The sequence below is a fragment of the Nocardia sp. 149-1B genome, from assembly GCF_057747975.1.
This window is the reverse complement of the sequence record NZ_CM173233.1, coordinates 4,233,167-4,289,753: the sequence shown is the minus strand read 5'-3', so window position 1 is coordinate 4,289,753 and position 56,587 is coordinate 4,233,167. Positions and strand designations below refer to the sequence as shown.

Genomic DNA, 56,587 nt, shown 5'->3' with positions numbered 1-56,587 from the left:
CCGTGATCAGCGAGAAGGCCGGCGGGGCCTCGGACACCCAGCTCACGGTCCTGGGTCTGCTGCTGCTGCTCGGCGCATGTGCGAAGTCGGCGCAGTTCCCGCTCCAGGCCTGGCTGCTCGACGCGATGGAGGGTCCGACCCCGGTGTCGGCGCTCATCCACGCGGCGACCATGGTGACGGCCGGCGTCTACCTGATCGTCCGCTCCAACTTCATCTTCGAGCTCGCGCCCCACGCGCAGACCGCTGTCGTGGTCATCGCGCTGATCTCGATCCTCTGGGGTGCGGCCATCGGATGTGCGAAGGACGACATCAAGAAGGCCCTGGCCGGATCGACGATGAGCCAGATCGGCTACATGATGCTCGGCGCGGGACTCGGCGTCGCGGGCTACGCGTTCGCGATCTTCCACCTGCTGACGCACGGCTTCTTCAAGGCCAACATGTTCCTCGGCGCCGGCTCGGTGATGCACGGCATGGACGACGACGTCGACATGCGGCACTACGGAGCGGTCCGCAAGGCGATGCCGGTGACGTTCCTGACGTTCGCGATGGGTTACCTCGCGATCATCGGGTTCCCGGGCTTCTCGGGCTTCTGGTCCAAGGACAAGATCATCGAGACCGCTCTGGCCGACAACTGGATCGTCGGCATCTGCGCGCTGCTCGGCGCCGGCATCACCGGCTTCTACATGACGCGGATGATGCTGATGACCTACTTCGGCACCCAGCGGTGGGAGAAGGACGTGCACCCGCACGAGTCGCCCTCGGTGATGACGTTCCCGCTGATCGTCCTCGCGGCGCTCTCCGTGCTCGGCGGCGTGATGCTCGCCGGCAGCTGGATCCAGGACTTCCTGGCACCCGTCGTCGGCACCGCCCCCCATGAGGACCCGCCACTGCCCGCGCTCGCGATCACCACGATCGCGGTGATCGTCGTCGCCTGCGGCGTCGTGCTCGCCTGGGTCCTGTTCGGCAAGCGGGACATCCCGCGCACCGCACCGCAGGACGTGTCCTTCGTGACCCGCGCGGCGCGTGCCGAGCTCTACGGCAACGAGATCAACAACGGTCTGGTGGTCAACCCGGGCCGGCACCTGGTCGGGGGCCTCCTGGCCGTCGACAAGCACGCGGTCGACGGCACGTTCACCGGCGGCCCGATGGCGATCGGCAGCCTCGGTGGCCTGGTCCGACGCGCGCAGAACGGCTTCGTCCGCACCTACGCCCTCTCCCTCCTCGGCGGCGCGCTCCTCGTCGTCCTTGCCCTCCTGGCGGTGAATCTCGCATGACCCACCCCACGAATTCGCTCGACTCCACTCGCTGCGCTCCCTGCGCTCACGAATCCGAGGGGACCCCGGAATGAGCGACCTCCCCTGGCTGACCCTCCTCTGGGCGTTGCCGCTGGTCGGTGCCCTGGCGACGGCCTTCGTGCCGAAGGCCCCGGGTTCGGTCCTGCCCAAGCAGGTGGGTCTGGTCTTCTCGCTGCTGACGCTCGGCGTCGGCATCGCGATCGCCGCCCAGTACGACACCGGCGCCGGCATGCAACTGGAGGAGAAGCACACCTGGATCGAGGCGTTCGGCGTGCACTACGCGCTCGGCGTCGACGGCCTCGGGCTGCTCCTGATCCTGATGACCGTGGCGCTGGTCCCGCTGGTCCTGGTGGCCTCGTGGCACGAGGCCGACGACCGCTCGCCGGCCGCGTTCTTCGCCTGGGCACTGGCGCTGGAGGGTTTCGCGCTCGCGGTGTTCGCGGCGACCGACGTGTTCCTCTTCTACATGGTCTTCGAGGCGACGCTGATCCCGGCGTACTTCCTCATCGGCCGTTTCGGTCGCCCCGGTCGTGGCTACGCCGCGCTGAAGTTCCTGATGTACCAGCTCGCCGGCGGACTCATCCTGCTGGCCGCGGTGATCGGGCTGTACGTCGTGTCGGCCGACGCCGGTACGCCGTCGTACCTCCTCAGCGACCTGCAGCACCTCGACATCGGCACCAACACCGAGCGCTGGCTGTTCGTCGGCTTCATGCTCGCGTTCGCGATCAAGGCGCCGCTGTTCCCGCTGCACACCTGGCTCGCCGACACCACCGAGAAGGCCACCCCCGGCACGAGCGTGCTGCTGGTGTGCGTGCTCGACAAGATCGGCACGTTCGGGATGCTGCGCTTCTGCCTCGGGCTGTTCCCGGAGGCCTCGCAGTGGGCGACCCCCGTGGTCGTGGCCGTCGCGCTGGTCTCGATCGTCTACGGCGCGTTCGTCGCGATCGGCCAGGACGACATCCTGCGCCTGATCGGTCTGACCTCGCTGAGCCACTTCGGGTTCATCACCCTCGGCATCTTCGCGTTCAGCAGCCAGGGCGGCTCGGGCTCGATCCTCTACATGGTCAACCACGGCGTCGGCACCGCCGCGCTGTTCTTCATCGCCGGCTACCTGATCAAGCGCAAGGGGACCTCGCTGATCAGCCAGATCACCGGCGTCGAGTCCAAGGCTCCGGTGCTCGCGGGGCTGTTCCTGATCGCGGGCCTGGCCACGCTCGGCCTGCCCGGCCTGAGCCAGTTCGTCTCGGAGATCCTGGTGCTGATCTCGGCCTTCGACTACCACTGGTGGGTCGGAGCGATCGCGGTCACCGGGATCGTGCTGGCCGCGATCTACGTGCTCTGGCTCTACCAGCGGACGATGACCGGTCCGCCGGCGCCGGGAGACACCGGCCACGAGACCATGGTCGACCTCAACCGGCGTGAGCTGGTCGCCGTCGTCCCGCTGATGCTCGCGCTCGTGTTCTTCGGGTTCTACCCGATGCCGCTGCTCGACGTCAGCAACCCCACGGTCGACTCCCTGTTGCAGCACGTCGGTGTGTCCGACGAGGCTCCGTCGGTTGCCGGTCACGGCGAGGAAGGTGCTCACTGATGGACTTCATCAAGCCCACGATCGAGTACGCCGACCTGTGGCCGCTCCTCGTGGTCTTCGGCGTCGCCTGCGCAGGCGTCGTGGTCGAGGCGTTCGTGCCGCGCGGGCTGCGCTTCGTCGTCCAGACCGTGCTCGCCGTCGCCGGCATCGTGGTCGCGTTCGCCGGGACCGTGCTGGTCGCCCATGACCTTCACGTCCTCGGCGACGGCGTCGCCCGCGGCGCGATCGACGCCGAGGGCACGATCGCGATCGACGGCCCGACGCTCTTCTTCTGGGGGATCCTGCTGATCTTCGGGCTCGGCGGCGCGCTGCTGTTCGCCGAGCGTCGGCTGGAGGGCGGGGTGTCGGCGTTCGCCGGCCAGGCCGCCGCCCTGCCCGGCACCGAGGCCGAGCGCCAGGCATCCACGCGGGGCCTGGAGCACACCGAGGTCTACCCGCTGATGATGTTCGCGCTGGGCGGCATGATGCTGTTCCCCGCGGCCAACGACCTGCTCACACTGTTCGTCGCCCTCGAGGTGCTCTCGCTGCCGCTCTACCTGCTCTGTGGCCTGGCGCGTCGTCGCCGCCTGCTGAGCCAGGAGGCCGCACTGAAGTACTTCCTCCTCGGCGCGTTCTCGTCGGCGTTCTTCCTCTACGGCGTCGCGCTCGTCTACGGCTTCTCCGGTGCGATGGGCTTCTCGGAGATCAACGAGGCCGTCCGTGACGACATCGGCAACCAGACCCTGCTGCTGATCGGCATGGGCATGCTCTCGGTGGGTCTGCTGTTCAAGGTCGGTGCCGCTCCGTTCCACTCGTGGACCCCCGACGTCTACCAGGGAGCCCCGACCCCGGTCACCGCGTTCATGGCGGCCGGCACCAAGATCGCGGCGTTCGGCGCGATGCTGCGCCTCTTCTACGTCGCGTTCGGCTCCGACCGGTGGACCTGGCAGCCGATGCTGTGGATCATCGCGATCCTGACGATGCTGGTCGGTGCGGTCCTCGCGATCGTGCAGACCGACATGAAGCGCATGCTCGCCTACTCCTCGGTGGCGCACACCGGGTTCCTGCTCACCGGTGTGCTCGGCGTCCAGCAGGCCTCCGACCTGGCCGACGGCGAGGTCACCTCGCTTCAGGCGGTGCTGTTCTACCTGGTCACGTACGGGTTCTCGATCATCGGCGCATTCGCGCTCGTGACGCTGGTGCGCGACTCGGGTGGCGAGGCCACCCAGTTCGCCCGCTGGCGTGGGCTCGGGCGCCGCTCGCCGCTGGTCGCCGGGGTGTTCGCGTTCTTCCTGCTCTCGATGGCCGGCATCCCGCTGACCGCCGGGTTCGTGGGCAAGTGGGCGGTCTTCACCGTGGCCCTCGCGGCCGGCGCCTGGCCGGTGGTCATCGCAGCCGTCGTGTGCAGCATCATCGCGGTGTTCTTCTACGTCCGGGTGATCCTGCTGATGTTCTTCGATGACGAGGACGTCACCGTGCAGGGCGAGGTCGCCAGCGTCACCAAGCCGTCCGTGCTGACCTCGGCGACGATCCTGGTCGGGGTGGCCGCGACGCTGGTGCTCGGCGTCGTACCCGGCCCAGTGCTCGATCTCGCGGCCAATGCGGGACAATTCGTCAGGTGACCCCTGCTTCCTCCGGATTGGCGCTCCCCGTCACCGACGCGGCGCTCGCCGCCCGGCTCCGCGAACGCATGCTGGCGGTCGAAGACGCCCTGGCGGGCCACGTGGTCAGCCGGGCCGGCTTCGTCAGCGAGACCGCCAGCCACCTGATGAGTGCAGGTGGCAAACGGTTCCGGCCGCTGCTGGTGCTGCTCGCCGCCGAGACCGGTGACCGCCCGGACTCCGACGAGGTGATCACGGCGGCGTGCGTCGTGGAGCTGACCCACCTGGCCTCGCTCTACCACGACGACGTGATGGACGAGGCCGAGCTGCGCCGCGGTGCGGTCTCGGCCAACGCGCGCTGGGACAACCACGTCGCGATCCTCACCGGCGACTTCCTGTTCTCGAAGTCCTCCGAGCTGACCGCCGACCTCGGCCCCGAGGCCGTCCGCATCCAGGCGCAGACGTTCACCCGCCTGGTCGAGGGCCAGATCCTCGAGACCGTGAAGCCCGGGCCCGGTGAGGACCCGCTGGCTCACTACCTCGACGTGGTCGCCGGCAAGACCGGCTCCCTGATCGCGACCTCGGCGCGCTACGGCGCCCGCTTCGGCGGTGCCTCGCCCGAGGTCGAGCAGGCGCTCACGGCGTACGGCGAGATCGTCGGCTCGGCGTTCCAGCTCTCCGACGACATCCTCGACATCGCCTCCGAGTCCGGTGAGTCCGGCAAGACCCCCGGCACCGACCTGCGCGAGGGCGTGCCCACGCTGCCGGTGCTGATGGCGCGCGCGTCCACCGACCCCGCCGACGCACGCCTGCTCGACCTGCTCGCCGGCGACCTCAACGACGATGACCGCCACGCCGAGGCGCTGCGCCTGCTGCGGGCCCATCCGGCGCTGGGCGAGGCCCGTGACTACGTCGTCGCGCGGGCGCACGAGGCCAAGGCAAAGCTCGCCGTGGTGCCCCCCGGCCCGGTCCGGGACGCCCTCGAGGCCTTCGCCGACCTGGTGGCCGTTCGGTCCTCTTAGCTACTGGGTCTCGACCCGCCGGTCGCGGCTTTCGTTCCTCAGCCGCGCGGCTTGCTCGACCTTCGCCAGCCCACGCGCCGCCCTCGTCCCTCGGGCGTCGCTGCTAGCTCGCCCTCGACCCGCCGGTCGCGGCTTTCGTTCCTCAGCCGCGCAGCTTGCTCGACCTTCGCCAGCCCACGCGCCGCCCTCGTCCCTCGGGCGTCGCTGCTAGCTCGCCGTGGTGGCTTCGACGGTGAGGCGGAGCTGGAGCCTGCGGTGGTTGACGGCCTCGACGGTGAAGATCGCCAGCGCGATCCAGACGAGCACGAAGCCGACCCAGCGGCCGGCGGGCATGTCCTCGTGGAACCACAGCACGCCGAGGGCGAACTGCAGGATCGGGGCGAGGTACTGCAGCAGCCCCAGCGTCACCATCGAGACCCGGGTCGCGGCCGCGCCGAAGCAGATCAGCGGCACCGCGGTGACGACGCCGGTGGTCGTGAACAGCAGCGCGTGCCCCGCGCCGTGGCTGGCGAAGCTGGAGCCCCCGGTGAGCCCGAGCCAAGCCAGGTAGCCGGCGGCGAACGGCGCGATCACCGCGGTCTCGTACGCGATGCTCTCGGTGGCCCCGACGTTCGCGGTCTTCTTGCACAGCCCGTAGCTGCCGAACGAGAACGCCAGGACCAACGCCACCCAGGGCAGGTGCCCGTAGTCGACCGCCAGCACGACCACCGCGCCGCAGGCGAGCCCGAGCGCCATCCACTGCAGGGGCCGCAGGCGCTCGTGGAGGATCAGCACGCCCATCAGGACGGTCACCAGGGGGTTGATGAAGTAGCCGAGCGACGTCTCCACCACCCGGTCGTTGTTGACCCCCCAGATGTAGGTCACCCAGTTGACGCTGATCACGGCCGCCCCGATCGTCAGCAGCAGCCGCACCCGGCGGTCGCGCACGATCGCGGCCAGGTGCGGCGTACGACGCAGCAGCACCAGCAGCAGCCCCATGGTCAGGCACGACCACAGCACCCGGTGCGCCAGGATCTCGGCCGCACCGGCAGGCTCGAGCAGTGGCCAGTAGAGCGGGAACGCCCCCCACATCGCGTAGGCCGCGAACCCGAACAGCAGCCCACGACGCGGATCCGGCACCCGCACAGCATAAGAGCGCCTCAGTCGTGTTTGGCCGCAGGGAGCGCCGGGCAGGGTCACCGCACGGGGCCGGCACGAGGCCCACCACGTCTCGGAGGGAGACCCCACGGATGCGTTCCAGCCTGACCGCCCTGGCCGCCTCGATCGCGCTGAGCCTCGCAGGCCTCGCGGCACCGCTGCTCGCCGCACCGGCAGATGCCCAACCCGCGCCGACTGAGGTGGCGGCCGCACGCACACCGGACCCGGTGGCCGGTGCCCGCGGCACCGCCAACCCGGCCCGCAACCTGCACGACCAGATCAGCAAGACCCGCGGCAAGCTCATCTTCCACGGCCGGGTCGACCCCGGCCACGGGCCGGTAATCGTGCAGAAGAAGGTCTGCGCCAAGGCCTCCTGCAAGTGGAAGAAGTTCAAGGCGGTCCCCACGCGGGGTCCGAAGAACAAGTGGAGCGTGCGGATCTTCGCGCCGCGGCACGGCAACTGGTACTGGCGGGGTTACGTCAAGGCGTACGGCGGGTACGCGACCTCCTGGACGCACGTGTACAAGACCTACACGACGCGCTTCTGAGTCCTACCGGGCAACACCCGAAGGGTCCTGCTCCCGGGTCGGACCCTTCGTGCTGTCCGGGAGAGGTGTCCCCTGAGCTGATTCGGTCTCGACACGCCGGTCGCGGCTTCGTCCCTCAGCCGCGCGGCTCGCTCGACCACCATCAGCGGATCCGCTGACGCGTCTCCGCTAGACGACCGTCCAGGTGTCGCCACCACCGATGAGGGCGGCCAGGCGCTCGGACCGGTCGCCGGGGGCGGCAGCGCGAGCGTCGGCGACCTGGCCGCGGGCCTGGTCGTCGTACGTCGGGCGCTCCACCTGCCGGAAGATGCCGATCGGTGACTGGTTGAGGTAGCCGGAGTCGGTGAGGCGCGAGATCGCGAACGCCGTGCTCGGGTCGGACCGGTGCGCGTCGTGCACGAGGATGGCGTCGGCCGCCACCTGGCCGGGGCCGTCACCGATCTCCACGACCTTGACCCCGCCGGAGTCGGCGTCGCGGACCAGCCCCTTGGTGCCGGCGCCCGAGTCGTCCGGGGCGCCGAAGCGGATCGGCTCACCGTGGACGAGCGGGATGATCGCGTCGGCCTTGGTGTCGTTGTTCTTGATCGCGTCGAACGCCCCGTCGTTGAAGATCGGGCAGTTCTGGTAGATCTCCACGAACGACGTGCCGCGGTGCGCGGCCGCCGCGGACAGCACCGAGGTGAGGTGCTTGCGGTCGGAGTCGATCGTGCGGGCCACGAACGAACCCTCCGCGCCCAGTGCGAGCGAGACCGGGTTGAACGGGTGGTCGAGCGAGCCCATCGGTGTGGACTTGGTGATCTTGCCCGTCTCGGAGGTGGGGGAGTACTGGCCCTTGGTCAGCCCGTAGATGCGGTTGTTGAACAGCAGGATCGTCATGTTCACGTTGCGGCGCAGGGCGTGGATCAGGTGGTTGCCACCGATCGAGAGCGCGTCGCCGTCGCCGGTGACCACCCAGACCGACAGGTCCTCGCGGGCGGTGGCGATGCCGGTCGCGATCGACGGCGCCCGGCCGTGGATCGAGTGCATGCCGTAGGTGTCGAGGTAGTAGGGGAACCGCGAGGAGCAGCCGATGCCGGAGACGAACACGATGTTCTCGCGACGCAGACCCAGGTCGGGGAGGAAGCCCTGGACCGCCTTGAGCACGGCGTAGTCACCGCAACCGGGGCACCAGCGGACCTCCTGGTCGGAGGTGAAGTCCTTGCCCGTCTGGGGGTGCTCGGCGCCGGGGACGAGCTCGACACCCGAGCGCAGGCCCGGGAAGTTCAGGTCGGTGGTCATGACAGCGCCTTCTCCGTGGTCGCGGTGGGTTCGACGCTCAGGTCGACGGGGATGCCCTCGGCCGAGGCGATCAGCTCGCCGATCGCCTCGGCGACCTCGGCTGCCTTCAGCGGCAGACCGCGGACGTGGTTGTAGCCGATCGCGTCGACGAGGTACTTCGCGCGCAGCAGCATGGAGAGCTGGCCGAGGTTCATCTCGGGGACCAGCACCTTGTCGTAGCGGGCCAGGATCTCGCCGAGGTCCTTCGGGAACGGGTTGAGGTGCCGCAGGTGCACCTGGGCGACGTGGTAGCCGGCCTTGCGGACGCGGCGTACGCCGGCACCGATCGGGCCGTACGTCGAGCCCCAGCCGATCACCAGCACCCGCGCCTGGCCGGACGGGTCGTCGACGACCAGGGGTGGCAGGGACTCCGCGATGCGGTCGACCTTCGCCTGCCGGGTGCGCACCATGAAGTCGTGGTTGGCCGGGTCGTAGGAGATGTTGCCGTGCCCGTCGGCCTTCTCGAGGCCACCGATGCGGTGCTCCAGGCCAGGGGTTCCCGGGACGGCCCACGGACGGGCGAGCGTCGTCTCGTCGCGCAGGTAGGGCCAGAACTCGGCGTCGTCACCGCTGTCGCCGTTCTCGGGGCGGTGGTTGAGCTCGGTCGCGAACGCGGGGTCGATCGTCGGCAGGTCAGCGAGCTCGGGGATGCGCCACGGCTCGGAGCCGTTGGCGAGGTAGCCGTCGGAGAGGAGCATCACCGGGGTGCGGTAGGTGATGGCGATCCGGGCCGCCTCCAGGGCGGCGTCGAAGCAGTCGCCCGGTGACTGCGGGGCCACGATCGGCACCGGCGCCTCACCGTTGCGGCCGAACATCGCCTGCAGCAGATCGGCCTGCTCGGTCTTGGTCGGCAGGCCGGTGGAGGGCCCGCCGCGCTGCACGTCGACCACGAGGAGTGGGAGCTCGGTCATCACGGCCAGGCCGATCGCCTCGGACTTCAGCGCGATGCCCGGGCCCGAGGTGGTGGTGACGCCGAGGGCGCCCGCGAACGAGGCACCGATGGCGGCGCCGACACCGGCGATCTCGTCCTCGGCCTGGAACGTGGTCACGCCGAACGACTTGTGCTTGGAGAGCTCGTGGAGGATGTCGGAGGCCGGCGTGATCGGGTAGGACCCGAGGAAGACCGGAAGACCGGACTGCACCCCGCCCGCAATCAGGCCGTAGGCGAGCGCCAGGTTGCCGGTGATGTTGCGGTAGGTGCCTGGCGCCATCGGCGCCGGCTTGATCTCGTACTGGACGACGAACGTCTCGGTGGTCTCGCCGTAGTTCCACCCGGCCTTGAACGCCGTGATGTTGGCGTCGCGGATGTCGGCGACCTTGGCGAAGCGCTTCTCGAGGAACGCGATCGTCGACTCGGTCGGCCGGCCGTAGAGCCAGGAGAGCAGGCCGAGGGCGAACATGTTCTTGGCGCGGGCAGCGTCCTTGCGGGAGAGCCCGAACTCCTTGACCGCCTCGACGGTCATGCCGGTCAGGTCCACGGTCTGCACGTTGAACGCGCCGAGCGGGTCGTTCGCGTCGCCCAGGGTGGCGAGCGGGTTGGCGTCGTAGCCTGCCTTGGCCAGGTTGCGCGCGGTGAAGTCGTGGGTGTCGACGATGATCGTGGCGCCCGGGGGCAGGTCGCCGAGGTTGGCCCGGAGCGCGGCCGGGTTCATCGCGACCAGGACGTCGGGGGCGTCGCCCGCGGTGAGGATGTCGTGGTCGGCGAAGTGGACTTGGAACGACGACACCCCGGGCAGGGTGCCCTGGGGTGCGCGGATCTCCGCGGGGAAGTTCGGCAGGGTCACGAGGTCGTTGCCGAAGACCGCGGACTCCTGGGTGAACCGGTCGCCGGTGAGCTGCATGCCGTCACCGGAGTCGCCCGCGAACCGGATGATCACCCGGTCGAGCTGCTTGACTTGCTTGCCCTGCTGCATAGACACGGCTCGCGCCCACTTCCCGTCGTTGCGTCACGCCTGCGTGCCCGAGAGGCCGGCTCTCCGGCCCCCGTCGATCGTACTCGCGACACGCTCAAAACTGGAACACGTTCCAGTTTGGCACTGGGCACGTCGGCACGGCTTCCCACGATAGTCCGGCCCTCCGCGGGCCCGAATTCGTCTCTGCTCCTGGACGCGAACCGGGCCTGTGAGTCGCGACACGACCGTTCATCTGGACCACAATTCGCATCAACTCGGGTAAGTCGACTACTCTGCTTGTTATTACTTACAAACGTTCCTCTCGGGCGTGACGAGAAAGAGAAGGCGATGAACAAGACGATCAAGGTTGCGGCGGCCCTCGCGGCTGCCGGGGTGCTGGCCTTGACGGGTTGCGGCAGCGACTCCGACTCCGGCTCCGGAAGTGGCAGTGGCGGCGGTGAGATCAACGTCGTCGGGTACTCCGTGCTCGAGCAGGCGAACTCCGAGGTCATCTCCGCGTTCAACGACACCGACGCCGGCAAGGGTGTGGAGATCAAGGGCTCGTACGGCGCCTCCGGCGACCAGAGCCGCGCCGTCGTCGCCGGTCAGGACGCCGACGAGGTCCACCTCTCGCTGGAGCCCGATGTCAAGCGCCTGGTCGACGAGGGCATCGTCGCGGACGACTGGAAGGACAACGACACCCAGGGCATCTGCACGCAGTCGGTCGTCGTGATGGTCGTCCCGAAGGGCAACCCCAAGGGCATCGACAGCTGGGACGACCTCGTCCAGCCCGGGATCGGCATCGTCACCCCCAACCCTGCTTCGTCGGGCTCGGCCAAGTGGAACCTGCTCGCGGCGTACGGCTCCGTGCTCGCCGACGGCGGTGACGAGACCGCTGCTGAGGACTACATGACGAAGTTCTTCGCGAACGTCGCCGCGCTGCCCGACAGCGGTCGCGACGCGACCACGGCCTTCACCAGTGGCACCGGTGACGTGCTGCTGTCCTACGAGAACGAGGCGATCCTGGCCCGCCAGAGCGGGCAGGACTTCGACTACGTCGTCCCCGACTCGACGCTCCTGATCCAGAACCCGTGCGCCCTCACCAAGGACGCCTCCGACGCGGCCTCGGCGTTCATGGACTTCCAGAAGTCCGCGGAGGGCCAGAAGCTCTACGCCGAGACGGGCTACCGCCCGCTGGTCGACATCTCCGGCCTCGAGGTCAAGGGCGCGAACGACCCCGCCGACCCGTTCCCCGCGCCGAAGAAGCTGCTCACCATCGACGATGACTTCGGCGGCTGGGACCAGGCCAACGACAAGTTCTTCGGTGACGGCACCGACGGTGCGTCGATGGGCATCCTCACCAAGATCCAGGACGAAGCGGGTCAGTAGTGGCCACCACGACCGCCTCGGTCGAGAGCCGGCCGGCGCTCAAGCGCCGGCCGGTTTCGGCCGCCCGCACATCGGGTGCTGCGCTGACCCCGGGCTCGGGTCTCGGGCTCGGCGTGTCCATGATCTGGTTCAGCCTGCTGGTCCTGATCCCCCTCTCCGCCGTCGTGGTGAAGGCCGCCGGCGGCGGCTGGTCCACGTTCGAGCACGTGCTCACCAACGAGCAGACGCGCTCGGCGCTCCAGCTCACCGTGCTGTCCTCGCTCGGCATCACCGCGCTGAACATGGTCATGGGCACCGCGATCGCCTGGGTGATGGTCCGCGACCGCTTCCCCGGCAAGGCGATCCTCGACCTCGTGATCGACGTGCCCTTCGCGATGCCGACGATCGTGGCCGGCCTCGTGCTGCTCTCGCTCTACGGTCCGCAGAGCCCGATCGGCGTCGAGGTCAACGGCACCCGCTGGTCGGTCCTGCTCGCGATCGCGTTCGTCACGCTCCCGTTCGTCGTTCGCACCGTCCAACCGGTGCTCGAGGAGCTGGACACCGACGTCGAGGACGCTGCCGCCGCACTCGGCGCGAGCCGGTTCACCACGTTCCGGCGGGTCATCCTGCCCGCCCTGGTGCCGGCGATCTTCGCCGGCGCGGCGCTGTCGTTCGCACGCGGCATCAGTGAGTACGGCGCTCTCGTGCTGATCAGCGGCAACCTGGCGAACCGCACGGAGGTCGTGTCCGTCCGGCTGTTCTCGTTCCTCGAGGGCGGGAACACCGAGGCGGCCGCCGCCGTGGCGACCATCATGCTCGCGGTCGCGCTGTTCGCGATCGTCGTCCTCGACATCATCCAGCGACGGGTGGCGCGTCGTGGCTAGCACGAGCACGGCCGTGGGCAACGGCGCCCCGGTCGTGAAGTGGGCCCTGCGCGTGGTGGTCGTGGGCTATCTGTTCATGCTCGTGGCCTGGCCGACGGCGTACGTCGTCCGCCACACCTTCGCGAACGGGTTCCAGGGCATCTCCGACGCGCTGGCCGACCCCGACGTCGTGCACGCGCTGACGCTCACCGCCCAGGTCGCGGTGTGGGCGGTCGTGATCAACACCGTGTTCGGTGTGGGGATCTCGCTGCTCCTGGTCCGCTACCGGTTCCCGGGCCGGCGCGCGCTCTCGGTGCTCATCGACCTGCCGCTCTCGGTCTCGCCGGTGGTGGTCGGCCTCGCGCTCGTCCTGGTCTACAACGGCCGGTTCGGCTGGTTCGGACCGTGGCTGGAGGACCAGGGACTCCAGGTCGTGTTCGCCAAGCCGGGCATGATCCTGGCGACCTGCTTCGTGATCCTGCCGCTGGTGGTCCGCGAGGTCGTGCCGGTGCTCGAGGAGATGGGCGACGACCAGGAGCAGGCGGCGCGCAGCCTCGGGGCGAACGCGCGTCAGACGTTCCTGCGGATCACCCTGCCGAGCATCAGGTGGGCGGTCGTGTACGGCGTCGTGCTGAGCCTCGCGCGTGCGCTCGGCGAGTTCGGCGCGATCAAGGTGGTCGCCGGCAACGTCGGCGGGGAGACCCAGGTCGCCACCGTCCTCGTCCAGCAGAAGTACCAGAACTTCCAGCAGGAGACGGCCTACTCCGTGGCCTTCATGCTCGTCTTCGCGGCCGTGCTGTGCCTCGTCGTCGTCGCCCTGCTGCGTCCGAAGGAGAACCACAGATGAGCATCGAAGTACGTGGGGTGAGCAAGCGCTTCGGCGACTTCGTCGCCCTCGACGACGTGAACGTGTCCCTGCCCACCGGTCAGCTGACCGCGCTCCTCGGCCCGTCGGGTGGGGGGAAGTCGACCCTGCTGCGGATCATCGCGGGCCTCGACGCCGCGGACGAGGGCTCGATCAGCATCGAGGGGGTCGACGCCACCAAGCTGCCTCCGCAGAAGCGCAACGTGGGCTTCGTCTTCCAGCACTACGCCGTGTTCAAGCACATGACGGTCGCGAAGAACGTCGCGTTCGGCCTCGAGATCCGGCACCGGCCCAAGCCCGAGATCGCCGCCAAGGTCGACGAGCTCCTCGGCCTGGTGCACCTCTCGCAGTTCGCGCACCGGTTGCCCTCCCAGCTCTCCGGGGGCCAGCGGCAGCGGATGGCGTTGGCCCGGGCCCTGGCGGTCGAGCCGTCGGTCCTGCTGCTCGACGAGCCGTTCGGCGCTCTCGACGCGAAGGTCCGCAAGGAGCTGCGCGAGTGGCTGCGGCGGCTGCACGACGAGGTCCACGTGACGACGGTCTTCGTCACCCACGACCAGGAGGAGGCCATGGAGGTCGCCGACGAGATCGTGGTGATCAACGAGGGCCGGGTGGAGCAGGTCGGCACACCCGACCAGCTCTACGACGAGCCGGCGAACGACTTCGTGATGGGCTTCCTCGGTGACATCACCAAGCTCAACGGCGTGATGCTGCGCCCCCACGACGTCCACCTCTCGCTCACGCCGCAGCTCTCCGGCGCCGCGGAGGGGACGATCTCCCGGCTGCTGCGCGTCGGGTTCGAGGTGCGGGCGACGGTGCTCACCGACGACGGCGACGACGTGACGGTGGTGCTCACCCGCACCCACGCGCGCCAGCTCGGCCTCGAGGCCGGCGCCCGGGTCTGGGTCACGCCCGCCTCGGGGGCCACCGTGGTCCCGTCGATGGCAGCCCAGGCCGCCCAGGCGGTCTGACGGGAGGCGCTGGGGCTCGGCGAGGGGGATCAGCGCACCGAGCGGAAGAACGCCGCGGCGTCCTTCTGCTCGGTGCGCCACTGCCGCGGGGTCGCCGACCAGGTGACTCGCAGCCGGTCGGTGCCTGGACCCTCGACGCCCAGGGCGACCGCGCGCCAGGTCCCGGCCGGCTGGTAGTCCTGCGTGGGCTGGGTGCGGGTGATCGTCCAGGTCAGCCGGTCGGCCGGGTGCCCCGCGAGCATCGCCGCACCTGGCTCCCACTGGACGGCACTCACCGAGGTCCGAGTCCGCAGCCGGGCGGCCAGCTCGGTGAGGGACCGTGCCGGACCGGCGGCGATCTCGGCGTACCGCAGCAGGGAGGCGCGGCCCGGCCGGAGGTAGAGGTGGCAGTCGCCACCCCCGAAGTCGATCGACTCGGTCTGCCGGGGCGGGCGGAACACCAGGGTCCGCCCGCGCGAGCGGCAGGTGCTGGTGTCGCTGCGCACGAGAGCCATGCTGGCGGTCACCGTGCGGTACGCCGAGGGGTGGCTGCTGTGGTCGTGCCGGGTGGTCCAGGTCAGGCGCACGCCGCGCCCCTGGACGGTCCGCTCGTCGAGGTCCTGGCCGTCGCAGAAGCAGTAGTAGGCCAGCAGCTCGCCGCGGTGGGTGCCGAAGACCGGGACGTCGGCGGCGTACCGGACGTCGCTGACGGAGTCGTCCCCGCCGGTGTCGACGAAGGGGTCGACGTCGCGCTCCTTCTCGGTGCGCAGCGACGGTCCGCCTCCGAACGAGACGTAGAACTCGCGTCCGGAGCCGGCGGCGAAGCCGCAGCTGGTGTCGTCCCGGCTCACCGCCTGGTAGCCGACCGGCACCGCCAGGCTGACGGCCAGGCCGCTGTTCTCCTTGCCCCGGAGGTCGGAGCACCGGGCCCGGGTGTAGCCGGACGGTACGTCGGCTTGGGCGGCCGCGAACGGTTGCGGCGGGCTCGGTGCGGGCGCCGTGGAGCTCGCGCTCGCGGTCGTCGGGTCGGTCACGTCGGCCCGGGGCGCCGTGCGCTCGTCGGAGCATCCGGTCGCCACCAGCGCCAGGAGAGCCAGGGAGGCGGCGAGGCGTGCGGCGATCCGCGTCATTCGTCGAGGATCGCAGGCCCCGGAGCCGGGTGGCCAGCCGGCGTCGCCGTGCGCGTTCGCGCAATCAAGTGAGCGATAATGATTGACCTGCGCGGTTCATGGTGGAATCGTCCGGCTCATGACATCGCGTGGCGCGAAGAGGGTGGCGGGTGCGTTGGCCGTGGTGGCGTCGTTGACGGCGGCCGGCCTCGCAGGAGTTGCGGCGGTGGACGCGAGCGCGGCGGGCGCACCGGGACCGGACGGGCACCGGGTGTTCGTCAGCCCGACCGGGCACGCGGGAGCGGCCGGCACCCGTGCGGACCCGCTGGCGTCGGTGGACGAGGCCGTCGCGAGCCTCGCCGGGCCCGGGACCGTGCTCCTGCGCGGTGGCACCTATGCCCAGCGCATCACGCTCGACGGCGTCCACGGCATCACGGTGCGGCCCCTCGGCCACGAGCACGTCGTCCTCGACGGCGCGCCGCTCACGCCGCCGTCGGGTCGCTCGGCGATGGTCACGGTCGTCGACAGCTCACGGATCGTGGTGCGCGGTCTCGACATCCGTGGCTACCGGACGACCTCGACGGAGGCCATGCCGATCGGCATCTACGTGCACGGTGCCTCCGACCACGTCTCGCTGGTCGGCAACCACGTCCACCACCTGGGCAACGACAACGGCACCCTCGGCAGCTTCGACATCGACGCCCACGGCATCGCGGTGTACGGCGACCGGGCGCGGCACCCGATCACCGACCTGTCGATCGCGGGCAACGAGGTCGACCACCTGGTCCTGGGCGCCAGCGAGTCGGTCGTGGTGAACGGCAACGTCGACCACTGGCGGATCGTGCGCAACAACATCCACGACGACAACAACATCGGGATCGACGCGATCGGCTTCGAGCCCACGCTGAGCGGGCCGGCGCGCTACACCCGCGCCAACAGGGCGCGGCACGGTCTCATCGCCGACAACGTCGTCCGCGACATCGTCTCGCGCGGCAACCCCGCCTACTACGAGGACGGTGCCTGGTGCGACTGCGCCGACGGCATCTACATCGACGGCGGCACCGGCATCCGGGTCCTGCGCAACCAGGTCATCGGCAACGACATCGGGATCGAGGTCGCGGCCGAGAACGGCCGGGGCAGCGCCGATCACGTGGTGGTCGCCGACAACGCCATCGCCCGCAGCGGGTATGTCGGGATCGCGACCGGTGGCTACTGCGACGGTGGCGAGGACTGCGGCGGCGTCCTGACCGGCCGCGCGTTCGACAACCGGTTCCTGCACAACACGCTCTACGCCAACAACCGGTTCGCGGACGGCTCGCCCGAGATCCTGGTGCAGTACCGCACCACGCGCACGGTGTTCCAGGGCAACGTCGTACGCGCCGCGGAGCCCGCGGTGATCGGCACCGTCGCGCGAGCGCGCGAGGACGGCTCGAGCACCGCGCCGACCCTCGACGGCAACCTCTTCTTCGCCCCGGGTGGGCCGGGCCGGGCGACGTTCGGGCTCCTCGGGGTCACCTACACGGGGTGGCAGGCCTACCGGTCCGCGACGGGCCAGGACGGCCACAGCCTGTTCGCCGACCCGCGGCTGCGGCGCCCGGCTCGAGACGACCTGCACCTGCGCGCCGGGTCGCCCGCGGTCGACGCCGCGCTGCCGGTGAGCCCTCCGTGGGTCGGGCGGACCGACATCGACGGACAGCCCCGCGTGCAGGGCTCCCGCATCGACATCGGCGCCGACGAGCGCTGGCCCTCCCCGAGGGTCAGCGGTAGTTGGTGAACTGCACCGCGAAGTCGTAGTCCTGCTGCTTGACCAGGGCCTGGACGGCCTGCAGGTCGTCACGCTTCTTCGACGACACCCGCAGCTCGTCGCCCTGGATCTGCGCCTTGACGCCCTTGGGGCCCTCGTCGCGGATCAGCTTGGAGATCTTCTTGGCGTCCTCGGAGGTGATGCCCTCCTTGAGCGTGATGGAGATCTTGGACTGCTGACCCGACGCGCGGGGCTCCGAGGCGTCGAGGATCTTCAGGCTCTGCTGGCGCTTGATCAGCTTGTCCTTGAACACGTCGAGAACGGCGGAGGCCCGGTCGTCGGCCGACGCGGAGATCTCGATCGCGTGCTCGCCCTGCCACTCGATGGTGGCGCCGGTGCCCTTGAAGTCGAACCGCGTCGCGATCTCGCGGGCGGCCTGCCCGAGGGCGTTGTCGACCTCCTGGCGGTCGATCTTGCTCACGATGTCGAACGACGAGTCGGCCATGTGCACTCCTGACGTCTGCGGTCCCCGTGAGGGGGCGCTGGGGTTTTCGTCTGCCGTGACGGCTGCGCTATTGTTTCGCCAAGTTGCCGCCGGGCCAAACGGCGCGGCGCAGCAGCCCGGCAGGTTGCCCGAGCGGCCAATGGGAGCGGACTGTAAATCCGTCGGCTTTGCCTTCGAAGGTTCGAATCCTTCACCTGCCACATGGGACCGAGGGCCCCGCACAGCACGCTGTGCGGGGCCCTCGCCGTCTGCGCTCCGACCATCTCGTGGGGCCGGTGGCTCGCGATGGCGCCGGGCCCGCCGGCGATCGGCGCTCGTGGGGTGATGGGCCGACCTCCACAGTTTCCCCCTCTGGCCCTCCGGAGGTGTGGTCCCAGGACGCTCGCCGGCTGCGACGCGCCCGGACCGCGCCGGACCGCGCCCGGACCGCGCCCGCCCGCGACGCCAAGGCGCGATCGCAGATGAAATCGTATGTGATTTTCAGATTTCATTGACTGACATATATATGAGTACATATCTTCTGCCTGTGGCGCTCGCCACATGACCTAGATCACTCCCCGTCGCTCCGCAGGCTCGCGGCGGCACAGCAGAGAAGGATGTCCCATGACTCGAGGAGCGGTTCTCGTCGTCGGCGGCGGAATCGGCGGTCTCTCCGCCGCCATCGCCCTGCAGCAGAAGGGTTTCGAGACCACCGTCGTGGAACTGCACTCCGATGTGCACTCCTCTGTCTACGGGGTCGGCATCATCCAGCCGATGAACGCGCTGCGTGCGCTGGACATGATCGGCTGTGCCCAGGACTGCATCGCGGCCGGCTACCCCGCCAAGCGGTGGGGTGGTCTCTACGCCACGGACGGCACCTTCATCAAGGAGATGCCGGGCACGCCGGTCCCGGGGGTCGACCTGCCGCCGATGAACGGGCTCACCCGTCCCAAGCTCCACGAGATCCTCACCGGGCACGCTATGGCCACGGGGGTGGTCATCCGATACTCGACGACGTTCAGCGAGCTCAAGGACGACGGTGCCGGCGTGGACGTCACCTTCAGCGACGGCGCCACGGGTCGGTTCGACGTGGTGGTCGGCGCCGACGGCGTGTACTCCCAGGTTCGCGGCTACGTCATCGAGAGCGAGGTCGCGCCGTACTACATCGGGCAGTCGGCGTACCGGGTCAACATCCCGCTGCTGCCCGAGATCGACAGCATCATCCTGCAGGCGAGCCCAGCGGGCATGGCCGGGCTGGTGCCGATCGGCAAGGACCTGGCGTATCTCTTCTACAACGCCCACATGGAGAAGCAGTCACCCGACTCGGGCATGGACAGCGCCGAGAGGCTGCGCGAGTACCTCGCGCCGTTCGGCGGCTTCATGGGTCGCATCCGCGACGAGTTCATCACCGAGGATTGCGACATCGTGCTTCGCCCCGAGGAGTCGTTGATCGTCGACGCTCCGTGGCACAAGGGACGGATCGTGCTGATGGGCGATGCGGTCCACGCGATCACTCCGCACCTGGGTCAGGGCGCGGCCCAGGCCATCGAGGACGGTGTCGTGCTGGCCGACGTGCTCGCCAAGCACGACGACCTCGAGACCGCCTTTGCGGAGTACGCCGATCGCCGATTCGAGCGGTGCAAGCTGGTCGTGGACACCTCCCTCGACATCGCTGAGTGGGAGATGGGTCGCAAGCCCGGGTTCGACAACGTCGCCGCCACCGACCACGTCCTCGCGGTGATGGCGCAGCCTCTCTGAGGCAGTGAGCGAACGCCGGGCGTTCGTTAGCATTCGCCCGGTGAGTGGCCATCAACAGCTTCGAGAGCTGGCCGACGTCCTGCGCGAGCTCGGGTGGACCGTCCACCGACGGGCTCCCGAGCGCGCAGGCGTCGGCCCGATCCCGACCACCGAGCTGGCGCTGCTCAAGCAGGTCATCGACGCGCCCGGTTCGACCGTGGGGGAGCTGGCCGGCGCTCTGGGCCTCCGCCAGCCCAACGTGAGCGCCGCCCTCCGCGTGCTGGCCGACCGGGGTCTCGTCGTCCGGGAGGCGAGCCCGGCGGACCGCCGCCTCACCATGGTCTCGGCGACGGAGGGCGGCCACATCGAGCATGCGGCGATCGCGGCGAGCTGGTCGCAGCCGATCGAGGCGGCGATCGCCACGCTCAGCGACGAGCAGCGGGAGGCGCTGGCGAGCGCCACCCCGGCCCTCCGGGCGCTGTACGACGCGCTGCGTGCGGCCCGCGACGAGCCCGCTCCTTCCTGAGGATCAGGGCGGCCGGCTGCCGGCCCCGGGATCAGCGCTCGCCGAGGTAGCCCCGGCATCTGGGGACTACGGCCTGGCGTACACCTGGGGGACGTACCACCCGGTGACATCGAGCGGGGCGGACTCGGTCGGCCGGTGAGAGACCAGCCTCCGGCGGAGGTGCTGGCCGTTCGGGCCGTGCTCGGCGTAGTGGTCGAGCAGTAGGTCGTGGCCCAGGTCGTTGTTGAGGTCGCGCCAGATCGCGTGCACGTGTTGACCGGCGGCGACGGCGTTGTCGGCCTCCACGAGCAAGTCCTTCGTCGAGATCCGGTAGTAGTGCGCCGTGTTCGCCTCGAGTCCACCAGCCCAGGCGAACCGGATGTTGTGGGGGTCCTCGGCCAGGACCTGCCGGCGGTACTGCGCGGCGAGCTCGTCGGGGCCGGTCTCCACGTAGTAGAGGAGCAGCTCGCGCACAGCGTCCAGCTGCCCGCCGGAGAGGTCGGAGCCCTTGATGCCGGACGGGTCCGCCTTGACGAAGCGGAGGCGTTCACGATCCTCGTCGGTGGTCTCGTAGCCGACGATGCCCAGGTCCACCCAGTCGGGCCACTCCTCGGCGCCGACGCGCGGTACCTGGCGGGTCACGAAGTCGGCAGGGGCGACGTGGTGGACGACGGCCTCGTCCCGGGCATCAGGGGAGAGTGAGTTCAAGATCGCCAGTGCGCGGCGCTCGTTCTCGCCGAGCGCATCGAGAACGCCGGCGCCGACCGGTTGCGCGCCCATCGCGAGCGGTGTGACCGTGAGGTAGCGCTGCGCGACGATCGTGTAGTTGAGGGAGAGGTGGTGGCCGATGACCCGCCAGCCCCAGGTGTCCTCGAAGCCGGGGCGGCCCCAGAAGCTGAACCAGTAGCCCTCCGGGTCACGGAAGTTGCCGGCGAGCACGCCGAAGCCGCGCTCGATCACCTCGAGTTCTCGCAGCATGTTCTCCGTCGCCATGACTGACAGCGCCTGGCTGTAGCCCCGCATCGAGAGGCCGGCCTTCAGCAGCGTGTGGGCGATCACCTTCTGGTGCCGGTCCAGGGCGTGCATTGCGATGCCGGCACGATCGGGCTTCGGGATGAAGTCCCAGTCCACGCGGCCGGGTGCGTCCATGTCGGGGTCGATCGCGGCTGCCCTGAGGTCGGGGCGGAGCGAGTCGAGCAGCGCCCAGGTGGAGAAGAGCATCCGCTTGATCGTCACCGGTGCCTCGAAGGTCACGGTCGTGGTCGTGGCAGGGTTCGTCATGCTGTCGGCACTCCTCAGGCGAAGGGGTCGGGGGTGAGTGTGTACTTCGTCTGGAGGTACTCGTGGATGCCCTCATCGCCGCCCTCGCGGCCGAGCCCGGACATCTTCCAGCCGCCGAAGGGCGCGGCCGCGTTGGAGACGGCGCCGACATTGAGCCCCATCATCCCGGTCTCCAGGCGCTCGATCATGCGCTGGCCGCGTGCCAGTGACTCGGTGAAGACGTAGGAGACCAGGCCGTACTCGGTGGCGTTGGCCAGGGCCACCGCCTCGTCCTCGTCACGGAAGGATGCGATGGCCGCGACCGGTCCGAAGATCTCCTCGCTCAGCAGAGCGCTGCCGGCCTGCACGCCGGCAAGGACCGTGGCGGGATAGAAGAACCCGGGGCCTGCTGAGGGCGCCCCGCCGGTGCGCACCGTCGCGCCGCGGTCGACGGCGTCGCGGACCAGCTCGTCGGTCTTGGCGACCGCACGTTCGTCGATCAGCGGGCCGATGGCCACGCCGGGCTCGGTGCCGGGTCCCATGACCAGGCTCTCGACCCGGTCGGTGAGCCGGTCGGTGAACTCCTCGACGACCCTCTCGTGCACGAGCAGCCGGTTGGCCGCGGTGCACGCCTGGCCGATGTTGCGGAACTTCGCCAGTATCGCGCCGTCGATCGCCTTGTCCAGATCGGCGTCCGCGAAGACGATGAAGGGCGCATTGCCTCCGAGCTCCATCGACGTGCGGAGGACGCCGGGGGCGGCTTGCTCCAACAGTCGCCGGCCCACCGGAGTCGAGCCGGTGAAGGAGAGCTTGCGGAGGCGCGGGTCGGCGATGATCGCCTCCGACATCGTCCCGGGGGCCGCCGTGGTGACGACGTTGACGACGCCCGCAGGTAGGCCGGCCTCCTCGAGCAGCTGCACGAAGTACGCCGTCGTGAGCGGCGTCAGGGCGGCCGGCTTGATCACGACCGTGCACCCGGCAGCGAGGGCGGGTGCGACCTTGCGGGTCGCCATCGCCAGCGGGAAGTTCCACGGCGTGATGAGGTAGCACGGGCCGACCGGGTGCTGGGTCACGATCATCCGGCCGGAGCCCTCCGGGCTGGCGCCGTAGCGGCCCGAGATGTGGGCCGCCTGCTCGCTGAACCAGCGAAGGAACTCGCCGCCGTACGCCACCTCGCCCCGCGCCTCGGCGAGCGGCTTGCCCATCTCGAGGGTCATCAGCAGGGCGAACTGCTCGGCTCGCGCGGTCAGGAGATCGAACGTGCGCCGCAGGATCTCCGCCCGCTCCCGTGCCGGCGTGACGGCCCACGACCGGAAGGCCGTGTCCGCCGCATCGAGCGCGGCCACGCCGTCGGCGACGGAAGCCGAGGCGACGGTGCGGATGACCTCGCCCGTGGCGGGGTCCTGGACGTCGAGGGTCGCTCCGTCAGAGGCGCCCCGCCACTCCCCGCCGATGTAGAGGCTGTCGGGGACCGACGCGAGGAGTGCGACTTCGTGCTGGTTCATCGGGTGTCTCCTCAGCTGCTCAGGACTGCGAGCAGGTCACAGTGGACGACCGCGCCCCGGTCGAGCCGTGCCGCGATCGCCTGGCGGGCCGGGCGGCTCGCCGGGTCGGGGAACATGGACGTCCACTCGCGGTTCAGCGTCTCTCGGTCGTTCGGATCGGTGAGGTGGAAGGTCATCTTGAGGATGTCGTCGCACGTGCCACCAAGCTCCTCCATCAGGCGCCGCACGTGGGCGAAGACATGGGCGAACTGCTGGTCGGGATCGGGAGGCATCTCCCCGGTCCGGGGATCGCGCCCGGTGATCGCCCCGGTCGCCACGAAGGGGCCGATGCGGCTCGCGGCGGGGATCGGATTGACATGGCTGAACCCCGGCAGGTGGACGCTAGTGCGCTGGCCCATGTCGCTCAGCCCTCGGCGATGACGCGGTTCTCGATGTGGCCGAGCCCCTCGATCTCCGCGCGGACCAGGTCGCCGACCTTGAGGAAGTTGCCGGTCGGGGCACCGATGCCCGACGGCGTCCCGGTGGCCAGGATGTCACCCGGCATGAGGGTGAAGACCTGCGAGAGGTAGGCGATCTGCTCATAGATGTCGTAGACCATGTCGCTGGTCGACCAGTCCTGACGGACCTCGCCGTTGACCGTCAGTCGCATCTGCAGGTCGAGTGGGTCGGCGATCTCGTCGTCGGTCGTCAGCCACGGTCCGATCGGGCCGTGGGTGTCGAAGGACTTGCCGAGCGTGAACGTCGGCGACTTCTTCTGCAGCCAGTCGCGGACGGACACGTCGTTCGTGACGAGGTAGCCGGCGATCACCGAGCGTGCATCCTCGACGGGGACGTGCTTGCAGCGCTGGCCGATGACCACCCCGAGCTCGATCTCGTAGTCGAGAGCGTCGGAGATGCTCGGCTTCACGATGGCGTCGAAGGGCCCGACGATGCAGGAGACCTGCTTGTTGAACCACATCTGGCTCTCGGGGATGGGGATGCCAGCTGCGCGCGCCTCCTCGGCGTGCTCCTTGTAGTTCATGCCGATGCCCAGGTACTTCTGCGGGTTGTCGATCGGCGGCTCGAGGACGACGTCGACGAGCGAGTGCGACCGGCCTCCGGCCGCGAGGATCTGCTGCTTGAGCGAGGGAAGCACCGGCAGGATGGCGCGCAGTGACGTGCCACCGACGATGTCGGAGATGTCGATGACGTGGTCGCCGTCGACCCGGCCGAGTCGGGTCGGTCCGTCGGCGGTGTGGAAACGGGCGATCTTCACTTCTGCTCCTCGTGAGCGATCTTGTCGAGCCGGGCCTGCTCGGCCGCGGTGGGCGTCCAGACGTGCTCCCCGTCCGGTGTCATCTGGAAGCTGACGAAGCGCCACCTCCCGTCCTCGCAGCGGCGCAGCACCTGGATCACCTGGCCGGCCACGGTCCGCTCGGTGCCGTCAGGGCTGCCGAGTCGATTGGTCAGGCGGCCCGTCATGATCGCGACGTCGCCGATGAGGCGGATCGTCAGCTCGCCGCGGCTGGCGCCCTTGTACGGCGCCCGTGTGGCGACGTGCTCGAGCAGCTGCTTCTTGTCATGGGTCAGCCCCGGCGCGTGGGTGTGGATCAGTGAGTCGTCGTAGAGGTCTTCGAGCGTCGCCATGTCGAGGTCGAGCAGGGCCCTCTGGCGCCGCTCCTCGACGGCGAGGATCTCGGTGCGCGTGTCCGCGTCCGCCAGCACGACGGGGTCGACCGTCATGCCTTGGCTCCGTACTCGTCCAGGTCGTTGGTGCGGTAGCCGGTGGCCTCGCCGGCCTCGAAGCCGGGTCGCGGTGAGCCCACGAGGGCGTGGTACCTGCTGAAGATCTCGTCGGCCTCGGCGAGCGGCAGCACGTCCTCGACGTCGTCGAAGGGCCTGCCCTCCGTGCGTTCGGCGACCATCCGGCGGATGACCTCGTAGCCCTCGCCTCGCATGTTCATCACGATCCGGTTGACGCCCTCTCGTCGGGCCTCGTCGTACCTGACGAAGGCCGCGTGCGGGTCGTCCGGGGCCTCGGCGAGCTTGTCGACGATGACTCGGGCGTCCAGCATCGCCTGGGTGATGCCGTTGCCTCCCCGCGGGTACATCGCGTGGGCGGCGTCGCCGAGCAGCGCAACTCGGCCGTCGACCCAGTTCTCCAGCGGGTCGTGCCGGATCAGCGGGAAGAGGTAGACCTCGCGGGCGTCCCGCATCATCTGCTGCACGTCGAGGAAGGGAAGCTTGACGGTGTCGAACAGCGGGATGACCTCGCTGATGTCTCCGACCTGGTTCCAGTCCTCGATGGTCTCCTCGCCGTTCGTCTCGGCGACCCAGTTGACCAGCGTCTTCCCGGTCCGCTCGAAGTCGTCGGCGATCGGGTAGACGATCATCGACGCGACGTTGGGATCGCCGATGTGGAGGATCGTGTGACCGTTGCGGAACGGCTCCATGAGCGTGGTACCGCGCCACATCGTGATGCCGGAGAAGTGTGGCTCGGACAGGTCGGGGACCATCTGCTTGCGGATCGCCGACTTGATGCCGTCGGCGGCGATGGCTGCCTGGTGTCGGACCTGCTCGGTCCGTCCGTCGGCGTGCTCGAGGTCGAGGGTCACGCCCGTCTCGTCCTGGGAGTAGCCGGTCACGCCGGCGCCGAGGTGGATGGCGTCGGAGCCGAGCCGTTCGACGACGACGGTGTACAAGAGCATCTGGAGCGAACCACGGTGGACGAAGCGCTGCTCGTGCAGATAGCCCATGTGAACGCCGCACTTCTCGGCGTAGATCTCCTGCCCGAAGTGGTTGTAGAAGATCGAGTCCTCGGCATCGACGGAGATCGCTCGGAACTCCTCGAGCAGGCCGAGGTCATCGATCTCGGCGGTGCCGACCGTCTTGATGTCGACACCGACACCGAGCGGCCTGAGCTCCGGCACGACCTCGTAGACGGTCGGCCGGAAGCCCCGTTGGTGCAGGCGCAGCGCGGTGAGCAGGCCAGCGGGCCCGGCGCCGATGATCGCGATGTCGAGATCGTGGGAAGTCATGTCGTGGTCCTCGGGGTGCGGGTCGGGTGTGTGGTCAGGAGGCCGGAGCGGAGAGCTCGGCGAGGAAGCTGGTGGTGGCGACCCAGGCACGCGCGGCGCTGCGCGGGTGGTACGCGAAGAGCTCCGGGTGGGGGGAGTGCATCGCCCTGGAGCTGGTGAAGGCGTGCGTGGTGCCGCTGTAGAGGTGCAGCTGGTAGTCCAGACCGGCCCCGTCCAGGTCGTCGGTCAGCCGGCTCCACATGGATGGTGTGGCCATGGGGTCCCGGGTGCCGACGGCGAGGAGCACAGATGCCGAACCGGGCCGGCTCCAGTCGTGGTCGAGCAGGTCGAGCCCGGGGTGGATCGCCGCGACCCCTGCGACGTGTGCGCCGGTGCGGAGGTACTCGAGCGCTGACGAGCCGCCGAAGCAGTAGCCGAGGAGCGCAAGGGGGCGGTCAGTGAACTCCCGCTGCGCGGCCAGCGCGGTGTGGGCGGCCGACACACGTCCGAGCCAGCGTTCGCGATCCCCTGTCAGCGAGCCGATCAGCGGTCCGATCTCTGCGTCGGAGGTGGGGACGCTGCGTTCGCCCCACACATCGGCCGTGAACACGGGGTGCCCGCGGGCGGCGAGCTGTCGCGCGACGGTCGCCATGTCCGCGCTGATGCCGAAGGCGTCGTGGAGCAGGAGGACCGCGGCGGTGTCAGCAGCATCGGTCGCGGACGGGTGGATCATCCCCACCATCCGGGTGTCGTCGTGCCAGTACTCGACGTCCCGGGGAGCTGCCTCGGTCACAGGCTGTCGTCCTCTCGAGCTGCGCGGGTGTCCATCGGGACGTGCTGTGCGGATGTGGTGCGCACCACAGGGTGCACCGGAACCGTAGAGGAGATCGTGTACGATTTCAACAATGATTTGGGTGATATGAGGGGTTGCGCTCGAGCGGATTATGTATATGGTTTCGTACACGATCCCCCGTGACGGGCATCACACGCCGTACGAACCAGTCAGGGAGCACCAGTTCAGATGACCGAGATCTCCACGACCGCCGAGCCGGCAACCGACGTGACTCCTCCCGTAGGGGCCGAGCCGCTCGCACCAGCCAAGCGAGGCAGCGGTGCGGTGTGGATCGCCTCCCGGTTCGCCGTCATCGGCGTCTGGATCGCCCTGGCCGTCCTCTTCGCTGCCCTCCGTCCGGACACGTTCTTGACGTCGGGGAGCTTCAAGGTGATCTTCGGGAGCCAGAACCAGGCGGCCCTGGTCTTCCTCACTGCGGCCTTGTTGTGCACGATCGTGGTCGGCGAGTTCGTCGACATGTCGATCGCCTCGAACTACGGACTCTCGGCCATCATGCTGACCGTCCTCAACGTCAACCACGGCTGGGGCGTGGGTGCGGCCGCGTTCGCCTCGCTCGTCCTGTCCACCCTGGTCGGGGCCGTCAACGGCTGGCTGGTGGTCAAGGTCGGCGTGAACACGATCGTCGTCACCCTCGGCATGGGGACGTTCTTGCTGGGTATCGCGCTGTGGGTCTCCGACCTGATGCCCGTCAGCGGCCTGCCGGCCGGATTCAAGGACGTCGCGCTGCAACCGGTTCTGGGCCTGCCGATCAGCTTCTTCTACGGGGTCGCGCTCATGCTGGTGTTCGCCTACGTCCTGCACTTCACCCCGCTGGGCCGCAACATGCGATTCGTCGGCGAGAGTCGTGAGGTGAGCCGGTTGGCCGGTGTGCGAGTGACCCGGGTCCGTATCGGCGCCTTCGCGATCGCCGGCCTCATCGCCGGCGTCGGCGGTGTGCTCTCCGCGGCCGCCACCGGAGGCTTCGACCCGAACGTGTCGCAGAGCTACCTGCTGCCCATCTTCGCAGCCACATTCCTGGGCACGGCGATCCTCCAGCCGGGTCGCTTCAACCCGATCGGCACCCTGATGGCCGTCTTCTTCCTCGCCACCGGAGTCCTCGGCCTTCAGCTGCTCGGTGCGAGCTCCTGGGTGACGAGCGTCTTCTACGGCGGCGTTCTCGTGGTCGCCGTCACGATCTCGACCGTGCTGCGCGAACGCTCGCGCTGATCCATCGCCGGTCGCTCTCGGAACTGCCACAACTGCCAGCGCCGTCCTCAGCAAACAGAAGGAGCCTCACATGAGTTCTGCACGTCCCGTTACCGCCCTACGGCGCGTCCGTGCGTGGGCTGTCGCCGGCGGTGCTGCCGTCCTGGCGACCTCTCTCGTCGCCTGCGGCAGCGACTCGGACGGGTCGAGCGCCGCTCCGACCGGTGACACCTCGAGCTCCGCCCTGAGCGGCGACCTCGCTGTTGCGATGAAGCCTCTCGACGCCTACCCGGTGCCGACCGAGCCGCTGGACAACGTCGCATCGGTCTCCGGCAAGACCATCTACTACATCCCGATCACGATGCAGGCTCCGCAGTTCACGACGACCGAGAAGGCGCTGACCGCCGCAGCCGACGCCGTCGGCATGCACGTCCAGGTCTGCGACGGCAAGGGGACGCCGACGGACATCGGCGCCTGCATCGGCCAGGCCACGGATGCCAAGGCGGCGGCGATCGTGGCCGACGCGATCCCGTACGTCCTGGCCTCGAACGGCCTCGACGCCGCGCAAGAGGCCGGCATCCCCGTCGTCATCAGCAACCAGGTGCCCGACGAGGCGCACCCTGCCTCGAAGACGCTCACGTGGGTACCGGTCCCCGGCAGCGAGCAACAGATCCGCCTCTTCGACTGGATCGCTGCCGACTCCCAGGGCAAGGGCAGCATCCTGGTCAACCAGAGTGCCGACGGGCCGTCTCCGGCGAGCTACGTCGCCGACGGCCAGGCGGCGCTGAAGGAGGACTGCCCGGAGTGCAAGCTGACGATCAACCAGGTGTCGTCGTCCAACTTCGCTCTCGTCCCCTCGTCGACCAGCGCCGCGCTGCTCAAGGACCCGGGCATCACCTACGTCGACGCTCAGTTCGAGCAGTATCTCCAGCCGACGCAGGGTGGTGTGCAGCAGACGTCTCGGACCGATATCAAGGTCACCACCGGATCGGCGTCCCTCGGTGGCCTCAAGGCGCTGGAGTCCGGATCCCTCGCCGCGGTCACCGCTCAGGCGGCCGCCTTCCAGGGCTGGGTCAACACGGACGCCGCGCTGCGCCTGATCCTCGGTCAGGCCGTGCCTGAGTACAACATCCCGACCCGTCTGTTCACCAAGGACAACATCGGCGACGTCACCCTCACCGAGGAGGCGGAGCTCTCCGGCGAATGGTTCGGGCCGACCAGCTTCACCGATGACTTCAAGAAGCTCTGGGGCGTCGCGTGATCGACACTCGAGGGGCGCCGGTCCGGGGCGTGAGCCTCGCGCCGGCGGGTCCGCGGCTCGGAGTTGAGTCGGTGTCGATGACGTTCGGCAATGCCCGCGTCCTCGGTGGCGTCACCTTCGACGTCGCGCCGGGCGAGATCCACGCCCTGATCGGGCAGAACGGTTGTGGTAAGTCGACACTCGCGAAGATCCTCACAGGCGTCTACGCTCCGGATCTCGGCAGTCGGATCCGGGTCGACGGCGCAGAGCTGCAGCTGCCGATCCGACCGGACGAGGCTCGGGCCGCGGGAGTGGCGGTCGTTCATCAGAGCCTCGGATTGGTCAAGGACGCGACGGTCCTGGAGAACACCCGCCTCGGCCGGCTGACCGGCTCGCGGTTCCTGCGCCGCATCGACTGGCGGCGCGAGCGCGCGGCGAGCGAGGCCGTCTTCGAACGGATGGGTCGCCGGATCCCTCTGGACGCGCGGATCGCGGATCTGCGTGAGGACGAGCGCGCCGTGGTCGCCATTGCCCGGGCCCTGCAGGACCTTCCCGACGACGGTGGCCTGATCATCCTCGACGAGTCGACCCGCGCTCTGGGCCGTGACTCTCTGGAGCGCTTCTTCGGGTTGCTCGACGGCATCGTCGCCACCGGTACGTCGGTGCTGCTGATCACGCACCGGCTGGAGGAGGTCGTCGATGCTGCCGATCGCGTGACCGTGCTCCGTGACGGTGAGGTGGTCGTCGCAGGCCGTACCGTCGCGGGGATGGACAAGACCGCGCTGGCGTCACTCATGCTCGGCCGCAACGCCGACGACCTCGAGCATCGGACCGCTGCGGGCACCGTCGGTGGTGCTCCAATCCTCGTCGAGGGAGTCAGCGGTCTGGGTGTGCGCGACCTCTACATCACTGTGCAGCCCGGCGAGGTGGTCGGGCTCACGGGCCTGGGTGGCTCCGGCTACGACGACGTTCCCTATCTGCTGGCCGGGGTCTCACGGGCGGATGCGGGCATCATCACGGTGCCGCGCGGCACGGCCAACCTCCGTCGGCTCAGCCCGGCTCGGGCCGTCGCGGCTGGCATCGCCCTCGTGCCGGAGGGCCGCGAAGCGGCCGGCCTGGCGATGGAGATGACGCTCTCGGAGAACCTGGCGTTTCCGCAGACGTGTACCGCGAAACGGTCGGTAGCGCCCCTCCGGGGTCGTGCCGAGAAGGCGCTCGCCCAGGACTGGATCGACCGGCTCGACGTCCGGCCCCCACGGCCGGACATCTTGCTGAGGAACATGAGCGGTGGCAACCAGCAGAAGATCCTGCTGGCCAAGTGGCTGGCCACCGACCCGAGCCTTCTGCTCCTCCATGAGCCCACCCAGGCTGTCGACGTCGGCGCCCGGCACACGATCGTCCAGGCCGTCCGTGCGGCAGCCACGGCCGGTTGCGCCGTCATGGTCGCTGGGTCCGACGAGAACGAGCTGGCCCTCCTGTGTGACCGTGTCCTCGTCTTCGACGGGGGTGTGGTCCGGGAGGAGCTGACTGATGAGATCACTCCGGAGCGGATCGTCGGCGCCCTGTACGCCGACGGCTCGCGCGGCCGCCTTCGACAGAGGGCCGCCACCGGCTGACACACGACCGTGGCGCGACCATGACGTACCACGCACGAGAACCGCACCGACACCAGCGAGCGAGAAGAGTGACCGATCCCATGACCGTCGTCGACATCAACATCCACCACCTCCCGGAAGACCTCTTCACCAACGAGAAGATCCTCAACGGCTTCCTGAACAGCGCTCCCCGCGGCTTCGGCGAGATCGCCAGCGTCATCACGATGGAGGACGGCAAGAAGCAGCTCGTTCTCGAGAAGCCGAAGGGGTACCCCAACCTCAACTACGTCGAGGGCGACTACTCGACCGAGGCGAAGCTGAAGGCCATGGACGAAGCCGGCGTCGACTACGGCGTCATGCGTGTCCCGGTGTGGCAGGAGTGGCTGGACCTCGAGACCTGCAAGGCCGTCAACGACAACGCCGCCAAGATCGTCGCCGAGTCCGACGGCCGTCTCTTCTCGACGGTCTGCGTGCCGCCGTGGGGTGGCAAGGAGAACATCTACGAGCTCGAGCGCTGCCTCGACAACGGCGCCGTCGGCGTCCAGGTCGCCTGCCACTACGGCCAGCTGTACCTCGACGACCCGGTCTTCCGTCCCTACCTGAAGATCCTCAACGACAAGAAGGTGCCGGTGATCGTGCACCACACGCCGCTGCCGGTGGAGTGGAAGTCGGTCATCGACTACCAGAACTTCCGTCGCGAGTACGGCCGCATCATCGACCAGGGCATCGCTGTCGGCCGGGAGGTCTTCAGCGGCATGTTCGACGAGCTGCCGGACCTCAGGTTCACGCACACCATGCTTGGCGGCAACTGGTTCGCGGCCACGGCTCTGCTGACCCCGCACGCGCCCAAGCCCGGGGAGGCCATCCAGCGCCTGTCGACCACGGGCGGAGACAAGATCAGGCAGTACCTCGAGAACAACATCTTCTTCGACCTGACCCACCCGCACTCGTGGGGCAAGGTCCAGGTCGAGGCAGCGCTCCAGATCAATGGGGCCGACCACTACATGTTCGGCTCCTCGTTCCCGGTCTTCCGGTCGTGGATGAGTCAGGGCGTCGAGTTCGTCAACCACGAGCTGGACATCAGCGATGCCGACCGCGAGGCCGTCATGTACGGCAACGCGAAGAAGATGTTCAACCTCCCGATCTGACCGAGAACAGGGCCGAGACATGAGTGCCACCCCCGACGAGGACATCGACGACTTCTTCACCACCGCCCGGACGGCCGGCCGTGACGACGCGGTCGAGCTCTCCGACGAGAGCTATCGCACGCACCTGCTCGACCTCGAGGACCCTAAGCTCGTCGAGGTCCGCGGGATGACCTATGAGCAGTTCGCCCAGGACCGTTACCAGGCGCCGTTCCTGCGTGATCTCCTCGTCCACTGGGACGGGCTCTACCGCGAGCCATTCGTCGGGATCACCGCCGACGGTCAGGTCCAGGAGGGGCTCTACTCGCTCCCGGAGCGACCGGCGACGTACGACGCTGCGGCTGCCGCCGCGGCTGAGCGGTTCCTGGGGATGCTGACACCAGGAGAGCTCGATGCCGTGCAGTACGACATCGATGCGCCGCAGTGGCGGGCGTGGAGCAATCCCGAGTTCATGGTGTACCGGGTCGGCCTGCGGATGGAGGTACTCGCCGAGGGCAAGACAGCGGCGATCCACGGGGTGCTGCGGGCGTCGATGAGTCCGCAGGGCTATGACCGCGTCGGCGCCGCGATGGAGCTCAACGGCTACCTCGGCGAGCTCGTCGGCCTGCCGACGATCATGAACCGCCACAGCTATTGGTTCTCGATCTTCGGTGACCCGGCGGTGGGTGACCAGGGAGAGCCGTGGGGATGGCAGCTCTTCGGCCACCACGTCGCGCTGAACTTCGTCGCCGTCGGCGGCCGGCACGTCATCGCGCCGGTCTTCCTCGGAGGCGAGCCGGCGCTGACGGACGACGCCGAGGACGAGCGTCGGCCGCTGTTCGAGGCACGTGAGTCGCTTGCGCTCCGGCTGGGGGCCTCCCTGACGCCGGCACAGCGGGAGGAAGCCGTGGTCTTCGGCTCGGTGCTGGATCCCGCCATGCCCGAGGGCCGCCTCCATCCCGCCGACGAGCGGCACGTGGCCGGTGCCTTCCGCGACAACCGCGTGATCCCCTACGAGGGCATCAACGCCGGCGACCTCGACGACGCCCAGCGCGAGTTGCTGCGAAGCATCGTGGCCGACTCGCTGCTGCTCCTGATCGAGTCACAGCGCGAGCAGGCGCTGAGCGAGTACGACGCTCACCTCGGTGAGACCTGGCTTTCCTGGTACGGCGCTACGGACGGTTCGCAGCCGTTCTACTTCCGCGTGCACAGTCCGGTGTTGATCACGGAGTTCGACGACCATGCCGGGGTGTGGCTCACCAACAAGCTGCCCGCTCGCTTCCACGTGCACACCACGCTGCGCCACCCGAACGGCAACGACTACGCCAGGGCGCTCGTCGCGCAGTGGCGCGAGCGCGGCGAGTGATCCGTGGCGTCCGGCTCAGAACCGACGGGGCGGGAGGGTGGCCTCGTACTTCGTGACCGCCTCGATCGTGTTGATCTCGTGCTGCTTGGCGGCTGCCTCGATGGCCTCGGCCGACGAGCCGGACTCGATCAGCTGGAGGATGCCCTCATGCTCGGCGATGGCGGCCTGGGCGCGGCCGGGGGCATACCAGAACGCCGACCTCCGGACGACCTCGAGGCGCGCCCACTCGTTGTCGACCATGTCGACGAGGCGGCGGTCGGGACAGCGGCAGGCGAGCAGTTGGTGGAACTCCCGGTTCAGCCGACCAAAGCGGGCCGGATCGAAGTCGGCAAGTGCCTCCTTCATCTGCCGGTCGAGCGTATGGGCAGCTGTCAGGTCGGACTCGGTCAGGTGGGGCGCCGAGAGCGCCGTGGCGAAGCCGCCGAGGCGCGCCACGATGTGCAGTCCCTGCTGCCAGGCATCGGTGTCGAACGTCGCGACGAGTGCGCCGACGTTCGGGACGATCTCCACCCAACCCTCGGCCTCGAGACGACGCAGCGACTCACGCCACGGCACCGAGCTGATGCCGTGCTCCCGGACCAGTTGGTCGATGACCAGGCGGTGTCCGGGCCCGTAAGCGCCCTCCATGATCCGCTCTTTGAGGATCCGGAACGCCTGCTCGGACTTGCTGGGCATGGACCGAATCCAATCATGATCCCGTACACGATGCATCGGAGCGCCTGCTGATGACCCCCGAACTCCGCGCCAAGCTCGAGTCCGCGCCGGTCGCGGGCCTCTCGGCCCAGCTGCGCCGCCGAGGACTGGAAGGCGTCTTCATCGACGGCGTGCGCTCACTGGTCCCGGGCCAGCGGTTCGTCGGAACCGCCAGGACGCTGCGCTTCGTGCCCTTCCGGGAAGACCTCTTCGACCGCCACGGCGGTGGCTACAACGCGCAGAAGCGGACCTTCGACACCGTCGAGCAGGGGGAGGTCCTCGTGATCGAGGCACGAGGCGAGCGCGGGTCAGCCACCCTCGGTGACGTCCTGGCCATCCGCGCCCAGACCCGAGGAGCGGCCGCCATCGTGACCGACGGTGGGGTCCGCGATGCCGAGGCGGTCGCCGCCGTCGGCATCCCTGTCTTCACCTCGGGCCCTCACCCGGCCGTCCTCGGGCGCCGGCACGTGCCGTGGGACGCCGACCTGACCATCGCCTGTGGTGGAGCGACCGTGCAGCCCGGCGACGTCATCGTCGGCGACGCCGACGGGGTGATCGTGATCCCGCCGGGTATCGCCGACGAGGTCGCGGATGCCGCGATCGCTCAGGAGGAGGAGGACGGCTGGATCGCGACGCAGGTCGCCGCGGGTCACCCGATCGAGGGGCTCTTCCCGATGAACGCCGAGTGGCGCGCTCGGTACGACGCCGCACGTCTCGCGCACGCCGACCCGGGGCGGACCCCCCGGTGACCCAGACAGTCCCCGCGCCACCGGCGACGAGCAAGTCCCAGATCGCCTACGAGTGGATCCGCGAGCGGATCAGGTCGGGCACCTTCGGCCCCGGCTATCGGCTCGTGTTGTCCAACCTGGCCTCGCAGCTCGACATGAGCGCGGTACCTGTCCGCGAGGCGATCAGCCACCTGACGGCCGAGGGGCTGGTGACCTTCGAGCGCAACGTCGGCGCCAAGGTGGCGATGGTCGACTCCACCCAGTACCTGGTGGCGATGGAGGTGATCACGGTCATCGAGAGCGCCGCCACCGCGCTGGCGGCGCCGTACCTCACCGTGGCCGATCTGGGTCGCGCCCGGGAGCTCAACCAGGTGATGCGCAGCGGACTGGCGGACTTCGACTCCCGGTTGTTCAGCGTCCTCAACCAGGAGTTCCACCACACGCTCTACCTGAAGTGCCCCAACCCGCGGCTGTTGGCCATGGTCGAGAGCGAGTGGGGACGCTTGGGCCACCTGCGGGACTCCATCTTCGGCTTCCTGCCCCGCCGGCCGCGCGAGTCGGTCTGCGAGCACGACGCCCTGCTCGACCTCATCGAGGCGGGCGCCGACCGCGACGAGATCGAGTGGGCGGTGCGAGCGCACCGCACGGCCTCCCTCACGGCGTTCCGCAGCAACCGCGACCACGACCACGACCTCGAAGGAGCCTGACCGTGCTTTCCGCCAACGCCCTCGACGCGCTCGCCGCCGAGCTCGAGCGCGCCCACAGTGATCGCTCGGTCCTGCCGAGGATCTCGGCGCGGCACCCGGAGGCGACGGTCGAGGACTCCTACGCCATCCAAGGCAGGTGGCGTGACCGGCGGATCGAGGCAGGTCGACGCCTCGTTGGACGCAAGATCGGCCTGACGTCGAGAGCCATGCAGGCTGCGACCGGGATCACCGAGCCGGACTACGGGGTGATCTTCGACGACACGGTGTGGGAGAACGGGGCGGTCGTCCCCTTCGACGAGTTCTCCAACGTGCGCGTCGAGGTCGAGCTGGCCTTCCTGCTGTCGGCTCCCCTGGAGGGGCCGCACTGCACGGTCTTCGACGTGCTCCGCGCCACCGAGTACGTCGTACCGGCGCTGGAGATCCTCAACTCCCACCTGGAGCTGGAGGGACGGACCATCGTCGACACGATCGCCGACAACGCGGCGTACGGCGGCCTGGTCCTCGGCGGCAACCCGACCCGCCCCGACGCGGTCGACCTCCGCTGGATCTCCGCCCTGCTCTATCGCAACGAGTCCATCGAGGAGACCGGTGTCGCGGCCGGAGTGCTCAATCATCCGGCGACCGGCGTGGCCTGGTTGGCGAACAAGCTGCATCAACATGGTGCGAGCCTCGATGCCGGTGAAGTCGTCCTTGCGGGGTCGTTCACCCGGCCGATGTGGGTGTCCCGTGGCGACAGCGTCCTGGCTGACTACGGACCGATGGGGACGATCTCGTGCAGCTTCCAGTGACGTTCGGCGAGGCGATCGCCTCCGCGGACCGACCGCTCGTCGGGATGTGGGTGTCCAGCGGCAGTCCCCTCGTCGCAGAGATTTGCGCGGGCGGTGGGCTGGACTGGCTGCTCATCGACATGGAGCACGGCCCCAACCAGCTCGAGCCCGTGCTCGCGCAACTGCAGGCCGTCGCGGCGTATCCCGCGGTGCCTGTGGTCCGGGTGCCGGGCCTGCTGCCGGTGATGATCAAGCAGGTCCTCGACCTCGGAGCGCAGAACATCCTGGTGCCGATGGTCGACAACGCCGATCAGGCGGCAGCCGCCGTACGAGCGGTCCGGTACCCGCCGTGGGGGGATCGGGGAGTGGGGTCGGCGCTCGCCAGATCGGCCCGGTGGAACCGGGTCGAGGACTACCTGGTGAACGCGGACAGGCACGTGTCGCTGTTCGTCCAGATCGAGTCGAAGCTCGGTGTCGACAACGCTGCTGCCATCGCCGCCGTGGATGGTGTCGCCGGCGTCTTCGTCGGCCCCTCCGACCTGGCCGCATCGATGGGGTTGATCGGCGAGCAGACCCATCCGGACGTGGTTGCTGCCGTGGCGCGCGCCTTCGACGGCGTGCGACAGGCCGGCAAGCCGGTGGGCGTCAACGCGTTCGATCCGCAGGTCGCCGACGGCTACCTGGCCAACGGCGCGTCGTTCGTGCTGGTCGGCGCGGACGTGGCCCTCCTCGCCCGCGGATCCGAGGCGCTGGCGGCCCGCTTCATCGCCGCCGACGTCCCCACCCGCGCCGGTTACTGACCGGCTCTCGATCCTGCTCAGAAGGAACACCATGGAACCCGCAGCCCGCGGCCCGCGCCGCTCACCGCCTCGTCCCGTCGAGGTCCTCTCGGTCGAGCGGCTGACCGACCGCATGCGGTCGATCGTCTTCGGCGGCGAATCGCTCGCCACGTTCGGCCCGCCACCGCCGACCTCGCACATCAAGCTCTTCCTTCCCGGTGACTCCGGCGACGTCGCGGTGCCCGAGGTCACGTCCGAAGGACTGAGGTGGCCCGAGGGACGCCCGACGATGCGCACCTACACCCCTCGCCGTTTCGACGCGCGCACCTGCACCCTCGAAGTGTGGTTCGTGCTCCACGGTGACGGACCGGCAGCTACCTGGGCAGCGGGTGCTCGGCACGGGGACCGGGTCGCGATCGGCGGCCCGGGCGGCCGCTGGGCGGTGGCTCCGGACGCCCCGACCTGGTGGATCGGTGGCGACGAGAGCGCCGTCCCTGCCATCGCGACACTGATCGAGTCGCTGCCGACCGACGTGACCGCGCAGGTCCATCTGGAGGTCGACGGCGACGACGACCACCTGGACCTGCCGCCACACCCCGGTGTCACCACGGTGTGGCACCACCGCTCTGGCCGGGGCTGGGGTGAACGACTGCTCACCGCCGTCCGGGCCGCAGACCTCGCCGAGCACGGCCACGTCTGGACGGCGTGCGAGGCCAGCGCCGTACGCCGCATCCGTGCGCACCTGCTGGACGAGCGGTCCCTGGCCCGAGACCGCGTCACCACGCGGGGCTATTGGCGCGTGGGCGAGGCGAACCACCCCGACCACGACTTCGGCGATGACTGAGCCGGTGCGCCAGCTCCGGCTGGGAGTGATCGTCGCGAGCGTCCGTCCGGGGCGGGTCGGGGACAAGGTCGGCGCCTGGATCGCCGATCGAGCTCGGCAGCACGAGGAGCTCGAGGTCGACCTCATCGACCTGGCCGAGGTCGACCTACCGGCCAGGACCGACGAGCCGCACCATCCGAGGACCGGTGACTACGTCCAGGACCACACCGTGGCGTGGAGTGCGCGCGTGGCGTCGTGCGACGCGTTCGTCATCGTCACCCCGGAGTACAACCACGGCTACCCGGCATCGCTGAAGAACGCGCTCGATCTCGTCTTCCAGGAGTGGGCCTACAAGCCGGTGGGCTTCGCGTCGTACGGCGGAGTCTCGGGCGGTCTGCGTGCGGTCCAGCAGCTGAAGCAGGTCGTCCTGGCGCTCCGCATGGTCCCGGTTGCCGAGGCCTTCGTCGGGCCGTTCATCCGCGGTCAGATCGGGGACGACAGATTCGAGCCGAACGACCAGCAGTCCATCGCCACCAGGGCCATGCTCGAGGAGATCCTCCTGCTGGGTCGGCGGCTCGTCGCCCTGCAACCCGGCGGCTGACCGGCGCGGTACTCGGCAGGTCGAGGAGGGGGGCGTGGCCCTGCCCTCGCCTTCTCCGCACTGACCGGCTGTGCCGATCACGTCGAGCGGTCCGCCTGCTCGTGCAGCCAGTCGACGAGGACCGCGTTCATGCGCAGGCCGAGCTCGACCTGTGCCGAGAACGGCTCGCCGGGCTCGAGGGGCCCCTGGAGCTCGCGGATGGCTCCCGCTGCTCGCGATGGCGGTGCTCGGGCTCGGTATGGGCCCCGCGCTCTCGGGGCTCCAGGTGGCGATCGGCCGGATGACCGCTCCCGCCGGCCGCGGCGCCGCGATGGGCACCCTGCCGATGGGCCGTCAGGTGATCGGGGTCGTCGCCCTCGCCGTCGGCGAGGCGCTGTTCCGGGGGCGGATCGTCGAGCACGGACCGGCGTCGGCCGCGGGGTGGAGCGTGGCCTGGGTCGGCCGGTGCCGGCGCGCTCGTCGCCGCGATCGGGCTCGCCGGAGTGCGGGAGCGGCTGCCCGAGGGGCCGCCCACCTCGGTCTCAGCGGAATCGGGCGCGCACCCGGGTCACGAGAGCCGGACCAGCACGTCGCGCCCCAACTCGGCGATCGAGGCGTACCCGTTGAGGCCCATCGTCAGGTCGGCCTCGGCGAGCAGGCAGGACAGCACGAACTCGATGCCCGGCGTACCGCCCAGCACCGCCCCGTAGCCGTAGGGCCGGCCGATGCCGACGGCGGTGGCGCCCAGGGCGAGTGCCTTGACCACGTCGACGCCGGACCGGACGCCGGAGTCGAAGAGCACCGGGGTGCCCTCGGCCGCGTCGACCACCGCGGGCAGCAGGTCGAGCGCCGGCGCGCTCGCCGCCTGGCGGCCACCGTGGTTGGAGCAGTAGATCCCGTCGACGCCGGCGTCCTTCGCCCGGCGGACGTCGTCGGGGTGACAGATGCCCTTGAGCAGCAGGGGCAGGTCCGTGAGGCCCCGGAGCCAGGTCAGGTCGTCCCAGGTGAGCGTCGGGTTGCCGAACGTCATCGCCCAGTGCAGCGTCGCGGCCCCCGGGTCCTCCTCGGGGGTCGCGGCGAGCCGGGACCGGAACACCGGGTCGGAGAAGTAGTTGGCCAGGCACGCGCCCCGCAGCTGGGGGAACGTCGCGTGCTGCAGGTCGCGGGGCCGGAAGCCCAACGTCCAGGTGTCGAGAGTGACGACGATGCCGCGGAAGCCCGCTGCCTCGGCCCGGCGGACGAGGCTCTCGGCGACCTCGCGGTCGTTGGGCGTGTACAGCTGGAAGAAGCCCGGGGTGTCGCCGAGCGCGGCGGCGACTTCCTCCATCGGGTCCTGCATGAGCGTGGAGGCCACCATCGGGACGCCGGAGTTCGCCGACGCGGCGGCCGCAGCGAGGTCGCCGTGCTCGTCGTCGGTCATCACGCCGAGCACCCCGATCGGGGCGAGGAAGACCGGCGCCGGCAGGTGGTGGCCGAACAGCTCGACGGAGAGGTCGCGCTCGGCCGCCCCGGAGAGCATCCGAGGCAGGATCCCCCAGCGCTCGAAGGCCGCCACGTTGTGGCGCTGGGTGTGCTCGTCGCCGGCGCCGCCCGCGACGTAGTCGAAGAGCCGGTGCTCCATCTTCTCGCGCGCGGCGGCCTCGAGTCCCGCGAAGGTCAGCGGGTACGGCGGCAGCTGCCCGCCGAGGCCCGCGAAGTAGAGGCCCGTCTGGAAGTCCGCGTAGTTCGCCACCGGCACAAGGTAGACCGTGGACGCGCCGTCCCGCGCCGGTCCGGCCGCGTCCCGGGGGATAGTCTGATCCCGGCTGACGCCCCGGTGGTGGGCGCTGCAGGTCCACGTCCGCGAAGGGTTCGCCGTCATGTCCTCAGGCTCGGTGTCCGAGTCTCCGGGCCGTGAGTCTCCGGGCCGTGAGTCTCCGACGCGGCAGTCCCGGGGGCGGGAGCGGATCCGGCAGATCCTGGACGCCGCGGTGCGGCTCATCGGGACCGGCGGGCTCAGTGCCCTCACCCACCGTGCACTCGCCGAGGCGGCCGGGGTGCCCCTGGGGTCGACGACCTACTACTTCGCGGACCGTGACGACCTGATCCGGCGCACGATGGAGCACGCGGTCGAGATCGAGGCGGAGCGGCTGGCGGCCGTCGTCGACGCCTTCGACGGGCCGCTCACGGTGGACACCTCGGTCGCCTTGCTGGCGGAGATGTTCTTCGACAAGACGGTCGCGGACCCGCTGTACGACCTGGCGCTGTTCGAGATGTTCCTCGAGGCGACCCGGAACCCCGCGGTGCGCGACCTCACGCTGGCATGGTCGGACATGATCGCCGGCCTGACCGACCGCGTCCTGCCGCCCACCGACCCTGCCGTCCCGCGGGCCCAGGCGGTGCAGATCGTGGCCACGCTGATCGACGGCCTGATGCTGGAGGAGGCGTCGAACCAGACGCTCGGTCTGGCGCGCCTGTCCGACCAGCTGCGGGTCGTCGTGGCTCGCCTCTGCGTCCAGCCCTGACCGGCGGCCGTTCGGCAGGCCTCTCCCTTTCGCGTGATCTGGCGTGCGTGTGCCCGTGATCGCCGGAGGATCGGTCGAACCATCCCGTCAAGACGGGACGAAGGTCCCTGGGGGCACCTCGGAGAATACTTGTACGGTCGTACAAGATTGATCGTCCATCAGGGTGACCCCGGCCCGCCGTCGTACGACGGCCGGGGCACGTCGGTCGAGGTGCCACGCCCACCGCCACCGATCGCTCCAGGATTCTCAGGACCGGGGCCAGGACGACCGATGAACTCTGTGGCGTGCCGTCGAAGGAGCCGTCATGACCGCACTGTCCGAGTCGCCACCGAGCACCGGGACCACCACCCGACCGGCGTTCCGGATGTTCGACATGGTGCTGTTCTCGGTCTGCGCCATGCTGCTCCTCTCGCAGCTGACCGTCACCGCGTCGGTCGGGCCGACCGCGATCTTCTGGACGATCGCGATCATCGTGCTGTTCTTCCTTCCCTACAGCCTGGTGACCAGCGAGCTCGGGTCGAGCTACCCGGAGGCGGGCGGGATCTACGCCTGGGTGGTGCGCGCCTTCGGCAACCGCTGGGGCACGCGGGTGTCCTGGTGGTACTGGCTGAACGTCGCGTTGTGGGTCCCGAGCGTCTACCTGATGTTCTCGGGGACCATCTCGTCGATGTTCTTCGACGGGGACCTCAACTTCTGGGTGCAGGTCGCGATCACCGTCGTGCTGATCTGGCTCAACTACTGGGTGAACGCGCGCAGTCTCGAGACCGGCACCTGGGTCTCCAACCTGGGCGCGGGCGTCACCGTCCTGGTGATCGTGGCGATCGGGATCGCCGCCGTCGTCTTCGGCGTCCGCGACGGCTCGGCGACCTCGTGGACCGCCGACTCCATGCTGCCCAGCGGCGGCGGCGAGGCGCTCGCTCTGGCGCTGCCGATCATCATCTACAACTTCCTGGGCTTCGAGCTGATGTCGTCGGCCTCGACCCAGATGGCCAACCCGAAGCGCGACGTGCCGCGGACGATCGCGATCGCCGGCGTGCTCATCGGCGGGTTCTACCTGATCGCCACCGTGGGCATGCAGGTGATCCAGCCGGCCGGCGACATCTCCGAGACCACCGGCCTGATGGACATCCTGCGGCTCGGCTTCGGTGACTCCGCGGCCGCCGACGTGGTCGTCTGGACGCTCGGCGTCGGCTCGCTGTTCTGCTTCTTCGCCTGCCTGATCCCGTGGACGATCGGCGCCAACATCGCCGCGGCGGAGTCGGCGCAGCAGGGTGACCTGCCGAAGGTCTTCGCCCGCACGCACCCCGTGCGCCAGACCCCGACCGGTGCGGCCCTGCTGTGCTCGGTCGTCGGGACCGTCTTCACCGTCGGGTACGCCGCGCTCTTCTCCCTGACCGACGGCGCGGTCGACGACCTTTTCTGGAACCTCTTCGCGTTCTCCTCGGTGATCTTCCTGCTGCCCTACATCGTGATGATGCTGGCGTTCCGCAAGCTCCGGGTGAGCGATCCCGACCGGCCGCGCCCCTACCGGGTGCCGGGCGGCCAGGTCGTCGAGCTCCTCACCGCCTGGGTCCCGACCGTCCTGCTCGTCCTTGCCGCGGCGTTCTTCGTCTGCGACCCCTGGGACTTCTCGATGAAGGTGACCGGCTCGATCGCCGTCGGCCTGGTCGTCACCGTCGTGATCCAGGAGATCTTCTGCCGGCGCGCCCCGCTGTGGACCCAGGAGCGCGCCGCCGAGCGGGCGTTGTCCGGTGCCCGCGCCCTCGACACCCACGACCTCACCTGAAGGACTGATCACCCATGACCACCACCCTCGAAGCGCCCGTCGCCACTCACGGCGCACTCGCCATCGACTCCACCCCGGCCGCCGACGGTTTCCGGATGCCCGCGGAGTGGGCCGACCACGCCGGCTGCTGGCTCGCCTGGCCCGAACGTCCCGACAACTGGCGTCTGGGCGGCAAGCCGGCCCAGGCGGTCTTCACCCAGGTCGCCGAGGCGATCGCGACCACCGAGCAGGTCACCGTGCTCGTCTCCCACGACCAGTACGGCAACGCCCGCCACCACCTGCCCGACCACGTCCGCGTCGTCGAGATGTCGTACGACGACTCCTGGTTGCGCGACAGCGGCCCGACGTTCGTGGTCGGCCCCGACGGCGAGGTCCGCGGCACCGACTGGGACTTCAACGCCTGGGGTGGCCTGGTCGACGGGCTGTACTTCCCCTGGACCGACGACGACGCGGTCGCCCGCAAGGTCCTCGATCTCGAGGGTCTCGGGCGCTACAAGGCGCCGCTGGTGCTCGAGGGAGGGTCGATCGACGTCGACGGCGAGGGCACGGTGCTGGTCACCGAGGAGTGCCTGCTGTCGGCCGGCCGCAACCCGGACCTGACGAAGGACCAGATCGCCCAGCACCTGTGCGACTACCTGGGCGTCGAGAAGGTGGTCTGGCTGCCGTACGGCGTCTACCTCGACGAGACGAACGGTCATGTCGACAACTTCTGCCGGTTCGTCGGGCCGGCTCGGGTGATGCTCACCTGGACCGACGACGAGGCCGACCCGCAGTACGAGCGGTCGCTGGCCGCGCTGCGCATCCTCGAGGCCGAGACCGACGCTCGGGGGCGCTCGTTCGAGGTCGTCAAGCTGCACCAGCCCGGACCGATCGAGATCACCGAGGCGGAGGCGGCCGGCGTCGACGCGGTCGACGGCACGCTGCCCCGCACGGCCGGGGACCGGCTGGCCGGGTCGTACGTCAACTCCTACATCGGCAACGACGTCGTCGTGCTCCCCGTCTTCGACGACCCGCACGACGCGGCCGCGGTCGCGGCGTACGAGCAGATGTTCGCGCCACGCCGGGTGCTGACCGTCCCGGGCCGGGAGATCCTCCTCGGCGGCGGCAACGTGCACTGCATCACCCAGCAGCAGCCGTCCGGCCGCTGACGTCTGGGTCCCACACCACCACCCACCCGCCGCGGCACACGGCCGCCGCGGACCACTCCCGCTCCGGACCCCCGGACCGAACGGAAGGCTTCGCCATGCCCACCACCGACCGTCCGACGGACTTCGTCGACACCCAGGACCTCACCAAGGACCAGCTGCTCGACATCGTCCACCTCGGCCTCGCCCTGAAGCGCTGCGTCCAGGCGGGCTACTGCCCGCCGCTCCTGGCCGGGCGCACCCTCGGGATGATCTTCGAGCAGTCCTCCACCCGCACTCGCGTCTCCTTCGAGACCGCGATGACCCAGCTGGGCGGCCACGCGCAGTACCTCGCGCCCGGCCAGATCCAGCTCGGCGGCCACGAGACCATCGAGGACACCGGTCGGGTGCTGTCCTACCTGGTCGACATCTTGATGGCCCGGGTGGAGCGGCACCAGACCGTGCTCGACCTCGCCCGGTGCGCCAACATTCCGGTGATCAACGGGATGTCGGACTACAACCACCCGACCCAGGAGATCGGCGACCTGACGACGATGATCGAGCACCTGCCCGACGGCAAGCGGCTCGAGGACTGCAAGGTCGCGTTCCTGGGAGACGCCACCCAGGTCTGCGCCTCGCTGATGATGATCACCACCAAGATGGGCATGGAGTTCGTGCACGTCGGCCCGGAGGGCTACCAGCTGAGCGTCGCGATGCAGGAGATCGGCCGGGCCAACGCCGCGGTCTCGGGCGGGAGCGTCACCGTCACCACCGACCGGGCGGCCGTAGCGGGCGCGGACTTCGTCTACACCGACGTCTGGTACGGCCTCTACGAGGCCGAGCTGTCCGAGGAGGAGCGGCTGGCGGTCTTCATGCCGACCTACCAGGTCAACAGCGCCCTGATGGACCTCGCCGGCCCGCAGGCGCAGTTCCTGCACTGCCTGCCCGCCTCGCGCGGTGAGGAGGTCACCGACGACGTCCTCGACTCCGACCGGTCGCTCGCCTTCGAGCAGGCCGGCAACCGGCTGACCGCGCAGCGGGCGCTGCTGGCGTACTTCCTGCGCCCCGCGACCCCGGACCCGGTCGAGGTCGCCATCGCCCGCACGGAGCTGGAGGTCCGGCTCGCCGGGCTCGAGGGCCGTACGACGTTCGCGGTCACCCCCGCGACCGCCCGCTGAGGCCCGCCGTCGTGTCGAGGATCGTGATCGCCCTGGGCGGCAACGCCCTGGGCGACACGCCCGCAGGGCAGCGGGCGGCCATCGCCCGCGCTGCTCCGCCGCTGGTCGGGCTGATCGCCGAGGGGCACGAGATCGTCGTGTCCCACGGCAACGGGCCGCAGGTCGGGGCCATCAACCTGGCTTTCGACGTCGCAGCCCAGCAGGACCCGCACGTCCCGGTGATGGAGCTGGCCGAGTGCACGGCCATGAGCCAGGGCTACATCGGATACCACCTCCAGCAGGCGATCGCCGCGGAGCTGCGGCGCCAGCGGATGCCCTGGCACGTGGCCACCGTCGTCACCCAGGTCGAGGTCAGCAGGGGTGACCCGGCGTTCGCGCACCCGACCAAGCCGATCGGCCGGTTCTACGACGAGGCGGGTGCCCGGGTGGTGATGAGGGAGCGGGCCGACCTCGTCCTCGTCGAGGACGCCGGCCGCGGCTGGCGGCGCGTGGTGCCCTCCCCGCGCCCGCTCGGCATCGTCGAGCGGGACTCCATCCTCGACCTGCTGGACCACGAGTTCATCGTGGTCGCGTGCGGTGGCGGTGGCGTCCCGGTCGTGCGCGGCGACGACGGTGACCTGCACGGGGTGGCGGCCGTCGTCGACAAGGACTTCGCCTCGGCGCGCCTGGCGGACGTCGTGGGTGCCGACCAGCTGTTCATCCTCACGGCCGTCGACCGGGTCGCCGTCGACTTCGGCACCCCGCGGCAGCGCGACCTGGACCGGATGGACGTGGCGACCGCCAGGCGGCACCTCGCCGAGGGGCAGTTCGGTGCCGGGTCGATGAGGCCCAAGGTCGAGGCCGCCGTCGAGTTCGTCGAGGCCCGCGCAGGTCGCCGGGCCGTGATCTGCTCGCTGGACAAGGCCCCGGAGGCGGTGCGCGGCCAGAGCGGCACGCTGATCCACGACGGCTCGCCCGAGCAGCGCGAGCGCGCCGACGCGGCGGAGCGGGTGACCGTTCTCGCCTGAGGACCCTCAGGTGCGCCCCGGCACCTCCGCCTCGCCGGTGTAGAGCGGGGAGTCCTTGCGGGACAGCAGGTCCCGGCGCTGCTCGGGGGTGAGCGCCTCGACCTGGGCGCGGACGTCGGACGGGAAGCCGCTCACCTCCGGCGCGGGCGCGAGCGGCACGATCGTGTGCACCACGCGGTCGGCGTACACGTGCACCATCGTCACCGCCTGGTGGCCGTCGACCCCGGACACGAAGCGCTCGACCGGCGCCGGGTCGGAGGTGTAGCAGGTGGCGGACGCGACGGACACGGGGATGCCGGCGAACGTCGAGCACGTCGAGTAGTGCAGGTGTCCGCCGAGGATGCCGCGCACGTCGGTGCCGGTGAGGACGTCGGCCAGCCGCTGCTGGTCGAGCAGCTCGATGACGTCGGCGGCCGGCATCATCGGGATCGGGATCGGCGGGTGGTGCAGTGCGAGCAGCGTGCCGTGGGGTGCCGGCGTGGCCAGGACGTCGGCGAGCCAGCCGAGCTGGTCGTCGGTGAGCTCCCCGTGGTGGTAGCCGGGCACGCTGGTGTCGAGCGACACGATCCGCAGGCCGGCGACGTCGTGCACGCGGTCCTGGGGCAGGTCGCTGTCGGTGTCGAAGAGCCCGCGCGCGTACGCCGCCCGCTCGTCGTGGTTGCCCATCACCCACACGACCTCCGCGCCCATCGCGGCGGCCGCAGGCTCGACGATCTCGCGCAGCCGGGCGTAGGCCGCGGGCTCGCCCTTGTCGGCCAGGTCACCGGTGAACACCAGCGCCTGGGGCGGGAGGTCGAGCCGGGAGAGCCGCGCCAGCGCGACCCGGAGACCCTCCTCGGTGTCGATCACGCCGTACTGCCGCAGGCCCCCGGCGAGGAGGTGTGGGTCGCTGAGGTGGGCGATCACGTGTCCGGGAGCGGGGTACTGGCCGAACTGCACGGCACCCACGCTACCGGCCGCTCACCCAGTCTCGAGCGACCAACCCCACAGGCTGCCGACCGCGGGGTCGTCCTCGCCGGCGGCCGCCGCGAAGGACCGGAGCGCATCGACGGCGGCGGCGCGTTGGGTCGGCGGCATCCGGCGGGCGATGCGCCTGATCTCTCGTCGGCGCACCCGGGTGACCTCCTCGACGATGCTGCGGCCCTCGTCGGTCAGGCTCACCAGTACCTCGCGTCTGCTCTCCGGGTTCGGGCGCCGATCCACGAGCCCGCCGTCCTCGAGGCGGTCGATCATGCGCTGCGTCGTCGACGCGTTGACGCCCAGGTGCTCCGCGAGCGCGCCCTGCCTGATCACCCCGTGGGCCGAGAGGACCACCAGGGTGCGGAACTGGGTGACGGTGACGTGGTCCTCGACGGCGGCGAGTGACCTCGCGGCAACGCCGATCAGCACCCGGGAGGCGGCGAGCAGCGTGGTGACGAGGTCGTCGCCGGACACCAGACGGTCTGCATCGCGCCTTGCTTTGTCATGCACAGTGCAACTATTGCATACTGCACCGATGTCTTCCCCCTTCCCCCGACAGGCCCAGCGGATCCGTCCTGAGGGCGCCCTCGGCGCGCTGCGCGCGTCGGACACGGGGCTGCTGGCGCTCTCGCTGGCCGTCGGCGCCGGAGCGGGTCTCGGGGCGGTGGCCTTCCGTTGGCTGATCATCGCGTTCACACGCCTGTTCAGCGGTCAGGAGGACTACGCCGGGGCGGGGCATCCGGCGCACCCCTGGTTGCCCGCGCTCGGGCCGTGGTTCGTCGTCGGCGTGCCCGTCCTCGCCGGTCTCCTCTACGGCCCGCTGGTGCACGCGTTCGCCCGAGAGGCGCGAGGACACGGGGTCCCGGAGGTGATGTACGCCGTCGCCCGTCGCGGCGGTCGGATCCGTCCGCGGGTCGCCCTGGTCAAGGCGTGCGCCTCCGCGCTCTGCATCGGGGGTGGCGGATCGGTCGGGCGAGAGGGTCCGATCGTCCAGATCGGGTCGGCCCTGGGCTCGACCGTCGGCCGGGTCGTGGGCGTGGCCGAGGGCCGGATGCGCGTGCTGGTGGCCTGCGGGGCCGCCGGCGGCATCGCGGCGACCTTCAACGCGCCCCTCGCCGGTGTGTTCTTCGCGATGGAGCTGATCCTCGCGGACTTCGCCACGCGCAGCTTCGGCATGGTGGTGCTCTCGTCGGTGACCGCGAGCGTCATCGGTCGAGCCGTGCTGGGGGACGACCCGTTCCTCGACCTGCCGACGTTCACCGTCCAGCACCCGGAGGAGTACCTGCTCTTCGCGCTTCTCGGCCTGCTCGCCGGGCTGGTCGGCGTGCTGTTCACCCGGGTCCTCTATGCGGTCGAGGACGGCTGTGACCGGATCTGGCGGGGGCCGGAGTGGCTGCGCCCAGCGGCCGGCGGGCTGCTGCTCGGGCTGCTCCTGCTGGTGCTTCCCGAGATGTACGGCGTGGGCTACCCGGTCCTCGGCGACGGAGTGGCGGGCGCCTACACCGTGGCCTTCCTCCTGATCCTGCTCGGCGGCAAGATGCTCGCGACCAGTCTCACGATCGGCATCGGCGGGTCCGGCGGGGTCTTCGCGCCGAGCCTCTTCATCGGCGCGATGCTCGGCTCGGCGTTCGGCGAGAGCGCGCATGCGCTCGTCCCCGGTCTCGTCGGGTCGGCCGGAGCCTACGGGCTGATCGGGATGGGCGCGGTGTTCGCCGGCGCCGCCCGTGCGCCGATCACCGCGGTGGTGATCATGTTCGAGCTCACCGGGGAGTACTCCATCATCCTCCCGCTGATGGCCGCGATCGTCCTCGCGACCGGCATCAGCCATGTGGTCTCCGCCGACTCGATCTACACCCTCAAGCTCCGCCGCCGCGGCATCGACCTCTCGGCGCACCCGCACGCCGTGGCGCTGACCACCACCGCGGTCGGGGCGGTGATGACGCCGGTGGACAGGGTGATCGGTGAGGGCACGCCGCTCCTGGACGCCGTACCCGCTCTGGAGCTGGCGACGGCCGACCTGGTCCCGGTGGTCGACGCGAGCGGGCGGTATGTGGGCGTGCTGACCGCCCGCACGGTGGCCGAGACCCTGGCCGACGGCGAGCACGACACCGTCTCGGCGGGGGACGTCGTCGAGCGGTTGCCGGTGATCGCGGAGAGCGACACCCTCGACGATGCCCTCGACGCACTGGACCGCGCCGAGAGCCACGCGCTCCCGGTCGTGGCCGACGACGGCACCCGGTTGGTGGGGTGGCTCGCCCACCGCCAGGTGCTCGACGTCATCCGGCGCTCGGCCGAGCCCGCCATCGCCTGAGCGAGCGGACCGCCGTCAGCGACGAGTGAGGAGGAAGACCGGGATCACCCGGTCGGTGCGCTCCTCGTACTTGGCGAAGTTGGGCCAGGTCGCGAGCATCACCTGCCACATCCGGGCGCGCTCCTCGCCCTCCACCTCGCGGGCAGTCACCGGGACCCGGTCGCGCTTCCAGGTGATCTCTGCCTCGCCGGCGGCGCGGAGGTTGTGCACCCACACCGGCATCTCGGGGCCGCCGAAGTAGGAGCCCGCGATCAGCCATGCGTCGCCGTGGGGCACGCACAGCAGCGGGGTGCTGCGCGGGATGCCGCTCTTGCGGCCCACGACCGTGAGCGTCAGGTTCGGCAGCCCGGCGACGTCCAGGATGCTCACCCGGCCACCCGAGGCGCGCTGCAGCCGGCGGTCGGTCCAGACGATCTGCGGGAGCAGCTTCGGCATCCACGGGATCGCCCCGATGCGGATCGCGAGGGGAGTGAGCAGGCCCATGCGCGGAGGTTAGCCCAGCACCGCGTGCAGGATGCCTGTCACGCCGTCGGCCGCCACGACCGCAGCGACGTGCGCGTCGGGCCGCACGACCCACACCTCTCGCGCGCGGATGCCCAGCTCCTCGGCCACGTCGTCCGGCACCGTGACGGCTGACCAGGGCACCTCGGCCCGCGGAGCGGCGACGGTGTCCCGCGCGAGCACCAGCAGTCCGCGCCTGGCCAGCTCGCGCAGCCGCACGCCGTCGACGACACGGTCGGGGAGGAGTGCTCCGACCGCAGGGTGCGGGTCGGCGCCGTACCGGTGCGGTGCGTACAGCCGGCCCGAGTCGATCAGCGACCTGGCCCGCGGGTCGGTGAGCGCTCGCTCCAGCACGTCCTGGCGGTGCGCGCGCCCCTGATCGGTCTGCGGCACCAGGAAGTCCATGGTGCGGGTGGTGATCTCGAGGTTCTCCAGGGCGGCGGCCCGGCGTTCCCGGTCGTACGCCGCCGCCGGCGCCGCCGGTCCCCACCCGTGCAGGGCGAACGCGACCCGCCAGGCCGCGTTCTCCGCGTCGGCGACGCCGGAGTTGAGGCCTCGGGCACCGAACGGTGCCACCAGGTGCCCCGCGTCGCCGGCCAGCAGCACGCGACCGCGCGCCATCCGCGTGGCGACCCGGGAGTGGAAGCGGTAGATCGTGGACCAGACGATCTCGAACCGGGCGTCGCCCACCACCTGCCGGACCCGCGCGTCGAGGACGCCCGAGGCCCGTTCGGTCTCGAGGTCCGTGCCGGGCGCCACCTGCCAGTCGATGCGGAACACCGAGTCCGGGCAGGGATGGATCAGCACCTGGCGGCCCGGGTTCCAGGCCGGGTCGAAGTGGAAGCGCCGCTCGAGCAGCCGGTCGGGCAGGTCGCAGCGCACGTCGCAGATGAGGAACCGGTCGTCGAAGGAGCGCCCCGCGAAGGCGGCGCCGACGGCGTCTCGCACGACCTGGCCGTGGGCGCCCGCGCACCCCACGACGTACGGCGCCTCCACCGGGCCCCGGTCGGTGTGCACGGTGACGCCCGACCCGTGATCGGTGATGCCGGTGACCGTCGTGCCCCAGCGCACCTCGATCGCGGGCGTGCGGGCGATCTGCTCGTCGAGGACCTGCTCGACGCGGCTCTGCGCGATGTTGACCCACGGTGGGAACGGGCTGCTGTCGCTGTCGGTGAACGCCACGTGGAACAGCTCGTGCTCGCGGAAGAACGTGCGGGCGACCCGCCAGGTGACGCCCTCGGCCGCGATCCGGCGCCCGACGCCGGCCGAGTCCCAGATGTCGAGGACGTCCCGCTGCTGGCAGATCGAGCGGGACCCGGCCGCGACCCGGTGCGGTGCCGTGTCGAGCACGAGCACCGGGATGCCCCAGCGGGCCAGGAGCAGCGCGGTCGTCTGGCCGACCGGCCCGTTCCCGACGACCACGACCGGAGGCCCGTCGTACATGCAGGCACGGTAGACCTGCGATCACCTGCTCGTCCGGAGTACGCCGCGGCGTCCTTTGCCGTTCGCCTCGGCGTCGGGCCCGCTTCCTACCGTGCCCACGTGCTGACTCGTGGCTTCATCGGCAGTGTCCTGGTCCTGGTGGGTGGGCTGGTCGTGTCCACCCTTCCCGGCTCGACCTGGCTGATGAGCCAGGAGGTCCTGGTGGACTTCCGCGGAGCCGAGGCCGGCCGGATGGTGGGTCTGGCGACCGTTCTCGCCGGGCTCGGCATCCTCGCCGCCCAGTGGCTCTCGCTGTGCCGGCACGTCGCGCTCGCCGAGGGCGCCGACCGCGAGGACGCCGTGAACCTCGTCCGGCACGCCGCGGTCGTGTGGAGTGCGCCGCTGGTCCTGGCGCCGCCGCTGTTCTCCCGTGACGGCTGGTCGTACGCCGCGCAGGGCATGCTCGCGCACCTCGGGATCTCGCCGTACGAGTACGGGCCCGGGATCCTCTCCGGGCTGCCGATCGCGCAGGCCGTCGATCCGCGCTGGATGACCACGGTGACGCCGTACGGGCCGCTGCCGCTGGCCTTCGGCGACGCCGCGGCCGGGGTCACCGGCAACCCCTGGGTCCTGGTGATCGGTCACCGCTGCGTCGCGCTCGTCGGTCTCGCCCTGCTCGCGTGGGCGGTGCCGCGGCTCGCGGAGTGGAGCGGCGTCAACCCCGCGCTCGCCTCGGCCGTCGTGCTGGTGTCACCGCTGATGCTCGCCAACGGCGTGGGTGGCTTGCACAACGACCTGCTGATGGTCGGGCTGATGGCGGTGGCCCTGGTCGTCGCCGCCGAGCGCGGCTGGGTCGCCGGGGCGCTGGTCGGTGGGCTGGCCGCCGCGGTCAAGCTGCCCGGTGGCCTGGTGTGCGTCGGCGTGGCGCTCGTGACGCTGCCGCTGGCCGCGTCCCTGAGCGTGCGGGTGCGCCGGCTCGCCGGTGCCGGCCTGGTCTCCGTCGGCATGCTGCTGGCCCTCGGGCTCGTGACCGGCCTCGGCAGTGGTTGGGTGCACGCGCTCGGGGTGCCCGGCACGGTCAACACCCCGCTGTCGGCGACGACCCTGGCCGGCGGCGTGCTCGACTGGCTGGCCACGGTGCTCGGCCTGGGGACGGCGCCGGCGACCTTCCTGGGGATCGTCCGCCAGGTGGGTACGGCGGTCACGCTGATCTCGGTGGTCACCGTCGCGCTGCGCTGGCCGGCCGGCCACCGGGCGCGCGCTCTCGAGGCGGTGGCGGTCGTGGTCGGCGTGACCGTGCTCCTCGGCCCGGTCGTGCACCTGTGGTACCTGCTCTGGGTGGTGCCGTTCCTCGCGTCCGTCCGGCTGCCCCGGGTCGCGATGGCCGGCCTGCTCGCGGTGTCGACGGTCTTCGGGCTGGTCGCCCCGATGGACTCCTCGCTGCACGACGCCTACTACGCGATCGTCCTCGGCAGCATGCTGGTCGCGGGCCTGGTGCCGCTGCTCCTGCTGACCCGCCGGGCGCGGACCCGGATCGAGCGGATCGTCAGCGCGGAGTGGATCCCCGTGCAGCAGCCCGACCCGCCGGTGCTGATCGAGCCGGAGCACCCGGCTGTCGTGGTGGCTCAGACCCGGGCCGGCTCGACGACCCCGGCGACCTCGCCCAGCCTGATCCGGTCACCGCACGTGCCGGGCGCGGTGTAGCGGAGCACGACCTCGTCGCCGTCGTCGAGGAACGCGTCGTCGGCGCCCCAGCCCAGCTCCAGCAGAGATCCGCGCTGGCCGGGCTCGGGGCCGCTGATCGTCCCCGAGGCGAACAGGTCGCCGGTGCGCAGGCTGGCGCCGTTGACGGTCAGGTGGGCGAGCATCTGCGCCGGTGACCAGTACATCGTGCGGTACGGCGGGCGGCTGACGACCTCGCCGTTGACCTCGATCTCGACGTCGATGTCGAGGCCCTTCGTGGCACCAGGACCCAGGTAGGGCAAGGGTTCCGGGTCCTGGCCGGGCAGGTCGACCCATGCGGCGTCCAGCGCCTGGGTCGGGGTGACCCAGTGGGAGACCGACGTCGCGAACGACTTGCCGAGGAAGGGGCCGAGCGGCACGTACTCCCACGCCTGGATGTCGCGCGCGGACCAGTCGTTGAGCCCGACCACGCCGAACACGTGGTCGGCGAACGCGTCGTACGACACCCGCGAGCCGAGCTCGGAGCCCACGCCGACCACGAACCCGAGCTCCGCCTCGATGTCGAGGCGGGTGGAGGGTCCGAACGCCGGTGTCTCGGCGCCGCGGCGCTGCCCGGTCGGTCGCACGATCGGGGTGCCCGAGGGCACCACGGTGCCGGCGCGACCGTGGTAGCCGACCGGCAGGTGCTTCCAGTTCGGCAGCAGCGCCTCGCCGTCGGGCCGGAAGATCCGGCCCACGTTGGTCGCGTGGTGCTCGCTGGCGTAGAAGTCGACGTAGTCGGCGACCTCGAACGGCAGGTGCAGCGTCACGTCCGCGAGGGGTACGCCGTGCCGCAGCGACCCGGCCAGCTCGGTCGCCTGCTCGCGGGTCTCGCGCCAGGCGTCGGGGCCCAGCGCCATGAACGCGTTGAGCGACGGGGCCTCCAGCTCAGGGCGACCGGTCGCCTCGAACAGGTCGAGCATCCAGGAGCCCGCGTCGTCGTCGACCCGCACCCCGACCCGGGGAGCCCCGCCGCCGACGGAGAACACGCCGTACGGCAGGTGGTTGGGACCGAAGCCGTCCATCAGACCAGCCCCAGCCGCACGAGGTCGTCGAGCGGCTCGTCGACCGAGCACGATCCGAACGAGGTGAACCAGCGGCGAGCGCAGTCGAGGTCGGCGGTGTCGAGGGCTTCCGCGGAGCGCTCCTCCAAGGTGGCGGCCACCTCGTCGGGGGACGCGCCGTCCCAGGCCTGCCGCGTCGCGACCAGGAGGTTGAGGAACCCGTGGTGCTCGAACCCTTCCTCGCCCGTGTGCCGCAGGGCCCGGTGCAGGCCGGCGGTGCACTTGAACGGGGTCTCGCGGTCCAGGGCGGCGTCCACCCAGGCCGCCAGCGTGCCCGCGGTGGGGTACGCCGACGCGTCGAGACCGCCCGTGCGGAGCTTGAGCCGGAACTCGCGGGACGCGACCTCGTCGGCCGCGGCGAGCCATGCCGTCCGCGACGCGTGGGCGGGCAGCTCGACGTAGACCGGCACGTGGTCGTCGAGCTGTCCCTCGGCCCGGGCGGCGTCGACGGCGGCTCCCACCCGGCGGGTGTTGCCGCTCAGGTCGTCGAGGTCGCGCAGCGCGATCTCGATGCCCTCGACCGCGAGGTGCAGCTTGCGGGACAGGGTCGCGACGCCGGCGATGGCGCCCGCGCCCCCGGTCACCACGACCGAGAGGGCCAGGGGCGTGGCCTTGAGCGCGGGGAGGTCGGTGTCCTTCGCGACGAACGTCCCGACGAGGTCGGCGTACGGCTGCGAGCGGCGGGCGAGGTGTGCCGCGGTCGCCTCCGCGAGGGGGGCGTCCCCCGGCGGGAAGATCGCGGCGTCGTCGACCAGGCCGCGCCAGGCGGCGCCCATCGCGGGCGGAGCGGGTTCCGTTGACACGCTGGCTACTCTAGCCAGCAGGCGCATAGCGGACGAATGCGTTCGATTATCGGATGGAGATCGGGATGGCTCACTACCGTTGCGTCGGCGAGGTACCCCCGAAACGACACACCCAGCACCGCGACTCCGAGGGCCGCCTCTACTACGAGGAGCTGATGGGCGAGGAGGGCTTCTCCTCCGACTCCGCCCTGCTCTACCACCGCGGCGTGCCGTCGGCCCTCGTCGGCTCGGAGGTCTGGGAGCTGCCCGACCAGTCGCGCACGCCCAACCACCCCCTCAAGGCCCGGCACCTGAGGCTCCACGACTTGCAGTTCGGGGGAGGGACCGGCGGGGATGCCGTCACCGACCGCCGCCTCGTGCTCGCCAACAACGACGTGCGGATCTCCTACGTCGTCGCCGGCGCCGACCCCTCGCCGTACTACCGCAACGCGATCGGCGACGAGTGCGTGTACGTCGAGTCCGGGTCGGGCGTGGTCGAGACGGTGTTCGGCGTCATCGCCTACCGCGCCGGCGACTACGTGGTGATCCCGCGGGCGACCACGCACCGCTGGCTGCCCGCACCGGATGCGCCGGGGCCCAGCCGGCTCTACGCGATCGAGGCGAACAGCCACATCGCGCCGCCGAAGCGGTACCTGTCTCGCTACGGCCAGCTGCTCGAGCACGCGCCGTACTGCGAACGCGACCTGCACGGCCCCCACTCCTTGGTCGAGCTCGTCGAGAGCCATCGCGATGCAGCCGACGTCGAGGTGCTGGTCAAGCACCGCACCAGCGCCGGCATCGTCGGCACCCGGATGACGTACGCCACCCACCCCTTCGACGTGGTCGGCTGGGACGGCTGCCTCTACCCGTACACGTTCAACATCGAGGACTTCATGCCGATCACCGGCAAGGTGCACCAGCCGCCGCCGGTGCACCAGGTCTTCGAGGGCCACAACTTCGTGATCTGCAACTTCCTGCCCCGCAAGGTCGACTACCACCCGCTGGCGATCCCGGTCCCGTACTACCACTCCAACGTCGACAGCGACGAGGTGATGTTCTACGTCGGCGGCGACTACGAGGCCCGCAAGGGGTCCGGCATCGGCCTCGGGTCGATCTCCCTGCACCCGGGCGGCTACGCCCACGGCCCGCAGCCCTCGGCGATCGAGGCCTCGCTGGGCGCGGAGTACTTCGAGGAGTCGGCGGTCATGGTCGACACCTTCGCCCCGCTCGAGCTCGGCGAGGGCGGGCTGGCCGTCGAGGACCCGGCGTACGCCTGGACGTGGGCTGGACGCGGGCCCGACGAGCCGGCGGTCTTCTCCAACAGCTGAAGGTGGACAGGTCATCGCGGGCCGGGGTGGGAGCGGTGCACCGGTGGGCGCGGGCGGGCGGTGGGTGGTCCACGTTCCTGGGTGCGGATCGGGTGGACTGGTCACCGCCGGCCTGGGAGCGGTGACCACCACGCTCCGGCTCCCCCGCACCGCCCAGCTGGCAGCTGAGGGGCATAGTGGACGCGTGGAGACGCGCAGGCTCGGCAGACTCGAACACCAGAGCTCGGTCCTGATCTACGGGGCGGCGGCGCTGTCCGACGTCACCCAGGACGTCGCGGACGCCTCGATCCAGGAGGCTCTTGACGGCGGGATCAACCACCTCGACGTGGCCGCCGACTACGGCGACGCGGAGCTGCGGCTGGGGCCGTGGATGCCGCGGATCCGTGGGCAGGTGTTCCTGGCAACCAAGACGGGCAGGCGTGACCGCGAGTCCGCCTGGCGCGAGATCAACTCGTCGCTGGAGCGCCTGCAGACCGACCACGTCGACCTGCTCCAGCTGCACGCCGTGGGCGACCTCGCCGACCTCGACCGCGCGACCGGTCCGGACGGCGCGCTCGAGGCCGCCCTCCAGGCCCAGGAGCAGGGCCTCGTCGGGGCCGTCGGCATCACCGGACACGGTGCCCAGGCTCCGGCCACCCACCTCGAGGCCCTGCGCCGGCACCCGTTCGCGACCGTGCTCACCCCGCTCAACCCGGT

The 56,587-nt window shown here is 70.3% G+C and carries 51 protein-coding genes, 1 tRNA gene and 1 pseudogene (2 of these 53 cut by a window edge); 33 read left to right on the top strand and 20 right to left on the bottom strand.

All coding sequences use genetic code 11. The features are described from left to right. The 4 genes from nuoL to AC3ANS_RS20445 all read left to right on the top strand — a co-directional run. Positions 1–1,274: the 3' portion of an NADH-quinone oxidoreductase subunit L gene (gene nuoL / locus AC3ANS_RS20460; RefSeq protein ID WP_488293413.1), read on the top strand. Its footprint begins 655 nt before the window's first position; only the last 1,274 of its 1,929 coding nucleotides appear in the window; its start codon lies off the left edge, out of view; it ends in the stop codon at positions 1,272–1,274. 70 nt (positions 1,275–1,344) lie between these two features. After that, positions 1,345–2,883 (top strand): NADH-quinone oxidoreductase subunit M, encoded by a 1,539-nt coding sequence (locus tag AC3ANS_RS20455; protein ID WP_488293412.1) that lies wholly within the window; start codon positions 1,345–1,347, stop codon positions 2,881–2,883. Next, the gene (gene nuoN, locus AC3ANS_RS20450; protein ID WP_488293411.1) at positions 2,883–4,484 is read left to right on the top strand and encodes an NADH-quinone oxidoreductase subunit NuoN; all 1,602 of its coding nucleotides are present in this window, start codon (positions 2,883–2,885) and stop codon (positions 4,482–4,484) included. The genes AC3ANS_RS20455 and nuoN overlap by 1 nt, the downstream gene beginning before the upstream one ends. Continuing rightward, positions 4,481–5,485: a polyprenyl synthetase family protein gene (locus AC3ANS_RS20445; protein ID WP_488293410.1), complete on the top strand. Its 1,005-nt coding sequence runs from the start codon at positions 4,481–4,483 to the stop codon at positions 5,483–5,485. Before nuoN ends, AC3ANS_RS20445 begins: the two co-directional genes overlap by 4 nt. 207 nt (positions 5,486–5,692) lie before the next feature. Here the strand turns inward: AC3ANS_RS20445 and rarD are convergent, their stop codons facing one another. Continuing rightward, entirely contained in the window at positions 5,693–6,604 is a 912-nt protein-coding gene (gene rarD / locus AC3ANS_RS20440) for an EamA family transporter RarD (RefSeq protein ID WP_488293409.1), read from the bottom strand. A gap of 110 nt (positions 6,605–6,714) precedes the next feature. Here rarD and AC3ANS_RS20435 point away from each other — a divergent pair, with 110 nt between their 5' ends. Continuing rightward, entirely contained in the window at positions 6,715–7,170 is a 456-nt protein-coding gene (locus tag AC3ANS_RS20435; protein ID WP_488293408.1) for a hypothetical protein, read from the top strand. A 168-nt stretch (positions 7,171–7,338) separates the two neighbouring features. Here the strand turns inward: AC3ANS_RS20435 and AC3ANS_RS20430 are convergent, their stop codons facing one another. Continuing rightward, entirely contained in the window at positions 7,339–8,448 is a 1,110-nt protein-coding gene (locus AC3ANS_RS20430) for a 2-oxoacid:ferredoxin oxidoreductase subunit beta (protein WP_488293407.1), read from the bottom strand. After that, positions 8,445–10,400: a 2-oxoacid:acceptor oxidoreductase subunit alpha gene (locus AC3ANS_RS20425; RefSeq protein WP_488296537.1), complete on the bottom strand. Its 1,956-nt coding sequence runs from the start codon at positions 10,398–10,400 to the stop codon at positions 8,445–8,447. Before AC3ANS_RS20425 ends, AC3ANS_RS20430 begins: the two co-directional genes overlap by 4 nt. Positions 10,401–10,727: 327 nt before the next feature. On the opposite strand from AC3ANS_RS20425, the gene AC3ANS_RS20420 reads away from it, so the two are divergent. The 4 genes from AC3ANS_RS20420 to AC3ANS_RS20405 are packed head-to-tail and all read left to right on the top strand — an operon-like array spanning position 10,728 to position 14,443. Next, the gene (locus AC3ANS_RS20420) at positions 10,728–11,768 is read left to right on the top strand and encodes a sulfate ABC transporter substrate-binding protein (protein ID WP_488293406.1); all 1,041 of its coding nucleotides are present in this window, start codon (positions 10,728–10,730) and stop codon (positions 11,766–11,768) included. Beyond that, positions 11,768–12,631 (top strand): sulfate ABC transporter permease subunit CysT, encoded by an 864-nt coding sequence (gene cysT / locus AC3ANS_RS20415; RefSeq protein WP_488293405.1) that lies wholly within the window; start codon positions 11,768–11,770, stop codon positions 12,629–12,631. The genes AC3ANS_RS20420 and cysT overlap by 1 nt, the downstream gene beginning before the upstream one ends. Continuing rightward, positions 12,624–13,457, top strand: a complete 834-nt coding sequence (locus AC3ANS_RS20410; RefSeq protein WP_488293404.1) for a sulfate ABC transporter permease — start codon at positions 12,624–12,626, stop codon at positions 13,455–13,457. Before cysT ends, AC3ANS_RS20410 begins: the two co-directional genes overlap by 8 nt. Further along, a complete protein-coding gene (locus AC3ANS_RS20405) occupies positions 13,454–14,443 on the top strand; it encodes a sulfate/molybdate ABC transporter ATP-binding protein (protein WP_488293403.1) in 990 nt (329 codons plus the stop codon). Before AC3ANS_RS20410 ends, AC3ANS_RS20405 begins: the two co-directional genes overlap by 4 nt. A 29-nt stretch (positions 14,444–14,472) precedes the next feature. On the opposite strand, the gene AC3ANS_RS20400 is transcribed toward AC3ANS_RS20405, so the two are convergent. Further along, positions 14,473–15,552, bottom strand: coding sequence for a hypothetical protein (locus AC3ANS_RS20400; RefSeq protein ID WP_488293402.1), 1,080 nt, complete (start codon positions 15,550–15,552; stop codon positions 14,473–14,475). 205 nt (positions 15,553–15,757) lie between these two features. On the opposite strand from AC3ANS_RS20400, the gene AC3ANS_RS20395 reads away from it, so the two are divergent. Further along, entirely contained in the window at positions 15,758–17,305 is a 1,548-nt protein-coding gene (locus AC3ANS_RS20395; protein WP_488293401.1) for a choice-of-anchor Q domain-containing protein, read from the top strand. On the opposite strand, the gene AC3ANS_RS20390 is transcribed toward AC3ANS_RS20395, so the two are convergent. Beyond that, a complete protein-coding gene (locus AC3ANS_RS20390) occupies positions 17,289–17,780 on the bottom strand; it encodes a YajQ family cyclic di-GMP-binding protein (protein ID WP_488293400.1) in 492 nt (163 codons plus the stop codon). The two genes, AC3ANS_RS20395 and AC3ANS_RS20390, sit on opposite strands and share 17 nt — an antisense overlap. A gap of 118 nt (positions 17,781–17,898) precedes the next feature. Here AC3ANS_RS20390 and AC3ANS_RS20385 point away from each other — a divergent pair. The 3 genes from AC3ANS_RS20385 to AC3ANS_RS20375 all read left to right on the top strand — a co-directional run bounded on the left by AC3ANS_RS20385 (position 17,899) and on the right by AC3ANS_RS20375 (position 20,022). Next, a tRNA-Tyr gene (locus AC3ANS_RS20385) sits at positions 17,899–17,980 on the top strand. 403 nt (positions 17,981–18,383) lie between these two features. Next, positions 18,384–19,517, top strand: coding sequence for an FAD-dependent monooxygenase (locus AC3ANS_RS20380; RefSeq protein ID WP_488293399.1), 1,134 nt, complete (start codon positions 18,384–18,386; stop codon positions 19,515–19,517). A gap of 40 nt (positions 19,518–19,557) precedes the next feature. Next, positions 19,558–20,022 (top strand): MarR family winged helix-turn-helix transcriptional regulator, encoded by a 465-nt coding sequence (locus AC3ANS_RS20375; protein WP_488293398.1) that lies wholly within the window; start codon positions 19,558–19,560, stop codon positions 20,020–20,022. A 66-nt stretch (positions 20,023–20,088) separates the two neighbouring features. Here the strand turns inward: AC3ANS_RS20375 and AC3ANS_RS20370 are convergent, their stop codons facing one another. The 7 genes from AC3ANS_RS20370 to AC3ANS_RS20340 are packed head-to-tail and all read right to left on the bottom strand — an operon-like array spanning position 20,089 to position 26,555. Then, complete coding sequence (locus AC3ANS_RS20370; protein ID WP_488293397.1) at positions 20,089–21,282, bottom strand: DUF3500 domain-containing protein; 1,194 nt, start codon at positions 21,280–21,282, stop codon at positions 20,089–20,091. Between the two features lie 14 nt (positions 21,283–21,296). After that, positions 21,297–22,766, bottom strand: coding sequence for an NAD-dependent succinate-semialdehyde dehydrogenase (locus tag AC3ANS_RS20365; protein WP_488293396.1), 1,470 nt, complete (start codon positions 22,764–22,766; stop codon positions 21,297–21,299). Between the two features lie 11 nt (positions 22,767–22,777). Continuing rightward, a complete protein-coding gene (locus AC3ANS_RS20360; RefSeq protein WP_488293395.1) occupies positions 22,778–23,164 on the bottom strand; it encodes a RidA family protein in 387 nt (128 codons plus the stop codon). A 5-nt stretch (positions 23,165–23,169) separates the two neighbouring features. Further along, entirely contained in the window at positions 23,170–24,021 is an 852-nt protein-coding gene (locus tag AC3ANS_RS20355) for a fumarylacetoacetate hydrolase family protein (RefSeq protein ID WP_488293394.1), read from the bottom strand. After that, positions 24,018–24,488 carry a nuclear transport factor 2 family protein gene (locus tag AC3ANS_RS20350; protein WP_488293393.1) on the bottom strand — a complete coding sequence of 157 codons (471 nt, stop codon included), beginning with the start codon at positions 24,486–24,488 and terminating at the stop codon, positions 24,018–24,020. Before AC3ANS_RS20350 ends, AC3ANS_RS20355 begins: the two co-directional genes overlap by 4 nt. Continuing rightward, the gene (locus AC3ANS_RS20345) at positions 24,485–25,783 is read right to left on the bottom strand and encodes an FAD-dependent monooxygenase (RefSeq protein ID WP_488293392.1); all 1,299 of its coding nucleotides are present in this window, start codon (positions 25,781–25,783) and stop codon (positions 24,485–24,487) included. The genes AC3ANS_RS20350 and AC3ANS_RS20345 overlap by 4 nt, the downstream gene beginning before the upstream one ends. Positions 25,784–25,817: 34 nt before the next feature. Then, complete coding sequence (locus tag AC3ANS_RS20340; RefSeq protein WP_488293391.1) at positions 25,818–26,555, bottom strand: dienelactone hydrolase family protein; 738 nt, start codon at positions 26,553–26,555, stop codon at positions 25,818–25,820. A 228-nt stretch (positions 26,556–26,783) separates the two neighbouring features. On the opposite strand from AC3ANS_RS20340, the gene AC3ANS_RS20335 reads away from it, so the two are divergent. From AC3ANS_RS20335 to AC3ANS_RS20315, 5 genes are all read left to right on the top strand, one after another. Further along, complete coding sequence (locus AC3ANS_RS20335) at positions 26,784–27,821, top strand: ABC transporter permease (RefSeq protein WP_488293390.1); 1,038 nt, start codon at positions 26,784–26,786, stop codon at positions 27,819–27,821. Between the two features lie 247 nt (positions 27,822–28,068). Next, entirely contained in the window at positions 28,069–29,061 is a 993-nt protein-coding gene (locus tag AC3ANS_RS20330) for a sugar ABC transporter substrate-binding protein (RefSeq protein WP_488293389.1), read from the top strand. Between the two features lie 77 nt (positions 29,062–29,138). Next, positions 29,139–30,656 (top strand): sugar ABC transporter ATP-binding protein, encoded by a 1,518-nt coding sequence (locus tag AC3ANS_RS20325; RefSeq protein ID WP_488293388.1) that lies wholly within the window; start codon positions 29,139–29,141, stop codon positions 30,654–30,656. Between the two features lie 80 nt (positions 30,657–30,736). Beyond that, positions 30,737–31,783, top strand: a complete 1,047-nt coding sequence (locus tag AC3ANS_RS20320) for an amidohydrolase family protein (RefSeq protein WP_488293387.1) — start codon at positions 30,737–30,739, stop codon at positions 31,781–31,783. A 19-nt stretch (positions 31,784–31,802) separates the two neighbouring features. Next, complete coding sequence (locus tag AC3ANS_RS20315) at positions 31,803–33,125, top strand: DUF3500 domain-containing protein (RefSeq protein WP_488293386.1); 1,323 nt, start codon at positions 31,803–31,805, stop codon at positions 33,123–33,125. A gap of 15 nt (positions 33,126–33,140) precedes the next feature. Here the strand turns inward: AC3ANS_RS20315 and AC3ANS_RS20310 are convergent, their stop codons facing one another. Continuing rightward, the gene (locus tag AC3ANS_RS20310; protein WP_488293385.1) at positions 33,141–33,800 is read right to left on the bottom strand and encodes a GntR family transcriptional regulator; all 660 of its coding nucleotides are present in this window, start codon (positions 33,798–33,800) and stop codon (positions 33,141–33,143) included. A gap of 47 nt (positions 33,801–33,847) precedes the next feature. Between AC3ANS_RS20310 and AC3ANS_RS20305 the strand changes: the two are divergent. From AC3ANS_RS20305 to AC3ANS_RS20280, 6 genes and pseudogenes are all read left to right on the top strand, one after another. Beyond that, a pseudogene (locus AC3ANS_RS20305) lies at positions 33,848–34,567 on the top strand (RraA family protein); the annotation flags it as partial. Next, on the top strand, positions 34,564–35,253 hold the full coding sequence (locus AC3ANS_RS20300) for a GntR family transcriptional regulator (RefSeq protein ID WP_488293384.1): 690 nt from the start codon (positions 34,564–34,566) through the stop codon (positions 35,251–35,253). The pseudogene AC3ANS_RS20305 and the gene AC3ANS_RS20300, both read left to right, overlap by 4 nt. A gap of 2 nt (positions 35,254–35,255) precedes the next feature. After that, positions 35,256–36,041, top strand: a complete 786-nt coding sequence (gene hpaH, locus AC3ANS_RS20295; RefSeq protein ID WP_488293383.1) for a 2-oxo-hept-4-ene-1,7-dioate hydratase — start codon at positions 35,256–35,258, stop codon at positions 36,039–36,041. A gap of 44 nt (positions 36,042–36,085) precedes the next feature. After that, the gene (locus tag AC3ANS_RS20290; protein ID WP_488296536.1) at positions 36,086–36,820 is read left to right on the top strand and encodes an HpcH/HpaI aldolase family protein; all 735 of its coding nucleotides are present in this window, start codon (positions 36,086–36,088) and stop codon (positions 36,818–36,820) included. Positions 36,821–36,851: 31 nt separating this feature from the next. Further along, the gene (locus AC3ANS_RS20285) at positions 36,852–37,643 is read left to right on the top strand and encodes a siderophore-interacting protein (RefSeq protein WP_488293382.1); all 792 of its coding nucleotides are present in this window, start codon (positions 36,852–36,854) and stop codon (positions 37,641–37,643) included. Further along, a complete protein-coding gene (locus tag AC3ANS_RS20280; protein WP_488293381.1) occupies positions 37,636–38,223 on the top strand; it encodes an NADPH-dependent FMN reductase in 588 nt (195 codons plus the stop codon). The genes AC3ANS_RS20285 and AC3ANS_RS20280 overlap by 8 nt, the downstream gene beginning before the upstream one ends. A 547-nt stretch (positions 38,224–38,770) precedes the next feature. Here the strand turns inward: AC3ANS_RS20280 and AC3ANS_RS20275 are convergent. Further along, positions 38,771–39,934: an alpha-hydroxy-acid oxidizing protein gene (locus AC3ANS_RS20275; RefSeq protein WP_488293380.1), complete on the bottom strand. Its 1,164-nt coding sequence runs from the start codon at positions 39,932–39,934 to the stop codon at positions 38,771–38,773. Between the two features lie 127 nt (positions 39,935–40,061). Here AC3ANS_RS20275 and AC3ANS_RS20270 point away from each other — a divergent pair, with 127 nt between their 5' ends. The 5 genes from AC3ANS_RS20270 (at position 40,062) to arcC (ending at position 45,801) form a co-directional block, all read left to right on the top strand. Beyond that, positions 40,062–40,706 (top strand): TetR/AcrR family transcriptional regulator, encoded by a 645-nt coding sequence (locus tag AC3ANS_RS20270; protein ID WP_488293379.1) that lies wholly within the window; start codon positions 40,062–40,064, stop codon positions 40,704–40,706. Positions 40,707–41,010: 304 nt separating this feature from the next. Then, positions 41,011–42,492, top strand: a complete 1,482-nt coding sequence (locus tag AC3ANS_RS20265; protein WP_488293378.1) for an APC family permease — start codon at positions 41,011–41,013, stop codon at positions 42,490–42,492. Positions 42,493–42,506: 14 nt separating this feature from the next. Continuing rightward, positions 42,507–43,640, top strand: coding sequence for an agmatine deiminase (aguA, locus tag AC3ANS_RS20260; RefSeq protein WP_488293377.1), 1,134 nt, complete (start codon positions 42,507–42,509; stop codon positions 43,638–43,640). Positions 43,641–43,735: 95 nt separating this feature from the next. Beyond that, positions 43,736–44,794: a putrescine carbamoyltransferase gene (gene ptcA / locus AC3ANS_RS20255; protein ID WP_488293376.1), complete on the top strand. Its 1,059-nt coding sequence runs from the start codon at positions 43,736–43,738 to the stop codon at positions 44,792–44,794. Positions 44,795–44,805: 11 nt separating this feature from the next. Further along, positions 44,806–45,801: a carbamate kinase gene (arcC, locus tag AC3ANS_RS20250; protein WP_488293375.1), complete on the top strand. Its 996-nt coding sequence runs from the start codon at positions 44,806–44,808 to the stop codon at positions 45,799–45,801. A 6-nt stretch (positions 45,802–45,807) separates the two neighbouring features. Here the strand turns inward: arcC and AC3ANS_RS20245 are convergent, their stop codons facing one another. Both AC3ANS_RS20245 and AC3ANS_RS20240 read right to left on the bottom strand, forming a co-directional pair. Continuing rightward, the gene (locus AC3ANS_RS20245; protein WP_488293374.1) at positions 45,808–46,749 is read right to left on the bottom strand and encodes a metallophosphoesterase; all 942 of its coding nucleotides are present in this window, start codon (positions 46,747–46,749) and stop codon (positions 45,808–45,810) included. 12 nt (positions 46,750–46,761) lie between these two features. Beyond that, positions 46,762–47,235, bottom strand: a complete 474-nt coding sequence (locus AC3ANS_RS20240; RefSeq protein ID WP_488293373.1) for a MarR family winged helix-turn-helix transcriptional regulator — start codon at positions 47,233–47,235, stop codon at positions 46,762–46,764. Between the two features lie 61 nt (positions 47,236–47,296). Between AC3ANS_RS20240 and AC3ANS_RS20235 the strand changes: the two genes are divergently transcribed. Continuing rightward, positions 47,297–49,072, top strand: coding sequence for a chloride channel protein (locus AC3ANS_RS20235; RefSeq protein ID WP_488293372.1), 1,776 nt, complete (start codon positions 47,297–47,299; stop codon positions 49,070–49,072). Between the two features lie 15 nt (positions 49,073–49,087). Here AC3ANS_RS20235 and AC3ANS_RS20230 read toward each other — a convergent pair whose 3' ends face one another. Both AC3ANS_RS20230 and AC3ANS_RS20225 read right to left on the bottom strand, forming a co-directional pair. Further along, positions 49,088–49,555, bottom strand: coding sequence for a nitroreductase family deazaflavin-dependent oxidoreductase (locus AC3ANS_RS20230; protein ID WP_488293371.1), 468 nt, complete (start codon positions 49,553–49,555; stop codon positions 49,088–49,090). 9 nt (positions 49,556–49,564) lie between these two features. Further along, a complete protein-coding gene (locus AC3ANS_RS20225) occupies positions 49,565–51,016 on the bottom strand; it encodes an FAD-dependent monooxygenase (protein WP_488293370.1) in 1,452 nt (483 codons plus the stop codon). 99 nt (positions 51,017–51,115) lie between these two features. On the opposite strand from AC3ANS_RS20225, the gene mptB reads away from it, so the two are divergent. After that, positions 51,116–52,699 carry a polyprenol phosphomannose-dependent alpha 1,6 mannosyltransferase MptB gene (gene mptB / locus AC3ANS_RS20220; RefSeq protein WP_488293369.1) on the top strand — a complete coding sequence of 528 codons (1,584 nt, stop codon included), beginning with the start codon at positions 51,116–51,118 and terminating at the stop codon, positions 52,697–52,699. Here the strand turns inward: mptB and AC3ANS_RS20215 are convergent. Both AC3ANS_RS20215 and AC3ANS_RS20210 read right to left on the bottom strand, forming a co-directional pair. Beyond that, positions 52,621–53,742, bottom strand: a complete 1,122-nt coding sequence (locus tag AC3ANS_RS20215; protein ID WP_488293368.1) for a fumarylacetoacetate hydrolase family protein — start codon at positions 53,740–53,742, stop codon at positions 52,621–52,623. The genes mptB and AC3ANS_RS20215 overlap by 79 nt on opposite strands. Continuing rightward, on the bottom strand, positions 53,742–54,584 hold the full coding sequence (locus AC3ANS_RS20210) for a hypothetical protein (protein WP_488293367.1): 843 nt from the start codon (positions 54,582–54,584) through the stop codon (positions 53,742–53,744). Before AC3ANS_RS20210 ends, AC3ANS_RS20215 begins: the two co-directional genes overlap by 1 nt. A gap of 65 nt (positions 54,585–54,649) precedes the next feature. Between AC3ANS_RS20210 and AC3ANS_RS20205 the strand changes: the two genes are divergently transcribed. Together AC3ANS_RS20205 and AC3ANS_RS20200 are read left to right on the top strand one after the other, a co-directional pair. Continuing rightward, positions 54,650–55,891 (top strand): homogentisate 1,2-dioxygenase domain-containing protein, encoded by a 1,242-nt coding sequence (locus AC3ANS_RS20205; protein ID WP_488293366.1) that lies wholly within the window; start codon positions 54,650–54,652, stop codon positions 55,889–55,891. A 184-nt stretch (positions 55,892–56,075) separates the two neighbouring features. Next, positions 56,076–56,587, top strand: partial view of an aldo/keto reductase gene (locus AC3ANS_RS20200; RefSeq protein ID WP_488293365.1) — the 5' portion only. 355 nt of this gene lie beyond the right edge of the window; 512 of the gene's 867 nt are visible here — the first part of the coding sequence; its start codon is at positions 56,076–56,078; its stop codon lies beyond the right edge, outside the window.

Coding starts and splice junctions, on each gene's coding strand:
- AC3ANS_RS20455 (WP_488293412.1), top strand. CDS start 1,345: ATGAGCGACCTCCCCTGGCTGACCCTCCTCTGGGCGTTGCCGCTGGTC.
- nuoN (WP_488293411.1), top strand. CDS start 2,883: ATGGACTTCATCAAGCCCACGATCGAGTACGCCGACCTGTGGCCGCTC.
- AC3ANS_RS20435 (WP_488293408.1), top strand. CDS start 6,715: ATGCGTTCCAGCCTGACCGCCCTGGCCGCCTCGATCGCGCTGAGCCTC.
- AC3ANS_RS20430 (WP_488293407.1), bottom strand. CDS start 8,448: ATGACCACCGACCTGAACTTCCCGGGCCTGCGCTCGGGTGTCGAGCTC.
- AC3ANS_RS20425 (WP_488296537.1), bottom strand. CDS start 10,400: ATGCAGCAGGGCAAGCAAGTCAAGCAGCTCGACCGGGTGATCATCCGG.
- AC3ANS_RS20420 (WP_488293406.1), top strand. CDS start 10,728: ATGAACAAGACGATCAAGGTTGCGGCGGCCCTCGCGGCTGCCGGGGTG.
- AC3ANS_RS20405 (WP_488293403.1), top strand. CDS start 13,454: ATGAGCATCGAAGTACGTGGGGTGAGCAAGCGCTTCGGCGACTTCGTC.
- AC3ANS_RS20400 (WP_488293402.1), bottom strand. CDS start 15,552: ATGACGCGGATCGCCGCACGCCTCGCCGCCTCCCTGGCTCTCCTGGCG.
- AC3ANS_RS20390 (WP_488293400.1), bottom strand. CDS start 17,780: ATGGCCGACTCGTCGTTCGACATCGTGAGCAAGATCGACCGCCAGGAG.
- AC3ANS_RS20380 (WP_488293399.1), top strand. CDS start 18,384: ATGACTCGAGGAGCGGTTCTCGTCGTCGGCGGCGGAATCGGCGGTCTC.
- AC3ANS_RS20370 (WP_488293397.1), bottom strand. CDS start 21,282: ATGACGAACCCTGCCACGACCACGACCGTGACCTTCGAGGCACCGGTG.
- AC3ANS_RS20365 (WP_488293396.1), bottom strand. CDS start 22,766: ATGAACCAGCACGAAGTCGCACTCCTCGCGTCGGTCCCCGACAGCCTC.
- AC3ANS_RS20360 (WP_488293395.1), bottom strand. CDS start 23,164: ATGGGCCAGCGCACTAGCGTCCACCTGCCGGGGTTCAGCCATGTCAAT.
- AC3ANS_RS20350 (WP_488293393.1), bottom strand. CDS start 24,488: ATGACGGTCGACCCCGTCGTGCTGGCGGACGCGGACACGCGCACCGAG.
- AC3ANS_RS20345 (WP_488293392.1), bottom strand. CDS start 25,783: ATGACTTCCCACGATCTCGACATCGCGATCATCGGCGCCGGGCCCGCT.
- AC3ANS_RS20335 (WP_488293390.1), top strand. CDS start 26,784: ATGACCGAGATCTCCACGACCGCCGAGCCGGCAACCGACGTGACTCCT.
- AC3ANS_RS20330 (WP_488293389.1), top strand. CDS start 28,069: ATGAAGCCTCTCGACGCCTACCCGGTGCCGACCGAGCCGCTGGACAAC.
- AC3ANS_RS20325 (WP_488293388.1), top strand. CDS start 29,139: ATGACGTTCGGCAATGCCCGCGTCCTCGGTGGCGTCACCTTCGACGTC.
- AC3ANS_RS20320 (WP_488293387.1), top strand. CDS start 30,737: ATGACCGTCGTCGACATCAACATCCACCACCTCCCGGAAGACCTCTTC.
- AC3ANS_RS20315 (WP_488293386.1), top strand. CDS start 31,803: ATGAGTGCCACCCCCGACGAGGACATCGACGACTTCTTCACCACCGCC.
- AC3ANS_RS20310 (WP_488293385.1), bottom strand. CDS start 33,800: ATGCCCAGCAAGTCCGAGCAGGCGTTCCGGATCCTCAAAGAGCGGATC.
- AC3ANS_RS20290 (WP_488296536.1), top strand. CDS start 36,086: ATGTGGGTGTCCAGCGGCAGTCCCCTCGTCGCAGAGATTTGCGCGGGC.
- AC3ANS_RS20285 (WP_488293382.1), top strand. CDS start 36,852: ATGGAACCCGCAGCCCGCGGCCCGCGCCGCTCACCGCCTCGTCCCGTC.
- AC3ANS_RS20280 (WP_488293381.1), top strand. CDS start 37,636: ATGACTGAGCCGGTGCGCCAGCTCCGGCTGGGAGTGATCGTCGCGAGC.
- AC3ANS_RS20270 (WP_488293379.1), top strand. CDS start 40,062: ATGTCCTCAGGCTCGGTGTCCGAGTCTCCGGGCCGTGAGTCTCCGGGC.
- AC3ANS_RS20265 (WP_488293378.1), top strand. CDS start 41,011: ATGACCGCACTGTCCGAGTCGCCACCGAGCACCGGGACCACCACCCGA.
- aguA (WP_488293377.1), top strand. CDS start 42,507: ATGACCACCACCCTCGAAGCGCCCGTCGCCACTCACGGCGCACTCGCC.
- ptcA (WP_488293376.1), top strand. CDS start 43,736: ATGCCCACCACCGACCGTCCGACGGACTTCGTCGACACCCAGGACCTC.
- AC3ANS_RS20235 (WP_488293372.1), top strand. CDS start 47,297: ATGTCTTCCCCCTTCCCCCGACAGGCCCAGCGGATCCGTCCTGAGGGC.
- AC3ANS_RS20230 (WP_488293371.1), bottom strand. CDS start 49,555: ATGGGCCTGCTCACTCCCCTCGCGATCCGCATCGGGGCGATCCCGTGG.
- AC3ANS_RS20225 (WP_488293370.1), bottom strand. CDS start 51,016: ATGTACGACGGGCCTCCGGTCGTGGTCGTCGGGAACGGGCCGGTCGGC.
- AC3ANS_RS20215 (WP_488293368.1), bottom strand. CDS start 53,742: ATGGACGGCTTCGGTCCCAACCACCTGCCGTACGGCGTGTTCTCCGTC.
- AC3ANS_RS20205 (WP_488293366.1), top strand. CDS start 54,650: ATGGCTCACTACCGTTGCGTCGGCGAGGTACCCCCGAAACGACACACC.